Here is a 56,888-nt window from a genome sequence, read left to right as displayed (position 1 = left end):
TCGCTGGGCGTCAAGCGGGCCGACGGCGCCGAGCTGCGCGAGTTCGAGACGTTCACGCTGGGCATCAACGAGAGCGACCCGGTGACCGTGGCCGGCGCCTACGCCGCCATCGCCGCGCGCGGCACGTACTGCGAGCCCATGGCCATCACCGCCATCACCGGCAGGGACGGCAGGACCACCCCCTACCGCCCGCGCTGCGAACGGGCGCTGGACCCGGAGATCGCCGACGCGACCGCGCACATCCTGTCCGGGGTGTTCACCCAGGGCACCATGAGCGGCGTCGGCGGCATCGGCCGTCCGGCGGCCGGCAAGACCGGCACCACCGACGGGTACGCCAGCGCCTGGTTCGCCGGGTTCACCCCCGACCTGGCCGGCGCGGTCAGCATCGGCGACCCGCGCGGCGCGCAGCGGCACAAGCTCACCGGCGTCACCATCGGCGGCCGGTACTTCGGCTCGGTCCAGGGCGCCTCGCTGCCCGGCCCGATCTGGAAGGACACGATGATCGCCGCGCTGCGGGGCACGCCGGCGACCGCGTTCACGCCGCTGAACACCTCCAGGTTCGGCGGCTGCGAGCAGAACTGCGCGCCCGAGAAGCAGGAGCGCGACGACCTTCAAGTCGGCCCGGCGGACGACCAGTACGGCGACGCGTTCGGCGACGAGCCGGACGAGGACGGCGGTTTCTTCGACCGGTGAACGCCCCCATGACACCCCGCCCCCCGGGTGTCATAGTGGATCTATGCCGCAGGCAGACGTCGAGAAACTGCTCCGCGAAGCGCGTTCCGCCGCGGGCGCCGAGACGCCCAGAGACTACGTGCACCGGCTGCTCATCGCCATGTGGGACTCACAGATCGTCATCGTCCTGGCCAGGCTCGGCGTGCCCGACGCGCTGGCCGCGGGGCCGCGTTCGGCGAGTGAGCTGGCCGCGGCGTCGGGCGCGAATCCCGACGCCCTGCTGCGCCTGTTGCGCGCCGCCGCGACGATCGGCCTGCTGGCCGAGACCGAGCGGCCGGACCACTACCGGCTGACCGAGGCGGGGGAGTGCCTGCGCGCCGACTCGCCCACCGCGCTGCGCGAGCTGGCGCTCGCCTACGGCTCACCGACGGTGTGGGGGCTCATCGGGGCGTTCGAGGGCTCGGTGCGCACCGGCGACCCGGCCGCCCCGGCGATGCTCGGCCACTCCTTCTGGGAACACCTGGCCACGCACCCCGACGAGGCCGAGCACTTCTCGCTGGCCATGGGCGAGCAGTCGGCGGCGGCGTCCGCCGATGTCGCGGCCGCCGTCGACGCCTCGGCGTACGGGCGCATCGTGGACGTCGGCGGCGCGTACGGCGTGCTGCTCGCAGCCCTGCTCGCCAAGGCCCCCGGCGCCGGCGGGGTGCTGTTCGACCGGCCGCCGGTGATCGAGGCGGCCGGTCAGCACCTGCGTGACTCCCCGCTGGCGCCGCGCATCGAGCTGGTCGGCGGCGACTTCTTCGAGCAGGTGCCCAAGGGTGACCTCTACCTGCTGAAATGGATCCTGCACGACTGGGACGACGAGCGCGCGGCGCGCATTCTCACCACCTGCCGCCAGGCCGCCGCACCCGGCGCGCGGCTGCTGGTGGTCGAGATGCTGCTGCCCGAGCCGTGGGCGCCGTCGCAGACGCACCTGTACGACCTGGCCATGCTCGTCCTGCTGGGCAGCCGCGAACGCACCCTGACCCAGTACCGCGACCTGCTCAGGTCGGGCGGCTGGGAGCTGGAGAGCGTCACCCCGACCGCCGGCCACTACAGCGTGCTGCAGGCGGTCGCCACGCCGTAGGAGCGTGCGGCGCGTGCTCAGTCCACGTCCACGTGGTCCAGGAAGCGCACCAGGTGAGACAGGACGCGGACGCACGCGTCCACCTCGGCGTCGGTCAGGCCGTCGCCGGCCTGGCGCAGCACCGCCCGCTCCCGGTCGATCACCGCGTTGATGGCGTCGAGCCCGCGCCCGGTCAGCCGGATGAGCGACGACTTCTTGTGCGCAGGATTGGGCGCGAACTCCACCAGCTCCCGCGCCGCCGCGTCATTGATCATGCGTTGCACGAACTGGCGGCTCAGCGCCTGCGCCCGCCCCATCTGCGGGACGGTCATCGGCCCGTGCTCGCGCAGCAGGTTCAGCACGGCCCTGACCCCGACCGACAGGCCCTCGATGGGCGCGTCCTGCTCGACCTTGCGCTGCGCCCGCCGGTACAGCGGGCCCACCAGGTCGAACACCTCGGTCAGCCGATCGGTCACCTCTGTTTCGCTCACCACGCCATGATGACACCTGAGTTGCCAATTCAAGGCCATTAATGACACCTTGGTTGTCATGATGAACGACTTGTTCTGGATCGACACCGGTGCCGGCCATCCGCTCGTCCTGCTGCACGGCGGCTTCGTCGACCACCACATGTGGGACGCCCAGATCCCCGTGCTCGCCGAGCGCCACCGGGTCATCGCGCCCGACGCCCGCGGCCACGGGCGTTCCGCCAACGGCAGCGCGCCGTACCGGCTGACCGACGACCTGGCCGCGCTGCTGCGCCACCTGGACACGGGACCCGCCGTGCTGGTGGGCGTCTCCATGGGCGCGGCCACCGCCGTGGACACCGCGCTCGAACACCCCGAGCTGGTCAGCGCCCTGGTCGTGAGCGGCGCCGGGACCAGCGAGCCGTACTACGCGGACCCCTGGACCACCGGGCTCTGGGCCGAGTGGCACGCCGCGATGGCGGCCGGCGACCTGGCCGCCTCGGTCGAGACGTTCACCAGGTTCGCCGCGGGACCGCACCGCACCCTGGACGACCTCGACCGGGACGTCGTCCGCCTCCTGCTGCGCATCACCGAGAACACCATGGCCAAGCACACCAAGGACGAGCCGAACCACCTCGTCCAGGTGACGCGGACGTGGGAACGCGCGGCCGGGATCGAGGTGCCGGTCCTGGCGATCAACGGCGCCGTCGACTCGCCCGACCATCTCGCCATGGCCGAACGCCTCGTCGCCACCGTCCGCGACGGGCGCGCCGTGTCGATCGACGGGACCGCCCACTACCCGAACCTGGAACGCCCGGACGTCTTCACCGAGATCCTCGAGGACTTCCTGGCCACCCTGTGACCTGGCGCCCGGCCGTTCGCGGTGCTGATCAAGCGGTGCCGGTTAATCGCTGGCCGGGCACCGCGAGCGCTGGGTATCCTTGCGGAATGCAGTACCTCTACTTCCTCTGAGACCCACGGCCCCGGCCGCTTCAGCCGCCCGGTTCGAGCCCTGATCCACGGGCCCGGGTGCGGCCGGTCGTTCGCCGTCGTCTCTCACTGTTCGCGGGTCCGCCGCGCTCTCACGCCCTGACACCCCGGCGTGCGCGGCAGCCTGCTCGGAGGAAGTATGTCCATCGCCGTATCCTTGCCTGCCCGTGCCCGAGCCCATCTCAACGCCACCGACCTGTGTGTCGCCCGTGGCGGCCACCCGGTGCTGACCGGCGTGAACCTGACCGTCTCACCCGGTGACCGGCTGGGGGTGGTCGGCGAGAACGGGCGCGGGAAGACCACCCTGCTGCAGGTGTTGTCCGGCGCCCTGGCCCCCGACTCGGGATCGGTGCACCGGGCCGGCACGCTCGGCATCGCCGACCAGGTCCTGCCGGTCGGCGACGACGCCACCGTCGGCGATCTGATCGAGGTCGAGCTGGCCCACGTGCGTGCCGTGCTGCGCGCGTTCGACGCGGCCACCGCCGCGCTGGCCGAAGGCCGCCCGGGCGCCGACGACGACTACGCGCGAGCGCTCACCGCGGCCGAGTCCATCGACGCGTGGGAGGCCGACCGCCGGGTCGACGTCGCGCTGGCCGCGCTCGACGCCGTCACCGACCGCGACCGGCCGCTGGCCGAGCTGTCGGTCGGACAGCGCTACCGGGTCAGGCTGGCCGGCCTGCTCGGCGCGGGCCACGACCTGCTGCTGCTCGACGAGCCGACCAACCACCTCGACGCGGCCGGGCTCGACCACCTGACCGCCGTGCTCCGGGCGTACCCGGGCGGTGTCGTGCTGGTCAGCCACGACCGGGCGCTGCTGGCCGACGTCGTCACCACGGTGCTCGACCTCGACCCGACCAGCGACGGGCTGCCCCGGCTCTACGGCGGCGGCTTCGCCGGCTACCGGGAGGAGAGCAGGGCCGAGCGCGAACGCTGGGAGCTGGCCTACCGCGACCAGCAGAGCGAGCGGCAGCGGCTCGCCCAGGACCTGTCCGCCGCGCAGAACCGCCTGTCGACCGGCTGGCGGCCGGACAAGGGCACCGGCAAGCACACCCGGGCCACCCGGGCGCCCGCCCTGGTGCGTGCCGTGCACCGGCGGCAGGAGGCGCTGGAGTCGCTCGTGCTCGACGTCCCGCCGCCGCCGATGCGTTTCCAGCCGCCCGAGCTGGGCGCCCCGCACCAGGCCGTGCTGCTGCGCGCCGACGAGGTGACGGTGCGCGGCAGGCTCGCCGCGCCGCGTTCGGTGCTGCTGCGTTCCGCCGACCGGCTGGTCGTGACCGGGCCGAACGGGTCGGGCAAGTCGACCCTGCTGGCCGTGCTGGCCGGCGTGCTGCCGCTGGATTCCGGGAGCGTGCAGCGCAAGCGCGGCGTCCGGGTGGGCCTGCTCACGCAGGAGTCGCCGGAGCCGTCGTCGCGGCGCGCGTTCGAGGTGTTCGAGTCGGCGGTGTTCAGGGCCGGCGGGGCGGGCGACGTCGGGCTCGCGCAGCTCGGGCTGCTGCCGGCGGCCGCCGCGCAGCGCCCGGTGCGCGAGCTGTCCGTCGGGCAGCGGCGCCGGCTCGACCTGGCCGTCCTGCTGGCCGCGCGGCCCCAGGTGGTCCTGCTGGACGAGCCGACCAACCACCTGTCCATGACGCTGGTGGAGGAGCTGACCGAGGCGCTGGACGCCACCGGCGCGGCCGTCGTGCTGGCCACCCACGACCGGCAGCTGCTGCGTGACACCGAGGGCTGGCCGCGGCTGGCCACCTGACCTCACCGGGGGTCGGCCGAGGCTGTGGCACCTGACCTCGCCGGGCGCTACCCGCGCTCGGCGGGCAGCACCAGCTCGGGGCGCAGGGCGAGGAGGGCGCCGAGCGCGGCGTAGCCGATCACCAGGTGGCCGCCGCCGACCCAGCGCGCGCCTTCCTCGCCGACCGCGATGAACAGCGGCACGGTGACCACGCCCCAGGTCTCGGCCACCAGCGGCCACCAGCGCAGCGGGCCGCGCCACTGGCCGGCCAGCGCCAGCTTCACGCCGATCACCATCATGCCGAGCATGGACAGCGGCCAGAAGACGTCCAGGACGGCGAGCGCGACGCCGTCCTGCGCCGATTCCGGCAGCACGCCGTGCAGCAGCGACCAGAGCGAGGCGAGCCCGAGCAGCGCCAGCTCCACCTTGAGCATGACCCTGGCGACCCGGGACGTGCCCGTCGCCCTGGTCCGGATCTGCACGGTGAGCAGCGCGAACACGCCGAGCTGGAAGGCCAGCCCGGTCAGGTCGCCGACGCGCTGCTCGAATCCGGTGTTCACGGTGCCGTACATGAAGATGCTCGCGGCCCAGGCGAGTGTGCCCGCGGTGAGCGCGAGTCCGAGCCTGCGCACGGTACGCGCGGCGATGGGCGGGCGGCCCGGGACGGGCGGCCAGGCGTCGACGTCGGTGCGTGCCCGGGCGGGGGTGGTGCTGAACTGGGCGTCCATGGTCTTCCTCTCTGCTTGTGCCATCCCAGACTGCTGACGGGCAGCCCCGGGCGGGCAGAGACCGGTGTCCCGTCGTCCCGGGACACCGGTCCCAGGACAAAAGGACACAAATCGGGTGTAATGCATGGCGTGACGAGGACAGGACGGATCTGGCCGGCGGTGGCGCTGGCCACCGGGGTGGCGCTCGCGGTCGCGACGGTGGCGCTCGACCTCCGCACGGCCGGCGTGCCCATCCCGGCCGCAGCCGAGCTGGAGCCCGGCTGGCTGTCGGTCCTGTGCGGGCTGGCCCAGCTCGTGCCGGGCGTCCTGCTGCTGCGCAGGCTGCCGCGGCACCCGGTGGCCTGGGTGCTGACCGCCTTCGGCCTGCTGTGGCTGCTCGACGGGCTGGCCGCGAGCTGGGCGGCGTACGCCGTCTACGTGTCGCCAGGACTGCCCGGGGCCGCGGCCGGCTACTGGTTCTACTCCCGCTTCGGCGCGTCGCTGCTGCTCGGGCTGCCGCTGCTGATCCTGCTGTTCCCCGACGGACGGCTGCCTGAAGGGCGGCTGTGGCGCCGGCTGTCGATCGCCAGCCTGGCGCTGACCGGGCTGCTCACGGTGCTGCTCGTGCTGGCGCCGGTGGCGGTGATGGTGCGCTTCCACCAGGCGGCGCTGCCACCGGAGATCGCCGGGCTGGGCCTCGACCCGTTCTCGGTCGCGCTGCCGTACGCGTTCTGGGCGCCGGCGTTGCGGGTGGCGTACCTGTCGGTGCTGGTGAGCGTGGTGGTGCCGTTCGCGGCGATGGTCCGGCGCTACCGGGCGGCCGACCCCGAGCGGCGCGCGCAGATCAAGTGGCTGATGTGGGCCGCGCTGGTCGACATGGTCGTGCTGCTGCTGCCGCTGCGGGTGCCGCCGGAGCTGCCCGCCGTGCTGCTCGGCCTGGCCGTCGGCCTCACCTCGGCGGCCGTGGTGGTGGCGGTCACCAAGTACCGGCTCTACGACGTGGACCGGCTGCTGTCGGCCACCCTCGCCTACGGCGTGCTCGCCGCGCTCGTCGTGCTGGTCGACGTCGCGGTGTTCGCGCTGGCCGGCAGCGTGCTGGGGGAGCGTGACTCGGCGCTGGCGGCCATCGCGATCGTCGCGGTGGTCTACGCGCCGCTGCGCACCTGGCTGACCGGGATCGTCCGGCGGCTGGTACGCGGATCGCGCGACGACCCGTACGCGGCGGTCGCCACCCTGGCCGAACGGCTGGAACTGGCCACCGACCCGGGCGAACAGCTCGTCGCGGTGGCCACCACGCTGGCCGAGGCGTTCCGGCTGTCCTACGTCCGGGTGGAGATCGAACGGCCGGGCGGCGAGCGTTCCGTGGTGGAACACGGCACGCCGCGCGGCCCGTCGGTCACACTGCCCGTGGCCTACCGGGGCGAGGTCGTGGGACGGCTGGCGTTGTGCCGTACCGACCTGACCGAACGCGACCAGCGCCTGCTCGGCGACCTGGTCCGCCAGGCCGCGGCGGCCGCCAGGGCCGTCGAGCTCAGCACCGACCTGCAGCGCATCCGCGCCAGGCTCGTCCTGGCCCGCGAGGAGGAGCGCCGCAGGCTCAGACGCGACCTGCACGACGGGCTCGGCCCCAGTCTGGGCGCGGTGGCGCTGCGCATCGAGGCGGCGCGCAACCTCGCCGGGCAGGCCCCCGAGCAGGCCGATCGCATCCTGGAGCAGACCGCCGCCGAGGTCAGCGGCGTGCTGACGGACGTCCGCAGGCTGGTGCACGACCTGCGCCCGCCCGCGCTGGACGAGCTCGGCGTGCTGCGCGCGATCGAGCAGCAGGCCGACAGGTTCCGCACGCCCGCGCTCGACGTCCGCGTCACCGGGGACGACGCGCTCGGCACGCTGCCCGCGGCGGTGGAGGTGGCGGCGTACCGTATCGTGTCCGAGGCGCTGGCCAACGTCGTCAGGCACGCGGGTGCCTCCCGCTGCGACATCAGGCTGGGCGTGCGTGACGGGAGGCTCGAAGTGGCGGTGCGCGACGACGGCGCGGGCATCGGCCCCGACGTAGCCGCGGGCGTGGGCATGCTCTCGCTCCGCGAACGGGCGGCCGAGCTGGGCGGAGACTGCCGGGTGAGCTGCCCGCCCGAGGGCGGCACGGTGGTCACCGCGCGGCTGCCGCTGGAGGCCGCCGGTGTCTGACGAGCCGATCAGGGTGCTGCTGGCCGACGACCACCCCGTCTACCGGGACGGGCTGGCCCTGCTGCTCGGCTCGATCCCGGGCATCGAGGTGGCCGGCACCGCCGCCGACGGCGCCGAGGCCGTCGAGCGCGCCGCCGACCTGCAGCCCGACGTGGTCGTCATGGACGTGCGCATGCCCGGCCTCGACGGCATCGAGGCCACCAGGCGGATCGCGGCCGACAGCCCGCACATCGGCGTGGTCGTGCTGACCATGTCGGAAGAGGACGCCACGCTGTTCGCCGCGATGCGCGCGGGCGCCCGCGGTTACCTGGTCAAGGGCGCCAACCAGGCGGAGATCGTGCGCGCGATCACCGCCGTGGCGCACGGCGAGGCCATCTTCGGCCCGGCGGTCGCGCGCCGCGTCGCCGACTTCTTCGCCGGTCCGACATTGGCCGGCAATCCGGCCTTCCCCCAGCTCACGCCGCGCGAGCTGGAGATACTCTCGCTGATCGCGGCCGGCCGGGCCAACGCCCAGATCGCCACCGCGCTGTTCCTGTCGCCGAAGACGGTACGCAACAACGTCTCGAACATCTTCGCCAAGCTGCACGTCGCCGACCGGGCCGAGGCGATCGTCCGGGCCCGGCAGGCCGGGCTCGGCTGAAGCCGTCAGCGCTGGTCGGGCGGGTGCCGTGAGCGTTGGTCGGGCGGGTGCCGTCAGCGCTGGTCTGGCGGGTAGAAGAACTCCTGGGTCTCGGCGAAGGTCTGTGGCCCGTCGATCCGGTACCCGTGCGCGCGTTCGTCGTCGAGGTGTGAGGGGCCCACGTCGAGCACGTCGGAGGTCTTCCAGACGCCGTCGACCTGGTTCTCGACCTCGTACCTGAACTCGTTGAAGTCCTGGTCGGACGAGACGAACGTGTTCACGACGGCCAGCGTGCGCCGTCCTGCGGTCAGCGCGGGCGGCAGGTCGACGGTCTGCTCACGCCACCGGTGCCGGTGTTCGACGTGCAGCGGCTCCCACGTCCCCGCGGGCACGCCGTTGACCGTGATGGCGGCCCGCTGCCTGCCGATGCCGGCGTCGAGGCGGCGGGTCAGCCTGACCGCGGTGTTGGCCGGGTCGATCGACACCGTGAACCGGCTCGACCCGCCGCGGCCGAACGCGCGGCCGTCGTCGACGACCAGGCGGCCGCGCACGTCGGACGTGCCGCGCTCGGGCAGCCACAGGTAGGCCGCCGCGCCCACGGCCGAGAACGCGACCAGCAGGGCGAGCGCGGCCGGCAGGGTGGCGTGCCCGCGGCCGCGCCGCGGCGGCTCGGGCTCGGGCGGGATCGCGTCCATCGGCTGGGTGGTCTCCGCCGCCTGGCCGAGCTTGGCCACGCGCACCCGCTCCCAGGCGCGTTCCCAGGCGGGGAACTGGTCGGCCGGCACCCGGCAGCCGCGCAGGAACGCCAGCATGACCGCCTTCTTCGGGAACCGCCGCCCGGCCAGCATGTCGGCACAGGTGGCCCGGGGCAGCCGGACGCCGCCCGCCCGGTCGGCCCGCGCCTGCAGCTCGCGCAGTGACACGTCGGCGCGGGCGAACTGCTCGGCCAGCAGTCGCACCAGGTCCTCGTGCCGGGTCACCCGGTCCAGGCCGGGCCCGTCACCGTCCATTGCCGGGTCGTCGCTCATTGCCGACAGTGTATGGCCGATGACGGATCGTGTTCGATGGATTTACCGGCGGGAGCGCGATGAGTTCTCCCGCCTGGACGGGTCTCATCATCGTCACCCCATCGGGTGCTCGATCTTTCGAGGAAGGACCACCGGCATGACCACCTCGCACACCCTCGACGTCCCCGGCGCCCGGCTGCGTTACGACGTACGCGGCTCGGGGCCGCTGCTGCTGCTGATGGGCTCGCCCATGGCCGCGGCGGACTTCGAGGCGCTGGCCGAAGCACTGGCCGGCGACCACACCGTGGTCACCCACGACCCGCGCGGCATCTCGCGCAGCGTACTCGACGACCCCGAGCAGGAGTCCACCCCCGAGCTGCGGGCCGACGACGTGGCCGCGCTGCTGGACGCGCTCGGCGCGGACAGCGCCGACGTGTTCGGCAGCAGCGGCGGCGCGGTGACCGGCCTCGCCCTGGTCGAAAGGCACCCCAGCCGGGTGCGTACGCTCGTCGCGCACGAGCCCCCGGTGCTCGAACTGCTCCCTGACGCCGCCGAGCAGCGGGCCGCGGTCGAGGACATGATCGAGACCTTCCACCGCGACGGCCTGGCCGCGGCGTTCGGCAAGTTCATGGCCAACGCCGGGTTCGCGGAGGAGAACGACGGCGCCCCCGTGGCCCCGCCGTTCGAGCCGAGCGAGCAGCAGCTCGCCGACTCCGCCCGCTTCTTCGCCCACGAGCTGCGCGGCACCACCCGCTACGTGCCCGACGTGGCCGCGCTGCGGTCGGGCCCGGCCCGGGTCGTGGTGGGCATCGGCGTGGAGTCGGGCAACCTGGTGACCTACCGGACGTCGGTCGCGCTCGCCGAGCTGCTGGGCACCCCGCCGGTCGAGTTCCCCGGCGACCACGGCGGCTTCACGGGCGAGCCGCAGGCGTTCGCCGAGGCGCTGCGCAAGACGCTGGCCGGATAGTCACGGACACCACCTGGAGCACCTGGTGCGGGGACGAGAGAGGCAAAGGAGTGACCAAACGGCTACTGGTGTCGATGAGGGCTCGATAGGAGTGGCCCATGCAGATTTCGCCATCGCACCGGCGTGCCGCCGTCGCGGCCCTGCCGTTCCTGTTGCTCTCTCTCGCCCCGGCCGCGACCGCCGTCGCCGCGCCCGCCGTCCCCAACGCCCCGGCCGACCTGCCGACGGCACTGTCGACGTCCTCGGCCACCACCGCCCTCGACGGGCTCACCGTCGCCAGGCACGAGTCCATGGCCGGCTACCGGCGCGACCGCTTCCCCCGCTGGATCCCGCAGGGCCAGGACTGCAACACCAGGGAGAAGGTCTTCCTGCGTGACGGCAGGAACGTGCGCAGGGACGAGTACTGCCGCGCCGTCTCCGGCGCCTGGACCAACCCCTACGACGGCACGGTGATCACGCAGCCGTCGCAGCTCGAGGTCGACCACGTCGTGCCGCTGACCAACGCCTGGCAGTCCGGCGCCAACACCTGGACGGACGCCAAGCGCAAGGCGTTCGCCAACGACCTGGAGGCTCCGCAGCTGCTCACCACCACCAAGGAGTCGAGGCTGGCCAAGGACGACCAGTCGCCCGACGAGTGGCGTCCGCCGCTGCGCAGCTACTGGTGCACCTACAGCCGCGCCTGGATCGACGTCAAGGCCCGCTACCACCTGACCGTCACTCCCGAGGAGAAGACGGTCCTGCGGGAGATGCTGGGCACCTGCGCCACCGACCAGTAGCAGCCGCCGTCATCGGTGTCGCCGTCATCGGCGACGGTGTCACCGGCGTCGCCGTCACCCCGGACCTGGCCGGGGCCGGGGTGACCGGCGCGAAAACCAGCGGTGCGCGGGCCGCGGCGGCTTCTACAGTGGCCGCGTGGACCACGAGCTGACGACGCCGCGGCTGAACCTGCGGCCGGTACGCGCATCCGACCTGGCCGCACTGCACGCCCACTGGACACTGCCGGACGTCCGGCGCTTCCTGTTCGACGGCGCGGCCCTGTCGCTCGCGGAGGTCGCGGACGTCGTCTCGGCGAGCGAGCGTGACTTCGCCGCCGCCGGACACGGGCTGTGGATCGTCCGCGAGCGCGATCGGGCCGCGCTGGCCGGCACCGCCGGGCTGCGCCCGCTCGACGACCTCGGGCTCGAAGTCGTCTACAGCCTCGCGCCCGAGGTCTGGGGCCGCGGCTACGCCACCGAGGCGGCCCGCGCCGTGGTCGAGCACGCACTCGGCGACCTGGGCCTGCCCGAGGTGCTGGCCGAGGTCGACGCGGGCAACACCGCCTCGGCCGCGGTGCTCGAACGCCTCGGCATGACCCCGTTCGCGACGGTCCCGGGCGAGCTCGGCCCGCTGATCCGCTACCGCAGGACCCGCTGACCTCGGTGCGTCACTCGATCTTCGAGACGTCGATCACGAACAGCTCCGCGTCCACCGGGTAGGCGAGCATCCGGCCCGTGCGGTCGAAGCTGGGCGAGTTGATCGAGGTGGCGCCGTCCGCGCTCTCCTCGGCACGCACGCCGAGGTCGGCCGAGCGGCCGGTACGCAGGTCGTGCAGGACGACGGCGGCGAACGAGCTCCGGTCCATCAGCGCGGCCACCTGGAACCTGTCGCGCGCGAGCTGCTCGGCCCGCATCGCCTCGCCGGGCAGCGCCCGCTCGTCCGAGCCGTCACGCAGCCGGTAGAAGGACGAGCCCGGGTCCCTGACGCCGGTGCAGGTCCGCACGCCGCAGATCAGGTTCTGCTCGCCGGGCTTGACCACCGCCGTGCTGGTCTCGCCGGTCTCCACGTTGCGGATCTCCCTGAACCTGGCGCCGTCGAAGGGGCCGTACGGGCCTGGCGCGCCGATCCACGGCCAGTCCAGCACGTGCATCGACGCGCCGCCCGCGACGGGCTCGGCCTCGCCACCGGCCAGCGGCAGCGCGTAGACGCCGCCCTCGCGCGCGGAGAACACGACCTTGCCGCCGGCGATCTGCAGGCCGTCGAGCCCGCCGGGACCCGTGACCCTGCTGCCCACGAGCCTGGCCTGACCGCCGTCCAGCGGGGCCGCCCAGATCTGCGCGGGCCCCTTCTTGAGCCTGGTCCACCAGACGACCTGGCCCTCGCCGACGGTGAAGTCGGAGGGGAACAGCGTGGTGCCCGGCGGGATCACGGTCTCGGTGATCTTACGGTGGGCACGGGTGTCGAAGTCGTAGGCGTACAGGGCGTCGGACCGCTCGAACGTCGACCAGGTGGTGTAGAGCAGGGTGCGGTCGCCGGCCAGGGTCGCGGGCCGGATCTCGCGGCCGTCGGACGTCTTCGCCGGGAGCTTGTGCACGGCCGCCGGCCACACCTGCTCGACCGGCGCCGGCAGGACGGCCACCGGCTCACTCTGCCCGGTCGCCGTCTGAACCGGTTCTGCGGTGGCGTTCTGGTCCGGTGGCGTGGCCTCCGCGGTGACGTTCTGATCCGGTGGCGGGACCTCGGCCGTGGCGGACGGCCCCGGCGCGGGGCTCATGGTCACCGGGCCGCCGGGGCGCAGCGTGGCCACCACGCCGCTGGCGATCACCACCACCGCGGCCGCCGCCAGCAGCGCCTGCGTCCGCTGCCTGCGCCGCCGGTAGCGAATCTCCACCTGCTCCGCCATCCCACCGGCCAGCTCGGGCGCCCGCCCGGCCGCCCGGCCCAGGGTCCTGCGCAGCGTGTCCTCGACCTCGTCCGGCCCGTCCGCGCCGGCATAGTCCCTGACCTCGTGTCCGTTCATCGGGAACCCCCTCGGATCTTGTCGCCGTCCGGCATGGCGGAACGCAGCTTGCCGAGCGCGCGCGAGGCCTGGCTGCGCACGGTGCCACGGGAGATGCCCAGCACGTCGGCGATCTCGGCGTCGCTGAGCTGCTCGTAGTAGCGCAGCACCAGCACCGCCCGCTGCTTGCGCGGCAGCCCGGCCAGCGCCTGCCACATGTCCTGCTCGTCACCGCTGGGCAGCGTGTCGTGATGCGCGCCGTCCGGCGGCTCCCCGGTCAGCCGCTCCCGCCTGAGCCGCCGCCAGGCCGCCAGATGCAGCCTGGCCATCGTGGTGCGGGCGTAGCTCTCCGGATTGTCCTTGCGGCGCAATCGCGGCCAGGCGGCACGCACCTTGAGCAGCGACTCCTGCACCAGGTCGGCCGCATCGTGCGGGTTGCCGGTCAGAACGTAGCCGTAACGCAGCAACGCGTTACCCCGCTCTGCGACGAACTCCGCGAACTGGGGATCTTCGTCCACCTGCTTCGCCCTCCGGTTGTCCTGCCACCACTGAGAGAGCGAAACCCGGCGAACTGTTGCATGCCGACAGCAAGGGGGAATTCGGTGGAAGGGCGTCAGCGGGGCGGGCCGAGTTCGATGCGGCGCAGGTAGGGCTCGACCTGGTCGAGGCGTTCGTCGAAGGGCATGCGCTCGTCCCACCAGGTGGCGCCGGCGGCGGCCAGGTCCGCGACCAGGCCGCGGTCGCCGGGGGTCGTCTCGCCGCCGACCACCAGGTCGAACGGCTCCGACTCGCGTCCCTCGGCGGTTCTGAGCCCGCGCAGCAGGTCGGCCAGGGCGCCGACGTCGCCGGGCGAGGGCGGCCGCTGCGTCTGGTAGCCCTCGAACAGCGGGACGGCGCCGTCCCAGCGGGCGGCGCGGCGGAAGGGGGCCTTGTTCGGCCAGCGGCCGGCGATCCAGACCGGGATCCTGGGCCGCTGGACGGGCCGGGGCAGGAAGCGCACCTCGTCCATGGTGACGTGGGTGCCCTGGTAGCTCACCTGCTCGCCGGAGCAGAGCAGGTCGACCGCCTCCAGGCCCTCGTCCAGGCGCTGGGCCAGGACCTTGGGGTCGGTGGGCTCGCCGAAGCTGCCGAACTCGTCGTCGAGTATCGAGCCCAGCCCGGCGCCGAACACCGTGCGCCCGCCGGTCAGGTGGTCGAGCGTGACGAGCTCGCGGGCCAGCTTGCCAGGACGGCGGCGGGCCACCGGGGTGACCAGCGGCCCGAGCAGGATCCTGTCGGTCACCATGCCGGCCGCGGCCAGCAGGATCCACGGGTCGGCGAGCGCTCTGCCCTCGGATTTGCGGTAGGTGAGGTGGTCCCAGACGAACACCCCGTCCCACCCGGCCTCCTCGGCGGCGGTGGCCACCTCGGCGACGCGGCGCGGGTCGGCGAAATCTCCGAAGTTGGGGAGGTTCAAGGAGAAGCGCATGTCTTCGATCCTCCCCATCGAGGACAGGCCGATCAAGGGCAGGGACGTCGAGGTTGTTTTGCCCAGTGTTGGGCGGCGCGTCCGGTGTGGCGGCGAGACGTCCGGGCACGTCGTGGGTTGTCGCCGCGCCGAGCGTTCGGGGGACTGCGTGTTGGCGGAACTGCCCAGATGGGGGTCGGGGCTGGGGTACCGGCCCGAGCTCGCCGACGCGATCGACGCGCACGCCGATCGGGTCGACTGGCTGGAAGTGATCACCGAGCACTACCTGTTCGCCCCGGCGGACGAGCGGGAGCGGCTGCGCGGGCTGGCGCGCAGGTTCCCGGTGGCGCCGTTCGGCAGGCAACTGTCGATCGGGTCGGAGCCCGAGCCCGATCCCGCGTACGTGACGGCGCTGGCCGAGCTGGTGTCCGACCTCGACGCGCCCTGGTTCGGCGACCGGCTCTGCTTCACCAGGACCGAGCAGGTCGCGCTCGGACTGCCGGCTCCGCTGCCGCGTACCAGGGAGGTGGCCCGCCGGGTCGCGGCCAGGGCGCAGCGGGTGCAGGACGCGGTCGGCCGGCCGTTCCTGCTGGAGAACATCGCGTACTACGTGGACCTGGCGAGCCCGCTCACCGAGGCGCAGTTCATCGCCGAGGTGCTGGAACACTGCGACTGCGGGCTGCTGCTCGACCTGGCCGGCCTGGACGTCAACGCCCGCAACCACGGCTTCGACCCGCTGGGGTTCCTGGACGCCGTCCCGCTCGACCGGGTGGTGCTCGCGCACCTGGCCGGCGGCGCGGATGGGGCGGAGATGGCCGTCGACGACCACGGCGCCCCGGTCCCGCCGAGGGTGTGGGAGCTGCTGGCCGAGCTGGTCTCGCGCACGCCGATCCTGGCCACGGCGGTGGAGCGCGACCGCGGCTTCCCGGCCGACTTCGGCGAGCTGCTGGCGGAGGTCGACCGGGCGCGGGCCGCGCTGAACCCCGAGGTCAGGCCAGGCCCAGTGCCTGCGCCATCAGTGTCACCCCGGCCACGATCACGACCGCTCCCAGCAGGTCGAACACCAGCCCGGAACGCACCATCCTGGTGATGGGCACCATGCCGGAGCCGTACACGATGGCGTTGGGCGGCGTGGAGACCGGCAGCATGAACCCGTAGGACGCGCCGAACACCGCGGCCAGCGCCGGGATGACCGGCGAGATCCCGGCCGCCACCGCGATCGGGATGACGATCGGCACCACGATGCCGACGCTGGCGGTGTTGCTGGTCGTCTCGCTGATGAGCACGGCCACCACCGTGGCCAGGACGGTCAGCCCGAGCAGGCTGGAGATGCCGAGCAGCCCGGACAGATTCTGGCCGACGGTCTTGGCCAGCCCGGTCTCCGACAGCAGCCCGCCCAGCGCGATGCCCGAGCCGAACAGCAGGATCGTGCCCCAGTCGATGCGTACGGCCTCGTTCCAGGTCAGCGTGAAACGGCGGGCCCGCCAGTCGACCGGCAGCACGAACAGCAGCGCGGCGGCCAGCACCGCGACCACGCCCTCGTCGATCCTGCTCAGCACGGCCCGGTATGCCCCGGACGTGTCGCCGGCGACGATGCCGACCACGCCGGGCGTGATCCACAGGACCACGGCCGTGGCGAAGGCGATCAGCGTGTTGCGCTCGCCCCGGCTCATCCGTCCGAGCTGGGCGCGCTCGCCCTCGATGTACGCCCGCGCCCCCTCGATCCGCCTGGCCTCCGGCCGGTTCAGCCACAGCAGGACCACGGCCAGCAGCGCGAACATGACCAGCACGATCGGCAGCGCGATCAGCACCCAGGTGAAGAACGGGATCCTGGCGTCGGTGGCCTTCTCGATGAGCCCGCGGCCGATCAGGTTGGGCGGCGAGCCGATCGGGGTGAGCAGCCCGCCGATGGAGGCGCTGTAGGCGAGCATGAGCATGGTGGCGGTGGCGAAGCGCAGCCGCCGCGGGTCGCCGCCCTCGGCCACGAACCCCGACAGCGTGGCCACCACGCCCAGCGCGATCGGCAACATCATGGCCGTGGTGGCGGTGTTCGAGATGAACGCGCTGATGACCATGGTGGTCACGCCGAGCACGACGATCGTCCGGTACGTCGAGCCCGCCACGCCGGGCAGCGACAACATGCGGAAGGCGAAGCGCCGGTGCAGCCCGTGTTTCATCATGGCGGCGGCGATGATGAAGCTGCCGATGAACAGGAAGATCGTCGAGCTGGCGAACGCGCCGAACACGTCCGCGGCCGGCGCCACCCCGGTCAGCACGCACAGCGCCAGGCCGAGCGCGGCGGTGACGGGGATCGGGACGGCCTCGGTGATCCAGGCGACGATCACGAACGTGAGGATGCCGGCCAGCCGCTGCTGCGGGTCGGGGAGCCCGGCGGTGGCGAGGAAGACCGCGACCCCGGCGAGTGGCGCCGCGGCGAGCCCGACCGTCCGGCGGGCCCGCTCGAACCGCTCCTCGGCCGGGCTCAGGGTTTCGCTGATCTCGTCCAGTGTGCGATAGGTCACAGTCGCGATGATCCGCCCGCGTCCGGCGCCCGGCAAGCCCGGCTCCGGGCTCGCCGGGCTCGGCGGGCGAGCTCGGCTCCGGACGGGGCCGCCGGTCGGGCGGCTCGTGACCCGCGCGGTTACCGCAGCGCCCGGGCCAGCGGGGTGTCGGCCGCCGGGTCGAGCGGCTCGGTGAGGAAGAACGGCATCTGCGCCATGAACCTGGGCCGCTCGCCCCGGTGCTCGTCGGCCGCGTGCACGGTCAGCGGGTGCACCAGGTAGACCTCGCCTGGCAGGCCGGTGGCCAGGGCCAGCGGCCGCTCGCGGCTGGCCGGCTCGACCAGACCGCCGGCGGCGATGTGGTCGTGGCCCTCGTCGCCGAGCGCGGCCAGGCTGTCGCGCTGCGAGCCGGCCCTGATCCTGGTGGCCGCGTCGTCCTCGCCGACCTCGGAGAACAGCATCAGCACCAGCAGCGTGTGCGAGCGGACGCTGACCTGCCAGCTTCCGTCGGGCAGCGGGGTGTTGAGATCGAGGTGCCAGCCGCGGTCGTCGGCCGGGGGCAGGCGCGGGAACCTGATCGGGATGTTGCCCGCCGCGCCGCGCGGCTGCCAGCCGCCCTTGCCGCACACCGCGTCGAGCCCGGCCGCCAGCACGGGGGAGCGCATCAGCTCGCCGAACGGGCCCTGCCCGGTCATGTCGGCGGCCCACACCACCGGCTCGCGCCAGTTCTCCGGCTCGTCCGGCGACAGGCCGATCTGCTGCCACAGCAGCGCCTGGGCGGCCTCGCCCTGCTCGCGAGTGCCGATCGTCAACTTCATGAATCCGTCGCGGACGAAGGACTCGACCTGGTCGTTGGTGATGACATCCACGCTGGTCACGCTACTCAGGCGTGCAACCCCTTTTCTGGAGCCACAAATCGGGTTAAAGTCCGATAAATCATGCAACCGAACGTTCGGTAGGTCCCGTTGACCGCACTCGAGAGTTACCTCACCGACCGCGACGCCGACGCCGGCCTGCGCATCAGGACGGCCGCCGTCCTGCTCTTCGCCAGGCAGGGATACGCGGCGACCGGCATCAGAGACCTCGCCCGCGCGGTGAACCTGACCAACGCCGGCATCTACCACCACGTCTCCAGCAAGGAGGCCCTGCTCGCCGGCCTCATGCGGGAGGGGCACCTGGGCCTCATCGAGGCCACCGTCCGGGGGCTGGCCGGCCTCGCCGGTCCCGCCGACCGCCTGGCCCACCTGATCGGCACGCTCACCGCCGTCCACGCGCTGAGCCCCATGACGACCCGGGTCATGGACGGCGAACTCCGCTCGCTGACCCCGGGCTCGGCCGCCCACGGCGAGATCATCGCGCTCCGCGACGCCTACGAGGACCTGTGGCGCGAGGTCCTGGCCGACGGCGTCGCGCGCGGCGTGTTCCACGTCGCCGACCAGAAGCTGACCCGGCTCGCCCTGATGTCCATGTGCACCGGCACCAGCGAGTGGTACCGCCCCGGCGGCGGCTCCTCGCTGGAGCGGGTGTGCGCCGAGTTCGTGGCGATCGGCCTGGCCGCGGTGCGCGCCGGGGCCGTGGACGTCGCCGCGCCTGATCTGTCCGCGTTACCCGTCTTCCCCTGGGAGCCGCCGGATGCCTGACACGATCCCCGCCCTGCTCCGACACGCCGCCGCCCAGTATCCCGACCGCGAGTTCCTCCGCTTCCCCGCCGCCGATTCGCCGACCTTCCCCGACGCCGATCCGCCGGCCCTCGCCGACGCCGATTCGCCGACCTTCGCCGACGTCGATTCACCGACCTTCCCCGCTGCCGGTTCGCTGACCTTCGCCGACGTCGACGAACGTGCCGGGCACCTGGCCGCCGCCCTCGTGGAGCGGGGGGTGCGGCCGGGGGACCGGGTGGCGATCATGATGGACAACGTCCCGTACTGGCCGCTGAGCTGGTTCGCCGTGCTCAGGGCCGGCGCGATCGCGGTGCCGGTGAACGTCCGGTACCGGGCCGCCGACCTGGAGCACGTGCTGCACGACTCGGGCGCGGTCGCGCTGCTGACCACCGCCGAGCACGTGCCGCGCCTGTCCGGCGCGGTGGCGGGGGTGCCTGGGGTGGCCGTGTACGCGGTGGACGCGTTCGGGCCGGGCGGGTCGCCGCCTCCCGACATTTCCCCCGGCGCGGACGATATTGCGAATTTTCAGTACACGTCAGGTACGACCGGCTTCCCGAAAGCCTGCCTGCTCACCCACGACTACTGGCTGCGTACCGCCCGGGTCGTCGCCGACCTGGTGAAACCCGGTCCAGGCGACGTGTTCGTGATCGCGCAGCCGTACTCGTACATGGATCCCCAGTGGACCACGCTGTTCTGCCTCATGAGCGGCATCCCGCACGTGGTCCTGCCGCGCTTCTCCGCCTCCGGCTTCTGGGCCGCGGCGCGCGAGCACGGCGCGACGCTCACGTACGTGCTGGGCACGATGCCGCTGTTGCTGTACAAGCAGCCGCCGCACCCGCACGACCGCGACAACCGGATGCGGCTCGTGCTCTGCTCCGGCATCGCGCCCGACCTGCACCGGGCGTTCGAGGAACGCTGGGGCGCGCCGTGGCGCGAGCTGTACGGCTCCACCGAGAGCGGCCCCGACCTGCTGGTCGCCCCGGACGACACCGACTGCGTCGGCACCGGCGCGATGGGCTACCCGCCGCCGGGCAAGGAGGTCGAGCTCGACCCGGAGACCGGCGAGATCCTGGTACGCGGCGTGCCGATGATGAAGGGCTACTGGAACCACCCGGAGGCCACCGCGCACGCGTTGCGCGGCGGCTGGTACCACACCGGCGACCTCGGCCGGCGCGACGCCCGCGGCTCGATCAGGCACGCCGGACGGCTGAAGGACATGGTCCGCAGAGGCGGCGAGAACATCTCGTGCGCCGAGGTGGAACGGGTGCTCGCCGGGCACCCGGCCGTGCTGTCCGCGGCGCTGGTGCCGATCCCGGACGAGCTGTTCGGCGAGCTGCCCAAGGCGTTCATCCAGTTGCGCCCGGGCCACGAGCAGGGCGCCGACACGGCCTTGAGCGTCATCGAGCACGCCAGGCAGCGGCTCGCGCCGTTCAAGATCCCGGCGAACGTGGAGTTCGTGGACGGGTTCGAGCTGACCCCGTCCGCGCGGATCGAGAAGCGTCACCTGCTGCACCCCGAGCGCGACCAGCGGGCCGGGGCCATCGCCGTCGAGCACCAGGGAAGGGAGCAGAGATGATCGAGGTGACCGTACGCGAGGAGGTGGCGATCGTCACCCTGCGGCGGCCGGAGAAGCTCAACGCGCTCACCGCCGACATGCGCAGGGAACTCGCCGCCGAGGTGCGCGCGCACGGCGACGGCAAGCTCGCCAGGGGCGTCGTCGTCACCGGCACCGGACGCGCGTTCTCCGCGGGCGAGGACATCGACCAGGCCGCGGGCAAGTCGCTGATCGAGGAGGTGGCGCTGTTCCACGACATGACCAGGGCGGTGCTGGAATCGCGGGTGCCGGTGGTCGCGGCGGTCAACGGCCTGGCCGTGGGCGGGGCCGCCGAGTGGACGCTCTGCTTCGACACCAGGATCGGCACGCCCGCCACCGAGTATTTCCTGCCGGAGAACCATCTCGGCCTGTCGATCTCGAACGCCGCCTCCTACCTGCTGCCCCGGCTGGCCGGCGGCCGGGCGCTGCGCCTTGTGCTGGACTCGGCCCGGTTGAGCGCGGAGCAGGCCAGGGACGCGGGTCTGCTGGACGAGATCGTCGAGCCGGAGGCCCTGCTGGAGACCGCGATCGCCCGCGTGCGCCACTGGAGCGCCCCTGGCACGGCCACCGAGGTGCACCTGCAGCTGCTGCGCCCGCCGCTGGCCGAGGTGGAACGGGCGTTCGCGGCGGAGACCGAGGCCGCCGCGCGGGTGGAGGCCGCCGGGCTGGCCCAGGCCGGTATGGCCAGGTTCATCACCCGGCCGCGCGGCGGCTAGCGGACGATCGAGTCAGCGGAACGCGTCGGCGTGCTCGCTCACCCACTGGGCGAACGTGCGCGCCGGCCGCCCGGTGACCTTCTCCACCGTCGGATCGACCACCATGCCCACCCCGGGCGGGTTCTTCTCCAGCTCGACGGCGAACTCGATGTACTCCTCCGGCAGGTAGGAGTCGCGGAGCCGGCGGCGGAACTCCTCCTCCGTCAGCGGGACGAAGCGCACCTCACGCCCGACGGCCGCGCCGATGGTGGCCAGCTTCTGCTCCAGCGTCAGCGCCTGCGGGCCGGTCAGCGCGTACGTCATGCCGCCGTGGCCGTCCTGGGTCAGCGCGACGGCGGCCACGGCCGCGATGTCCGCCTCGTGCACCATGGCGCTGGGCCGGCCCAGGTCGAACGTGCGCACCACGCCGTCCGCCCTGATCGACTCGGCCAGGTCCAGCGCGTTGGCCATGAACTCGACCGGCCGCAGCAACGTCCACGGCAGGTCGCCGGCGGCCAGCGCCGCCTCGACCGAGCTCGGGTCCCAGCCGCTGAGCACGCTCACCCGCCGCACCCTGGCCGCGGTGGCCAGCGCGACGATCTCGGCGCCGTTGCCGAGCGGCTCGTCCCCGCCGAACGTGATCAGGTGCAGGCCGGTGACGCCCGCCAGGGCCGGGACGAGCGACGCGGCGTCGGTGAGGTCGCCGCGCACGACCTCGACCCCGGCGGGCAGGTTCGCCCCCGCCGGGTCACGGGTCAGCGCCCGCACCCGCTCGCCCGACCGGGCCAGCTGTCCGACCAGCTCACGGCCGACAGTCCCGGTCGCACCGGTCACCAAAATGGTCACGAAACCCATCCTTCCTTCTCGGGATCTCCCGCAGGCTAGAAGCCATTGCGGTCAGGACGGTTCCGCGAAAGACGCCCTCAGTGCATCGAGGCGGCGGACTCGTGGTGCCTGATGACCTCCTCGATGATGAAGGCCAGGAACTTCTTGGCGAACTCGGGGTCGAGCTTCGCGTCGACGGCCAGCGCCTGCAGCCGATCGATCTGCGCCGCCTCCCGGCGCGGGTCGGCCGGCGGCAGCCCGTGCTCCGCCTTCAGCCTGCCGACCTGCCGGGTGCACTTGAACCGTTCGGCCAGCAGGTGGATCAGCGCCGCGTCGATGTTGTCAATGCTGTCGCGAAGGTCCCCGAGCAGGGCTCCGGCGAGCTCGGCGTTCTCCTCAGCCCTGCGCGACTCCACACGCTTCTCCTTTTCGGTCAGGTCCTGGTCTCTTCTCACGCTATGGCATCGGCGTTCGCGTACGAGACACTGACCAGCATGTGGCACGGGACGTGGAACGGATGAGGCGGCAGGCCCGCCGGTTGCGGGATTTCGGACATGCGGTTGGACGCTTTGAGCCCGGGCGGAACAACGCCATCACCGACGTGCCAGGCGTGCGGGTGGGGCAGACGACGGTGCTGGACCGGGAGCGTGGCGTCTACTCCGGGGTGACGGCGATCGTGCCGCCCGCCCCGGTCGTGCCCGCCGGTTTCCACGTGGCCAACGGTTACGGCAAGTTCGTCGGCGCGACGCAGCTCGTGGAGCTGGGCGAGCTGGAGACGCCGGTGCTGCTCACCTCCACCCTGTCCACGTTCCGGGTCGCCGACGCGCTGGTGAGCTGGGTGCTCGACCACGCCACCGAGCCGGTGATCTCGCTGAACCCGGTGGTCGGGGAGATCAACGACTCGTGGTTGTCGTCGGTCGACCGGCGTCCCGTCACGGCCGAGCACGTCTACGCGGCGCTCGACGGGGCGCACTCGGGTCCGGTGGAGATGGGCAACGTCGGCGGCGGCACCGGGGCGTGCGCGCTGGGGTTCAAGTCGGGTATCGGCAGCGCCTCGCGCCGGCTGGACCTGGGCGGGCGCGAGGCCACTGTCGGCGTCCTGGTGCAGGCCAACATGGGCGGCGAGCTGCGGCTGCGCGGCCGCACGATCAGCCCGGACGTCGCCGAGGCGCACGGGGGAGACCACGGCTCGTGCGTGGTCGTGGTGGCGCTCGACGCCGGCTGCGACACGCGGCAGTTGTCGCGGATCGCGGCTCGTGGGGTGTTCGCGCTCGGCCGGGTGGGCGCGGCTTTCAGCCACGGCAGCGGCGACTACGGGCTGGCCTTCGCCACCGGGGCGGGATCGCTGTCGCCGGCCGCGCTGAACCTGGTGTTCGCCGGGGTCATGGACTGCGTGGAAGAGGCGGTCATCGACGCGTTGCTGGCCGCGGAGACCGTCCGCGCGCCTTCGGGACGCCAGGCGCTCGCGCTCCCGCAAAGCGCCGTCCCCGCACCGGACTGAGACGCACCGGACTGAGACGCACCGGAGTGAGACGCGCTGGAGCGAGACGCGCCGGCCTGAGACGCACCGGGCTGGTCGCCCTCATGGGCGTTCCTCGCCGGGACGGGCCCGGATCACCGCGACCGGGCAGCCGGCGTGGTGCAGCATGGCCTGGCTGACCGAGCCCATGACCAGCCCGGCGAACGTGCCGTGCCCGCGTGTGCCGACCACCAGCAGGTCGGCCGTGGCCGAGGCCTCCTTCAGCACCTCGACCGGATGGCCGTGGGAGAGCTCCTCGGACACCGGCACGTCGGGATGTCGCTCGCGGAATTCGGCCAGCGTCGCGCTGAGCGTCCGCCTGGCCTCGCGTTCGGCCTGCTCGTCGGCGGGATCGAAACCGCCGGCCTGCGGCCAGGCCCACGCCTGCACCGCGCGCAGCCGGGCCACGCGCAACCCGGCCTCCTGGAAGGCGAAGCCCACCGCCCGGCGGCCGGCGTCGGAGCCGTCCACGCCGACCACGATCTCGCCGCGCGGCAACGCGTGCAGCTCCTGGACCAGCACGGTGTCGACGGTGGCGTGCGCGGCCACGCCGTAGGCGACCGAGCCGACCAGCAGCCCGCGTACGGCGCTGTGCCCCCGGCAGCCCACCACCAGCAGATCCGCCTCCTTGGCCGCCTCGATCAAGGCGGCACGCGGATCGCCGGGCAGCAGGACCGCCTGCACGTCGGTCCCCGGCGCCTCCTGCCTGGCGTGGTCGACGGCGGCGTTGAGCACGCTCTCGCCGCCGTCGCGCATCCAGTCGCCGACCTCGGCGTACGGGCCTTCCGCCGGGCGCGTGACCCATTTGGGCACGACGTTGGCCACCGTCAGCGGCATCCGGCGCAGCGCGGCCTCCCTGGCCGCCCAGGCGACGGCGTCCAGGCCGGTACGCGAACCGTCCGCACCAACGATGATCATGTCAGCCGAACGCGTAGCACTCGACCTCGGCCCTGCGGTAGGCGGTGCCGCTCTTGACGGCTTCGTCCACGCAGGCGCGTTCGGCCCGGCTGAGGGTCAGGTGGCCGCACACCGACACGCCGGCGTAGGTCCGGCAGTCGAGGGTCGGGTCGGACTTTCCGACGCGGTAGAACTTCTTGACGTCGGCCAGGCATTCGGCCCGGGCGGCGCGGGTGTCGGCGTATCGGCACTGCTCGGTCATGGTCTGGTACTGCTGCTTGCTCACTTCTTGCTGGTCGGTACCGTCCCAGGCGAATGTGATCAGCGCCAGGAAACCGGCGACAGCGGCAATTTTCATCATGCTTCCCCCGTAGGGACCCGTACCGCCGACAGTGATCGGCAAACCTGGACGCGCTCAGGCCCGTCCGCGACGGGGGTTTCCCGGCTCGTGATCGCCGTCACGGGCTCGTGAGCCACCCGGATCGCGTCAACCCGCAGTCAACCCGCCGTCAACCCGCGGCCTTGACCGCGAGCACGCTGAACCAGGTGCGGTGCCCGTCGGTGACGCCGTGCTCGCGGATCTCGAACCCGGCCGCGCCGAGCAGCGACAGCAGCGCCTCCGGGCTGCGGTGCACGAACCAGCGCCGCAGCCCGCTCTCGTACGGCACGTCCTCCCAGACCCCGCCGTCGCCGACCGACGTGCTCAGCTTCAGCGCCCCGCCCGGCCGCAGCAGCTCCCACCAGCGGCGCAGCGTGTCACCGGTCTCCGCGTCCGGCACGTGCAGCAACGCGGCCGACGACCAGAGCGCGTCGAACGCGCCCTGCGCGAGCGGCGGCCGCCGCTGGTCGCCGCGCACCGCCGTCGCCCCGGCCGCGACGGCGAGCTTCACCATCTCGGCCGACCGGTCGACCCCGACAGGACGAAACCCCTGCTCACGGAACCACACCAGGTCCCGGCCCGGCCCGCACCCCAGGTCGGCCAGCCGGGCGCCGGCGGCCAGCGTCTCGGCGAACCGCCGGCGCATGGCGGTGAACTCGGCGCCGGGCTCGGCCGAGCGCGCGGCGAACACCGGCGCGATGCGGTCGTAGGTGGACATGGTCGTGGTCGTCGGATCCTCCATGGGCCTGATCATGACACGGGGTGGTGACAAGTGATCGCGATCGGGGTACGGTAACGGCCGACCAACGCGGGAGCCCGGTGAACCGGGCTGAGAGGACGGCTGAGCGAGCCGCCGACCGCCAGAACCTGCTCCGGATAATGCCGGCGAAGGGAGTTTGCGCGATGACTCAGGCGCGTTTTTCCAAGATCTACACCGGTGACCTGCGGGTGCCCATGCGCCGGGTGAACCTGTCGAACGGCACGTCGCTCACCCTGTACGACACCTCGGGCCCGTACACCGACCCGGACGTCGAGACCGACGTCACGCGCGGCCTGCCCAGGCGGCGCGAGCAGTGGATCCTCGACCGCGGCGACGTGGTGCGCTACGGCGGCCGCCAGGTCAGGCCCGTCGACGACGGCTACCAGGACCAGGACGGCTGGATGCGCCGCGAGGCCGACTCCCTCGCCGGGCACCGGCCGCTGCGCTCGGCCTCCGGCGCCCCGGTCACCCAGCTCGGCTACGCCAGGCGCGGGCTGATCACCAGGGAGATGGAGTTCGTCGCGGTGCGCGAGGGCGTGTCGCCGGAGTTCGTCCGCGACGAGGTCGCCGCCGGCCGGGCCATCATCCCGGCCAACGTCAACCATCCGGAGACCGAGCCGATGATCATCGGCAGGAGCTTCCTGGTGAAGATCAACGCGAACATCGGCAACTCGTCGGTGACCTCGTCCATCGAGGAGGAGGTGGAGAAGATGACGTGGGCCACCCGCTGGGGCGCCGACACCGTGATGGACCTGTCCACCGGCCGCGACATCCACACCACCCGCGAGTGGATCATCCGCAACTCCCCGGTGCCCATCGGGACCGTGCCCATCTACCAGGCGCTGGAGAAGGTCAACGGCCGTCCGGAGGACCTGTCGTGGGAGATCTACCGCGACACCCTGGTCGAGCAGTGCGAGCAGGGCGTCGACTACGTCACCGTGCACGCCGGGGTGCGGCTGGCGTACGTGCCGCTGACCGCCAGGCGCAAGACCGGCATCGTCTCGCGCGGCGGCTCGATCATGGCCGCCTGGTGCCTGGCGCACCACCGCGAGAGCTTCCTGTACGAGCACTTCGAGGAGATGTGCGAGCTGCTGGCCCAGTACGACGTGGCCTTCTCGCTCGGCGACGGCCTGCGTCCCGGCTCCATCGCTGACGCCAACGACGAGGCCCAGTTCGCCGAGCTGCGCACGCTCGGCGAGCTCACCAAGATCGCGCACGCGCACGACGTGCAGGTGATGATCGAGGGGCCGGGGCACGTGCCGATGCACAAGATCAAGGAGAATGTGGAGCTGCAGCGCGAGCTGTGCGACGACACCCCGTTCTACACGCTCGGGCCGCTGGTGACCGACATCGCGCCGGGCTACGACCACATCACGTCCGGGATCGGGGCGGCCATGATCGGCTGGTTCGGCACCGCGATGCTCTGCTACGTCACGCCCAAGGAGCACCTGGGGCTGCCGGACCGGGACGACGTCAAGACCGGCGTGATCACGTACAAGATCGCGGCACACGCCGCCGACCTGGCCAAGGGGCACCCGCAGGCCCAGGAGTGGGACGACGCGCTGTCGGACGCCAGGTTCGAGTTCCGCTGGGAGGACCAGTTCGACCTGTCGCTCGACCCGGACACCGCCCGCTCCTACCACGACGAGACCCTGCCCGCCGCGCCGGCCAAGACGGCGCACTTCTGCTCGATGTGCGGGCCGAAGTTCTGCTCGATGCGCATCAGCCACGACGTACGGGAGTACGCGCGCGAGCACGGGCTGGACGAGGACGAGGCGCTGCGCGCGGGGCTGGCGGAGAAGGCGGCGGAGTTCGGGGAGCGCGGCGGACGCCTCTACCTGCCGCTCGCCGACCCGCCCGCCGAGCCGCCTGCCTACCCGCCCGCCGAACCGCTCGCCGGGCGCCCGCTCGCACCGTCCGACCCGGCCCGCTGACGGGGACCGCGTCCCCTCGGGTGCCCGCCGATCCGGCGGTCGCCCAGGACGCGGGCGCCCTCCGTCCGAGCGGGGGCCCGGACGGAGGGCGGAGCCGACCAGCCGACCGGGCCAGGACGGCCGGTCGGGCAGGTCACGACGGTGGGGTGGCTCAGGCCAGGACGGCCGGGTCAGGTGGTCAGGCGGGTGACGAGGGCGGGGACGGCGGCGCCGATGGGCTCGCGGATCACCTCGGCCGCCACCTCGTCGTACGGCGTCGGGTCGGCGTTGACCACGATCAGCCGCGCCCCGGACTCCGCAGCCAGCCCCGCCAGCGACGCGGCCGGCTGCACCTGCAGCGACGTGCCGATCGCGACGAACACCTCGGCCCGCTCCGCCGCCCTGATCGCCTCGGTGATCGTCGTGGGGTCGAGGTGCTCGCCGAACATGACCGTCGTGGTCTTGAGCACCCCGCCGCACTCCGCGCACGCCGGGTCGGCGTCGCCCGCGTCGATGCGGCCGAGCGCCTCGCGCAGCGTCGAACGCGCCCCGCACCCCACGCACAGCACCCCGAACATGTTGCCGTGCAGTTCGAGCAGCCTGCCCGGGTCGGAGCCCGCCTTCTGGTGCAGGCCGTCGACGTTCTGCGTGATGAGCCGGTCGAGCAGCCCCGCCTTCTCCAGCTCCACCAGCGCCAGGTGCGCGGCGTTGGGCTCGGCGGTCATGGCCGGGCTGGTGCGGCGGAACTCCCAGGAGCGGCGGCGGATGTCCGGATCGCCCAGGTAGTAGTCGATCGTGACGAGCTTCTCGTAGTCGGGATCGCGCCGCCACAGGCCCCCGGACCCGCGGTAGTCGGGAATGCCGGACTCGGTGGAGATGCCGGCGCCGGTCATCACGGTGATCATCATGAGCTCCTAGCGGCGTACGAGGGTCCAGGCGCCGTCCGCCTTGACCGATACCAGGCGAGTGCCGGCCGGCAGCACGGCCTTGCCCTGGTAGGCGCCGATCTCGTTGAAGAGTAGATCACCCCACGAGCCCGGCCGGGTGTAGCTCTGCACGATGAAGTTGGACTCGCCCGCGTGCGTGGCGCGCACGGTACGCAGCCCGCGCGTGGCCGACAGCTTGAGCACCTGGTCGCCGGTGCCGCGGACGGTGGCCGAGCACCAGCAGCGGGCCTTGGTCAGCGGCTTGAACACCGCGGTCCACGCGCCGTCGGCCTTGATCTGCAGCCCGGCGACGGCCTTGCGGCTGTCGCCGTTGTACAGGACGGTGCCCCGGTACCGGCCGATCTCGTTGACCAGCAGTTCGCCCTGCTTGCCCGCCGAGTCGATGGAGGTGACGATGAAGTTCGACTCGCCATCATGGCTGAGCTGCAGCAGTCCGGGGCTGCTGGTCGAGCTGATGCGCAGGACCTCGTCACCCTGCCCGCGGTACGTCTTGTCCGCGTGGGCCGTGCCGGGGACCAGGAGGAAGGCGGCGGCCAGGGCCAGCGCGCCGAGCAAGCGGCGGATCATGTGATTCTCCTGAATGTCACTGCTTGGTGCAGGTGAGGACGATGACGGTGCCGACCTTGACCTTGCTGCCGGCCCGGTGGGACTGCTTGGTCACGCTCCAGTTCTCCGGCAGGAGCACGAGCGTGTCGTAGGTGTCCTGGGAGCCGAGTTTGATGTCCTCGAACTCGTCCCAGCCCCGCTCGACCAGCCACTGCTTGGCCACGGCCGCGTTCTGGCCGCGGAAGTCGGGCAAGGTGACGGTCTTGGCCTGCTCGTTCTGCTGCGGCTCGTTCTGCTGCGGCTCGGGCAGGTCGGCGCCGCCGGGCTGGGCGGCCTTCGCCCGTACCGTCTTGGTCACCGTGACCTGCGGCGCGGCCGCGTCCGAGCCGGAGCCCGAGCCCGAGCCGATGGCGGCGCCGCCCATGCAGCCGGCGCCGAGCGCGGCGACGGCGATGAGCGAGACGGCGAGGCCGGACAGGCCGCGCCTGGCGGGCGGCGGAGTGGGGTGCTGCTGGTAGGTCACGGCGCTTCCTTCGGCGGGTCGGGGGGAGTGGGAGGTCAGGCGGCGAGGTCGAGATAGGTGATGTGGCCGGTCGCCGTGTACAGCCGCCGGCTCAGCGACCCGGTCCTGGTGACGACGGTGACCTGCGCGCCGGCGACGGCCAGCCACCGGGCCAGGTCGGCGAAGTAGCCGTCGCCCGAGCCGATGACCGCGCGCTCGAAGCGCAGGTCGACCCGGTCGGCGACGGCCGTCTCCGTGAGGATGCTGTCGGCGCCGTCCGGCCCCGAGCGGACCAGCAGGCGGGTGCCGCGCAGCGCGACGCCCACCGGGACCAGCGCGCGGTGGCTGACCGCGGCGATGAACTGGTCGAGCGGCCCGACGGGCACCAGCCGCCGGTAGGCGGCCATGACGCGCTCCACCTCGGGGGTGGTGGGGGAGGTCGAGGCGGTCAGGTTCTCGATGTCGAGCAGGTGGACGGTTCGTCCCTCACGCAGTGGTCGTCGCACGGGTCACTCCCTGAACGGCTGGGGAACCGGGGAACGACGGATACGCTAGCGCCCACCTGTAAGTGTGTGCAAGTGATATGAATCAGAAAATCTGTGTGTACGATTCACAGCTAGCCAGTGGAGAGCATCAGCATCAGATCGCTGGCCGACGGGCGTCGTCCCGGGTCCTTGTCCAGGGCGGCGGACAGCGGCCCGCGCAGCTCGGGCGGGATCGCCGCCAGGTCGGGGTGGTGCCCGGTCACCTGCCTGGACACCGCGTACATGGACGGGCCGTCGAAGGCGAGCCGGCCCGTGGCCGCGAAGTACATGGTCGCCGCCCAGCTGAACACGTCCGAGGACGGTCCGACCGGCTCGCCGCGCACCTGCTCGGGTGACATGAACGAGGGCGTGCCGCCGGTGACCGTGGTGAGCGCGCCGATCACCTTGGCCACGCCGAAGTCGATCACCCGCGGGCCGTCGCGGCCGAGCAGCACGTTGGCGGGCTTGAAGTCCCTGTGCACGATCCCGCAGTGATGGATGCCCGCCAGCGCGCCGGCCGTCGCGAGCGCGAGCCTGGTCAGGCTGTCCGCGCCGAGCGGCCCGTCCTGCCTGACGCGCCGGTCGAGCGACGGGCCGTCGACGTACTCGCTGACGAGGTAGCCCTGGCCGTTCTCGACGCCGACGTCCAGGACGCGGGCGGTGGCGAACGTGGGCACCAGGCGCGCGGCCCGCGCCTCCCTGACGAACGCGGCGTGGTCCTGCGCGGGCAGGCGCAGCACCTTGATCGCGACGTGCCCGCCGTCCGGGCCCCGGCCCAGGTAGACGATGCCCTGCCCGCCCTCGCCGAGCCTGCCGACCAGCGCGTACGGGCCGATCCTGCCGATGACGCTCTCCCCGGCGAACGACGGCGGAGGCGCCGCTGAAGGTGCAGGCGGGGGCGGAGGCGGCGCCGGCCGGGGCGTCGGCAGGGGCATCGGCCGGGTGGGCGCCGGCGCCCTCGTCCGGCCCGGCGGCGGGTAGACCTGGCCGCGCAGGATGACCGCGTGCACGGTCCCGCCGAACACCATGAACAGGTACAGTAGCGTGGTCGTGGTGGCCCGCCAGTCCTCCGCTGGCACATCCTTCAGCACGACGCCGGCCGCGAGGAACATCCAGACGTAGATGGCGAAGTACACCATCGCGGCGGCCGCGGTCCGCTTGCTGTTCAGCCGGACCGCCGAGTACCCGATCACGGCCGGGATGAGCGCCCCGCCGCAGCAGAGCAGGGGCAGGCCGATCCACAGCCACCAACTGGGCGGCCGGTCACGGGGAGGCATGATCAGCATCATAGGACTCCGCCCATCCCATTAAATGTGCTGAAATATCGCGTTTTTTAGCCAAAACAGATGCTTGTGAACGCCATCCACAGAATGTAACCTCGGGGCCCAAGGAACAGCATCAAGCGCCTGCCGACCTCGAAGAACTGGCATGCTGGTGACCGTGAGCGGCTCTCTCCGCCCGTACGGGAGAGCGGCGGCCTGGGCTCCCGGAGGAAGGACGATGATGCGAGACGACGTCACGGTCAACGCCGCGGACATCGCGCGGCTGGCCGACGTCGGCCGGGCGGCGGTGAGCAACTGGCGCAAGAGGTTCGATGACTTCCCGCGGCCGGTGGGCGGCACGGCCACCAGCCCGGCCTTCTCCCTCGCCGACGTCGAGGAGTGGCTGCGCAGGCACGACAGATACGTCGAGGTCGCCCCGCTCGAACGGGTCTGGCAGGCACTGCGCGCCATCACCGACGACCTGCGGCTCGGCGACGCCGTCGGCTACGCGGGCGCGCTGCTCGGCTACCTCAGGCGCGACCCCGACGGGTGGCGGCGGCTGGCCGGGCTCGGCGACGCCGCGCTCGTCCGCGAACTGCCCGTGGCCCCGCCGCCTGGGCTCGACGTCACCGCCGCCCTGATCAGGTCCATCGCCGAGGTCGGCCTGGCCGAAGGGCCGGTGGCCGCCTTCGACGGCATCTGCGACCGCTACGTCGACGTGCACTCGCGCCGCCTGCTCGCCACCCCGCGCGAGGTGGCAGAGACCATGGCCAGGGTCGGCGGCACGGCCGGCCGCGTCGTGCTCGACCCGGCCTGCGGCCTCGGCACGCTGCTGCTGGCCTCGGGCGGCGCGACCACCCTCGGCCAGGACGTCAACGGCAGCTCGGCCAGGCTCGCCGAGGTCAGGCTCGGCCTGCACGGCTACGACGCCGACATCGTCACCGGCGACTCGCTGCGCGCCGACGCCTTCCCCGGCGTGCAGGCCGACGTGGTGATCTGCAATCCGCCGTTCAACGAGCGCGGCTGGGGTTACGAGGAGCTGACCAGCGACCCGCGCTGGGAATACGGGCTGCCGCCGCGCGGCGAGTCGGAGCTGGCCTGGGCGCAACACTGCCTGGCGCACGTCAAACCGGGCGGGCTGGTGGTCATCATGATGCCCGGCGTGGCCGCGGCCCGGCGTCCCGGCCGCCGGGTGCGCGGCAACCTGCTGCGCGCGGGCGCGCTCCGCGCGATCATCACGCTCTCCGCCGGCGCCGCCCCCGCCTCCAGCGGCGCGCCCGACCTGTGGGTGCTGCGCCGTCCCGAGCCGGGCGGGCGGCCGCCGTCCGAGGTGCTCATGGTCAACGCCGGCGACGACCTGGCGCTGGCCGAGTCCGCCTGGCAGGCGTTCACCGACGAACGCGAGCTGCCCGCGGGAAGCCGCGCCGTGCGCATCATCGACCTCCTCGACGAGGAGGTCGACCTGACCACCGGCCACCGCGTGCAGGTGCAGGACCAGCCCGACGGCGCGGGATACGCGGCGCTGCGCGAGAAGACGGCGGGGCTGGCCGCCGGCCTGGCCGGGCAACCGCCCGGGCTCGCCGCGACCGGCGGCGGGCGGCGCGAGCTGCCCATGACCAACCTCGGCGAGCTGGCCCGCGCCGGCGTGGTGACCATCCTGCAGGGCCCGATCAAACTCGCCGCCGACGGCGACCTGCCCGTGCTGACCGCCAAGGACCTGCTGGTCGGACGCGAACCCACCGGGCGCACCGCCGACGCGCCCGGCCTGGTCGCCATCGAGCCCGGCGACGTGGTGGCCCCGCTGATCACCGGCAGCGGCTCGATCCCGCGCGTCATGACCGAGCCGGGCGCGGTGCTCGGCGCCCAGCTCCTGCTCATCCGCACCGACCCCGACCGGCTCGACCCGCACTTCCTGGCCGGCTGCCTGCGCGCCGCGGTCGGCTCCAGCGTCAGGCTCGGCTCCTCGATGCGGCTCGACCCGCGCCGCGCGCAGCTGCCCCGCCTGCCCGTCGAGGAACAACGCAGGTACGGCGCCGCCTTCCACCGCCTGCTGACCTTCGAGGACGCCTCCAGAGCACTCCGCCAGGCCGCCGACGACCTGGTCGCCGCTGGTATCGACGGCCTGTTTGATGGGACCCTGCAACCCGAGTAATCCTCATGGATCTTGGAGGCGCGGGTGGACCTCATCCTCGACAGGTACGAGCTCGACCCCGTCCATCTCGGCCGGGGCGGGATGGGCGAGGTCTGGGGCGCGTTCGACCACAAGCTCGGCCGGCGCGTGGCGATGAAGTTCGTGCGTTTCCCCGACGGCGTGCCCGACCAGGAGCTGGCCGCCCGCTTCACGCACGAGGCCAGGACGATGGCCCGCCTGGCACACCCCGGCATGCCCGCGATCCACGACTTCGGGGTGTACGACGACCGGTTGCGCGGACGACGCCACTACCTGGTGATGCGGTTCATCGAGGGCGCCGGGATCAACGACGTCGTCGCCGAGCACGGGCCGCTGCCCGTGGGCTGGGTCGCCTCGATCGGCGCGCAGGTGGCGGCCGTGCTGGTGGCCGCGCACGAGCAGGGCATCCTGCACCGCGACCTGAAGCCGGCCAACCTGATGCTCTGCCGCGACGGCTCCGTCATGGTCGTCGACTTCGGGCTGGCCGTGCTGCACGACCCCGACGTCACCCGGCTGACCAGGACCGGGCAGCGGCTGGGCACGGCCTCGTACATGGCGCCCGAGCAGGTGTCCGACGGCGTCTTCACGGTACGCAGCGACCTGTACGCGCTCGGATGCGTGCTCCACGAGCTGCTGACCGGGCGGTGCCTGTTCTCCGGCCCGAGCGAGTTCAGCGTGATGGAGCAGCACGTGAACCGGGTGCCGGAGCCGGTGTCGCGGCACCGGGACGACGTGCCGGCCGGGCTGGACGAGCTGGTGCTGTCCATGCTCGAGAAGCAGGCCGCCGACCGGCCGGGCAGCGCGGCCGAGGTGCACGCGCGGCTGCTGCCGTACCTGGGGGAGACCGGCGGGCTGGGGGACATGACCGCGCCTGGGCCGAGCGCGCACCGCATGTACGCCACCGCGCTCAGCCGCACCCTGCCCGCCACGTCGGTCGCGCCTGTTCCCGTAGCGCCCGTCGGCGGGCCGGAGCCGGACGGGTTCGGGCGCGGTGACCTGGAACGTGCCCGCGAGCAGGCGGCCTCGCTGGTCCGCGACTCGCGCTACCGCGACGCGGTCCGCGTGCTCGCCGCGGCCGCCGAACCCGCCGACCGGACGTTCGGCGCCGCCGACCCCGAGGTGCTCGACCTGCGCTGGCAACTCGCCGACGCGCTGTTCGACGCCGGCGACCACCACCAGGCGGCGCGGGTGTACGCATGGCTGGCCGCCAGGTACGCGGGCGACGCCGAGCGGGTCTTCAAGTGCCGCAGCCGCGAGGCCGCCTGCCACGACCACCTGGGCGACCCGGCCAGGGCGCTGGAGCTGACCCGCGCCCTGCTCACCGGCCACCCGCGGCCCGGCGACGACCGCGCGCTGGAACTGCGCCGCCAGGTGGGCGAGCTGGAACGCGACACCGGCGACACCGGCGCGGCCCGCGCGACACTGGCCGCCCTGCTCGCCGACCTCACCAGCCTGCACGGCCCGGCACACCCGGCCACCGCCAGGGTCGCCGCCCTGCTCGCCGGCCTGGCCGGCTGACCCGGCTAACCCGGCAGCGTCTCGCCGCCGATCGGGGCCAGCACCTCGCCCGTGTAGTACGACGACAGCCGGTTCGCCGCGAAGAACACGTACGAAGGGGCGATCTCGTCCGGGTCGGCGGCCCGGCCCATCGGCACCTGCTTGCCGAACTCGTCCACCTTCTCCTTCGGGAACGTGGCCGGGATCAGCGGCGTCCAGACCGGTCCAGGGGCGACGGCGTTGACCCGGATGCCGCGTTCGACCAGGTTCTGCGCCATCGAGTAGGTGAAGGCGTTGATCGCGCCCTTGGTGGCGGCGTAGTCGATGAGCGTCTTGTTGCCGCGCAGCCCGTTGATGGAGGAGGTGTTGACGATCGCCGCGCCCTCGCGCAGGTGGTTGAGCGCCGCCTTGGTCACCCGGTAGTAGCTGTGGATGTTGACCGCGAACGTGTGCTCCCACTGCTCGTCGCTCAGCTCTTCCAGGCCGCTCACCGGCGCCTGGTAGGCCACGTTGTTCACCAGCACGTCCAGGCCGCCCAGTTCCGAGACCGCCTGCTCGACCACCGAGGCGCAGTGGTCGGCGTCGGCCAGGTCGCCGGGCAGCAGCACGCAGCGCCGTCCCGCCGCCTCGACCAGTTTCTTGGTGTGCGCGGCGTCCTCGTGCTCGCTGAGGTAGGCGATGGCGACGTCCGCGCCCTCCTTGGCGAACGCCACCGACACGGCCCGCCCGATCCCCGAGTCGCCGCCCGTGACCAGCGCCCGCTTGCCGGCCAGGAGTTCCCTGCCCTGGTAGTCGCGCATCTCGTCACGCGGCTCCGGGGCCATCTGGCCGGTCTGTCCCGGGTACGGCTGGCTCTGCGGCGGCAGTTCTTCTGGCATGCCCGGCGGCCTGCCCCTGATCCGGTATGGCTAACGTCACGGCTGATCCTTTTGTCGGAGGTGATCTCTACGCTGCGGAGGCGAAAGACCGTGCCAACACGCAAGAGCAGCTTCGAGACACGCCCAACGATCATTTCCGCTGTGAACCGGATTGCCGAGACGGGCGGATAGGCTGACGGCTGCCGTGCGGTTGGGGCAGTATGAACGCCTGGGGTGGGAGGGGTATGACGACCCGTTCGCTGGTGAATGGCGCCGCCGTGGCCGCGGAGGCGGTCGGGCGCGTGCTGGGCACGCAGGCCGCCTCGCCGCTGTCGTTCTGGGTCGGGGTCGAGCCCGGCCGGGTCCTGCAGCTCGACGACGTGGTGGTGACGAGGCGCGAGGTGCCCGGCCACGGCCAGGTGCTGGTCGCCGGGGTGGTCTCCGCCGTCGAGGCCAGGCACGAGGGCGCCAGCTACGACTCCGACGTGTTCCTCATCGCCGACGGCGCGCTGCCCGCGGCCGTGGTGGAGTGCGCCGAGGTCCGGGTCACCAGGGTCGAGCCGGAGGTGTTCGTCCCGCCGCTGCCCGGCGCGGTGGTCTACCGGGCCGGCCACGAAGATCGCGACCAGGCGCTCTACTTCGACGTCATGGAACGCCGGGTGCCCATGGGCCTCGGGCGCGACGGCCAGCCGCTCTACGTCAACTTCGACTTCCTCGACGGCACCCGCGGCGCGCACGTGTCGATCTCCGGCATCTCCGGCGTGGCGACCAAGACCTCGTTCGCCACGTTCCTGCTCTACTCGATCTTCAACTCCGGCGTGCTGGCCGGAGAGGCGGCCAACACCAAGGCGCTGATCTTCTCCGTCAAGGGTGAGGACCTGCTCTTCCTCGACCGCGACAACGCCAGGCTCGACGAGGCGGCCCTGCGGGGCTACGCCAGGCTCGGCCTGCCCGCGCGGCCGTTCGGGTCGGTGCACGTGTTCGCGCCACCGCGCCCCGGCGACCCCAACGGCGTGCCGCACGTGTCGGCCCGCACCGACGGGGTCAGCTCGTTCTACTGGACGCTGGCCGAGTTCTGCCGCCAGGAGCTGCTGCGGTTCGTCTTCGCCGACGCCGACGACGAACGGGCCCAGTACTCCCTGCTCGTCGGCCAGGTCGCGGCCAGGCTGCAGACCTGGGCCGAGCCGGTGGGCGACAGCGGCGCGGTGCGCGTGCGCACCCCCGACGCCGAGTCCGGCGAGATCTGCCGCACCTTCGACGACCTGGTCACCTACCTCGGCGACCAGCTCTCCGACGAGGCCACCCGCACCGTCTGGGCCGGTTCGCAGACCCCGCTGGGCACGGTCAACGCGTTCCTGCGCCGGCTGCGCAGCGCGATCAAGCCGCTGTCGCCGATCGTCCGCGGCGACCTGCCGCCCGCCCTGGCCCATTCGATCAGCACGTCCGACGCCCAGGTGTCCGTCGTCGACCTGCACAACCTGCCCGAGCGGGCGCAGCGGTTCGTGGTCGGCGTGGTGCTGCGCGGCGAGTTCGCGCGCAAGGAGAGCACCGGCACGGCCAGGCCGCTGCTGTTCGTGGTGCTCGACGAGCTGAACAAGTACGCCCCGCGCGACGGCGACTCACCGATCAAGGAGATCCTGCTCGACGTGGCCGAGCGCGGCCGCTCGCTCGGCGTCATCCTGATCGGCGCCCAGCAGACGGCCTCCGAGGTCGAGCGGCGCATCGTGGCCAACTCGGCGGTCCGGATCGTCGGCAGGCTCGACCCGGCCGAGGCCGCGCGGGCCGAGTACGGCTGGCTGCCCACCGCGGCCAGGGAACGCGCCACGATCGCCAAGCCGGGCACCATGTTCGTGGCCCAGCCGGAGATCCCGGTCCCGCTCGCGGTGACCTTCCCGTTCCCGGCCTGGGCGACCCGGCCGTCCGAGGCCGCCACCCGGCCCAGCCGACCGGCCGCGCGCCCGCCCGCTCCCAAACCCGCGGGCGTGAACGCCACCGCCTGGTCGGTGCTGGGCAGCGGCGCCGATCCGTTCGCCGGGCTGCCCGGCGCCGATGACGACGACGACGTTCCCCCGTTCTGAAGGGCGCCGGATGAAGATCCTGCACACCGCCGACTGGCACGTCGGCAAGATACTCAAGGGCCGCTCGCGCGCCGACGAGCACCGGGCCGTGCTGCGCGAGCTGGTCCAGCTCGCCCGCGAGGAGGACGTCGACGCGGTCATCGTGGCCGGCGACCTGTTCGACACCTCCGCGCCCACCCCGGAGTCGCAGTCGCTGGTGCTGCCCACGCTGATGGCGCTGCGCGAAGACGGCCGCGACGTGGTGGTGCTGGCCGGCAACCACGACAATCCGCACCTGCTGGAGGTGTACCGGCCGGTGCTCGGCGCGCTGGGCATCCACGTGGTCGGCGCGTTCCGGCGTCCTGACCGGGGCGGCACGCTGGAGTTCACCGCCAGGTCCGGCGAGCCGGTGCGGCTGGCCGTGCTGCCGTTCCTGTCGCACCGCTACGTCGTACGCGCGGCCGAGGTGCTGGCCGGGGGCGCTGTCGACCACAACCGCGACTACGCCGGACGCGTCGCCGAGCTGATCGGCGCGCTCACCGCCGGCTTCGCCGGCGACACGGTCAACCTGGTCACCACGCACGGCACGCTGCCGAACGGCAGGTTCGGCGGCGGCGAGCGCGAGGCGCAGTCGATCTTCTCCTACTACTTCGAGGCCACCGCGTTCCCGGCCACCACGCAGTACGCCGCGCTCGGCCACCTGCACCGCCGCCAGCAGATCGCCGGCCCCTGCCCCATCTGGTACAGCGGGTCGCCGATCGCCGTCGACTTCGGCGAGGAACGCAACACGCCCGGCGCGCTGCTGATCACCGTCGAACCCGGCCGTCCAGCCGTGGTGCGCGAGGCGCCGATCCGCTCGGCCCGCGCGCTGGCCACCGTCACGGGCACGCTGGAACAGCTCGAAACGATGGCCGAGGGCCTGGAGGAGACCTGGCTGCGGGTGATCGTGGCCGAGCCGCCGCGTCCCGGGCTGGCCGAACGCGTCCGCGAGCTGCTGCCCGGCGCGCTCGACGTGGACCTCGACGAACGCTTCCGCCCGGTCCGGGCGCGGCGCGGGCAGCGGCAGGTCGCCGTACGCACCCCGCGCGACCTGTTCCGCGACTACCTGGCCGCGGAGAACCGCCACGACGACCAGGTCGCCGCCCTGTTCGACCGGCTCTACGACGAGGTGGCCCGCTGATGCGCCCGCTCCGTCTCCACCTCGACAACTTCGGCAGCTTCCGCGAGCCCGTCACGGTCGACTTCGCCGGCGTCGACTACTTCGCGCTGGTCGGCCCCACCGGCGCGGGCAAGAGCACGATCATCGACGCCATCTGCTTCGCCCTCTACGGCACCGCGCCGCGCTGGGGCAAGGAGAACGTCATCGCCCACGCCCTGGCGCCGTCCGCCACCGCGGGCAAGGTGGCGCTGATCTTCGAGACGTCCGGACGCCGCCACGTGGTGATCCGCGCGCTCAAGCGCACCGCCAGGGGCCGGGTGATGACCAGCGAGGCCCGCATCGACGAGCTCAACCCCGCCGTGCCCGAGACCGCCGAGCTGGCCGACCTCATGGACGCCGTGCTCCGCCCGGTCGCCGAGGGCCCCGAGGCCGTCACCGACGAGGTGCAGCGCATCACCGGCCTGGAATACCGCTTCTTCACCCAGTGCGTGGTGCTGCCGCAGGGCCAGTTCGCCGAGTTCCTGCACGCGCCCAGGAACAAGCGCCAGGGCCTGCTGGTCCAGCTGCTCGACGCGGGCGTCTACGACGAGATCAGGCAGCGGGCCGAGCGCGAGGAGAGCGTCGCCAAGCAGGTGACCGTGCTGGCCCGCGACCGGTTCGGGCAGCTCGCCGACGCCGACGAGGCCGCGGAACGGGCCGCCCGTGACCGGCTGGAGTCGCTCCGCGCGTTCGCCGCCCAGGTCAAGGCCGAGCTGGACGAACTGCGCGGCCACGACGAGAACGTCCGGGCGCTCGAAACGTCCAGGCAGGCGAGCGCCGACCGGCTCAAGCCGCTGACCAGGCTCGCGATGCCCGCCGAAGTGCCCGGCCTGGCCGAGACCGCGCGCGAGGCGGACGAGCGCGCCGCCCGCGCCGAGTCCGAGGCGTCGCGCCTGGAGGACGACGAGCAGCAGGCCCGCGACGAGCTGGCCGGGCTCGGCGACAAGGCCGCGCTCACCCGCGACCTGACCCTGTTCGACACCCACGAGCGCCTGCGCGGCACGCTCGCCGCCTCACGCGACCTGCTCGCCAGGCTCACCGCGCAGGCCGCCGAACTGGACGGCGAGACCAGGCAGGCCGGGCAGGCGCTGGAGTCGGCGGAACGGGAACGCGACCGGGTCCGCGACGCGCACGCGGGCGCCCGGCTCGCCCAGCGGCTGTCCGTCGGCGAACCCTGCCCGACCTGCCTGCGTACCGTCACCGAGCTGCCGCACCACCGGCCGCCCGCCGCGCTGGAGGCCGCCGACCGCGCCGTCCAGACCGCCAGGGCGCACGCCGAACGCACCAGAACCGCCCACGACGAGGTCAGGGCCCGCGTCGCCGTCGGGCACCAGAAGATCGAGGACATGGAGCGGCAGCTCGCCGACATGTCACCGCCCGCCGACCGCGACGCCGTGGTCGCCGCGCTCGGCCGGATCGAACGCGCGGAAGACGACCTGGACCAGGTCGCCAGGGCGCTGAAGACGGCACGCGGCCGCCTGCGCACCGCCCAGCGGGAGGTCGAGGAGGCGCGGGCGAAGGCGGAACGGGCCTGGCACGAGCTGGCCGCCGCCCGCGACACCGTGGTGGCCCTGGGCGCGCCGCCACTCGACCGCGACGACCTGCACCGGGCCTGGACCGACCTGCTCGGCTGGCGCGGCGCCACGCTCGACCGGGAGAAGGCCGCGCTCGCCGCCCAGGACAGGGACCTGGCCGCGCTGTGCGAACGGCGCGACGCCGAACGCGCCCGCCTGCTGCGCCGCCTCGCCGACCAGCAGGTCACGGTCACGTCCCCGGCCCCCGAGGCCATCGCGGAAGCCGTCGGACGTGCCGTCGCGCACGCCGAGGCCCGCCTGGCCAAGGTCGTCGACAACCGCGCCACGGCCGAGCAGCTCAGCGCCGAGATCGCCGAGAGCGAGCAACGCGGGAACGTCGCCCACGAGCTGGCCCAGCTCCTGCGGGCCAACAAGTTCGAGCAGTGGCTGTGCGCGGAGGCCATGGACACGTTCGTGGCCACCGCGTCGGAGACCCTGCTCGACCTGTCGGGCGGCCAGTACGAGCTGGCGCTCAACGACACCGGCGAGATCGAGGTCATCGACTACGCCGAGGCCGGCCTGCGGCGCAACGTACGCACGCTGTCGGGCGGCGAGACGTTCCAAGCGGCGCTGGCCCTGGCGTTGGCCCTGTCGAGCCAGGTGGGCGGGCTGCCGACCACCGGCAGCCTCGACTCGATCTTCCTGGACGAAGGCTTCGGCACCCTCGACCCGGCCGCGCTCGACACGGTCGCGGCCACGCTCGAACGCCTGGCCACCGGGCACGACCGGATGGTCGGCGTGGTGACACACGTGCCGGCGCTGGCGGACCGGGTGCCGGTACGCTTCGAGATCACCCGCGACGCCGCCGGCTCCCACCTGCGCAGAGCCGCCCCATGACCGTCCACCCTCGACCCTCGACCCTCGATTTGAGGCGGGCACCATGACGACCGGATTCACCGTCGACCCCTGGGATCCCGGCTACGGGGCGGCCATCGACGACGAGGCGCTCACCGAGCTGGAGTCCAGCAGCGCCCAGCTCGACCTGGACATCGAGGTCCCCGCCGCCACCTGGGCGCCCATCACCCCGGGTCCCGGCGCGGAACGCCCCGGCGTGGTGCTGATCGCCGACGGCGTGCGCAGGATCGACGCCCGCGTCTGGATGAACGACCCCGACGGCGGCATGCCCTCGCCCGGCATCGCCGCCTCGTACGCCGCGGGCATCGTCCGGTGCGTGCCCGGCGAGTCGGCGACGCTGGCCGCCAGCGAGATCCACCGTTCGGTGTTCAGCGCCTCGGCGCACGCGACCGACATCGCCACCAGCGCGGCCACCTACCGCGCCCACCGCGCCGCCGACGCCAGCGCCGAGGAACTGTCGCTGGCGCTGCAGCGCCGCGTCACCCAGCTGGAGGTGGACCTGGCGCTGCGCTACCGCGACGAGACGGGCGAGGACGACCTGCTGCTCGTCGACGGCCCGCTGCGCGGCCGCAGCCACCTGCCGCGCACGGTCGGCTACATCAAGACCCACCAGACCGCCTACCTGCCGCCCGCGCAGGCGGCCGTCGTGTCCAAGCTGGGGGCCGGGCAGCGCACGCCGATCTTCCTGGTCGGCACGAGCTGGCGCCGCCACGCCTGGTACGTCCGCCTCCCGGTCCGCTCGACCGCGCCGTGGGCCGGGATCGTCCGCTGCGAGGCAGACCCCGAGCTGTTCTCCGACGAGGTGATCGCGCTGGCCGACGCGGTGACGCTGGTGCTGCCGTCCCTGGCCGGGGTCGACTACAAGGACCCGCGCGCACCGCAGAACCTGGTGCCGATCGGCGGCCTGGAGCGCCTGCTCCGCCACCGGCTCGGCGCGTCCAGGCTGCTGTATCGCTCGCTGCGCGTCGCCGCCGCGCGCCAGGCGGTGCCCGTCTGAATCCATGCCCGTCCGTTCACTTCGCGGGGGTCGTGGCGCGCGCGGCGCTATCGTGCGGGTGACGGCTCGGCGACCTCGGCGAGGGAGCTGGTGACCATGCGCGTCGTGGTGCTGCGGCACATCGAGGACGAAGAGGGCCTGCGCGTCCTGGACGCCCGGCTGACCGACGACGGAGACCTGCGCATCGAGGGACACGACCTCGGCCCCCGGGTGGAGGAGTTCTTCGGCGCCGGGATGACCGAGTACGAATGGGTGCACATCGTCCGCGCTCGTGACTTCCCGCGACTGGTGTCGACCCTCGGCGGCCAGGCCGGGGAGAACGTCCTGGACGTGCTGGAACGCACCTGCTCCGGCGAGAACGCGACCAGGATCGCGGGCCTGCTCGGCACCGGCAAGCCGGTCCCCGCGGAGTTCTGGAGCCGCGTCGGCGACTGACCGCGTCCCGATCTTGTCGGACCTGATCTCTACTGTGCGCCTGAACGCACCGCCGATTTCAGGAGCAGCACGTTGAGAGCCTGGGACACGATCCGCGAACACATCGAGGCCGACGACGCCGACGGGCTCATCGACCGGCTCGTCGAGCTGGACGCGGCGGAGCGCAAGCAGGTGGCCGCCGAACTCCCCGCCCTCATCCCCGTCCTGCAGGCGCGCACCACGGCCAAGCAGGAGGAACGCCGGGCGGCCGCCGGCCATCACTGCGACGACGACCCGCCGCGCGAGCCCTGGGAGGGCTGGACAGAACGCGTCCGGCTGGCCGGTGCGGGAACACTCAGCGCGGTCACCGCCGTGGCCTCCTGGGTGACCCGCCGCGACCTCCTGACCTGGCCGGAGTGGAGCCCGCGCGGCTACTACGGCGACCCGGAGCCGATGATCCGGCTGATCGGCCACCGCCCCGCCACCTGGCAGGCCGACCTCGCCGGCCGCCTCGCCGCCAAGATCCGCAACCCGCGCGACACCGGGCTCCCGCTCGCGCTCGCCCTGCTCCGCCACACGGGCGCCGAGCCACCGGCCCACGACCCGCTGGTGGCGGCCTGGGCCGCGGCCGAGTCAGGCCCGCGCACCGACCCGCTCTTCGACAAGCTGTACCCCAGGCTCTTCGAAGCGGAGGGCGTCGGCCGCGTCCTGCGCCGGGAACGCGCCAAGCCGCTCACCCCCTGGCTCAAGGCCCTGCGCGCCCGCGGCGACCGCGAGACCCTGCTCGACGGCTGCCTGCGCCGCTTCCTCCGCGGCGGCACCGCCGACGACCTGCGCTTCTTCGCCCGCCTCCACGAACTACTCGAACCGACCCCCGCCGAGATCGACGCCCGCCGCCGCGACTACCTGCGCATCCTCCCCACGGCCCCGGGCCCGATCGCCGAACTCGCCATGACCCACCTGCGCCGCCTGGACACCCACACCCCCGACGAGGTCGCCGAGGCCCTGGACTCGCTGCTGTTCAGGAGCGAGCCCAAACTCGCCCAGGGCGGCCTGGCCTGGTTCGCCCACGCGATGCGCGTCATGCCGGGCTGCGCGGACTCGCTGGCCCCCGCCCTGGCCCGGGCCTTCGACCACGAGTCGTACGCGGTTCAGGGGCGGGCGGCTCAGCTCGCACTCAAGAACCGCGCCCGATTCGGCCCGGCGGCCCTCGACGCGATCACCCAAGCGATCCCCGCACTACCCCCGGCCCTCGGCGCCCGCCTCACCCCGGCCCTGACCGAGCCCCGACCTCCAGCACTTCACGGACGACGATGACCCCGACGTCACCCCGTACCCGAGCCGGTACTCCACTCCTGGCCGGACGTAGCGATCGGCGTCCTCGTACCAGAACTCCACCACGGCGGGCACCTCGTCGTCCCCTGGATGCAACGTGACCCGCTCCACGGCGTCGATCTCGACGCCCCGCAGATGCGGCCGATCGTCGTCGAGCGTGCCGATGCGCACCAACAGCGACCTGACCGGCAACGCCATGGGCTGCCGCAGGCCGGGAAGCCGCAGTGTCACCTTCGCCCGCACGCTCATCCGACGATCCCGATCCGCCTGACCAACCCCGGGAACCCGGCCCGCAAAAAGTAGGCGCGCCCCTCTCCCGCCACCGAGATCGCCTCCGCCCACCACAGCGGGACGGCGCCCGCCACGTTGCCCGACGCGGCCATATCAGGCCCGGCAGAACACCATCGGGTCCCGGTGACCGGCGGGGTCTCCAGGTGCGTCATCGGATCCAGGTAGGCGGAAAGAACCACTTCCTGGTACGGCGTACACGAGATGTGCCCCGCGACCAGGCACTGCACCCTGAACCGCCCTACCCAGACCGTCTCATGCCCTTCTGACTCCCCAGCAGCCCGGTATACGTCAGAGGCATCTCAGGACCGGTGGGCGATCCTTCCGGAGCCTCTCCACCGGCATGTACGCGTGCCCGCCGTCGGGACAGGCGCTGATGATGAGCGGTATGGCCGCACGCGGACCGCCTCGGGTGGACGAGCCGGCGGCCAGGGCCACGGCCACCCCCGGCGACGATCACCAGCAACGTCGCCGCGACCAGCAACGGGATGTCAGGCAGGAATACGGGTGAGCAGGGACTCGCGTTCGACCAGCCGTCATCCTCGGCATGGCATCTTCAGGGATGCCAGGTGGAGATATGTGAGGTCAACCCGCGATGGCGGCGCGGCGGAACAGGTCTGCAGGCATATCCTCGTCCAGCTTCCACGTGATCGCCATCGGACGCTCGCCGATGTGTTCCACGTAGCGGGCAGTGCCGTGAAATACGAATGGCTCAGGATGCCCGTTGTCGTTTTCCTTGCGCTCCCTGGTGAATAGCAGGATATGGCTACCTTCGCGCTCGTGGTTCTGGTAACGCTGCCCCGTAACGGTCTGAGAGCCCGTACGGTTCTGGGACTCCCAGTGGAACAGGTCGGGGGTGAGTGCGTAGTCCCGATACATGGTCTGGGGGGAGAACTCTTTTTCGTTCTTGTGCAAGGTGACGAAGAGCGCATCGCATCGGGTTGTGGGGCTCCACGCGACTCCTTCACGCATAGTCGACGGAACTGAGCCGCCAAGGCCAGCCCAACCAAGCGCCGCTAGAACTTCGTCAGACGAATAGTGGCCATTGATGGCCAGCGGCACGTGGGCGAGGGACGCAGGTAGGGGCTTGGTGACGTGCCGAGGGCGTTCCACGCCGTACTCAACGACCTGCCGGATTTCCTCACGCAGGAGGTGTTCGGCACGGAGTTGATCGAGCGCCTCGTCGTAGGAGGAGAATGAACCACCATCGCGCCAGAAGGAAAAGAACAGCATGCGCGCGAAAGCCTGGTCGATGGGAGAGCAATCGTCGTAGCGAGGTCCATCAACCCGCAGGAGGTTCATGTAAGCATTGGCTCTGCGACGGTCGTCCACGTGAAGCAGGGCACGGATGCGGCGACCAAGTACGTCTTCCACGGGTGAAATAGAACTATCGATCATGCCTGATCGGCGAAGGAGGCTGGTCCAGTAACGGCGGTTTCGATAGACATCGTCGATATCCCGTCCACTTGCCTCGAGGTAGCCCGCCAGCGATGTTTCAGCGTACGAACGAATCTCCTGTGACAGTGTGGTGATGGTAGCACTGAGGTGGATCTTGAGCTCGGCGAGCAAACGATCCTTGGTAACCCGGTCCAGGACGATCTGGGAACCCGGCGGTAGCAAGGGAAAATCGTTCTTCACTTGAGCATCGAGGCGTCCTCGGGCAAAGCCTGTCAGTGCCTGGAAGCGATTTCCGAAGCGGTACTCCTTGCGATGTTGGCCGACGAAGTCCAGAACCGTCAGCACATCCTTCTCCGGCGTACGCCGGAGACCCCGGCCCAACTGTTGTAGGAAGACGGTGGCGCTCTCGGTGGGGCGGAGCAGGAGCAGGGTATTGACGTCCGGTACGTCCAGACCTTCGTTGAAGAGATCCACGGCGAACAGGAAAGCGGCGTGGCCGTCTCGAAGTTCCTTGAGCGCGGCCCTACGCGAGGCGTCATCCGTGGAGCCGTCCACCGCCAGCGAGCGCAGCCCCGCGGCCGTGAAGAAATCGGCCATGAAGTGAGCGTGCCGAACCGACACGCAGAAGCCCAGGCCTCGTACCTCGGCTAGATCGGCGACCTTGTCACGCAGAGCGTTGAACACCAGGCGAGCGCGGGCAGTGTCACCGGTGAGAATGTTGTCCAGCGAGGAGATGTCGTAGGAGCCCCGAGACCAGGCCACGGTGCTGAGGTCGGTTTCGTCATTGATGCCGAAGTAGTGAAACGGGCACAGGAGATCGGCATCAAGCGCATCCCATAAACGCAGCTCCGAGGCGATGCGCCGGTCGAAAAATTCGTCCTGGACCCACGTGCCGTCGGCACGCTCCGGCGTGGCCGTGAGTCCGAGCAGTTCCTTCGGCTGAAGGTGGTTGATGATCTGCCGGTAGGTGGGGGCCGCCGCGTGATGGAACTCGTCAATGACCACAACATCGAAGTGGCTCGGGTCGAAGCTCTCGATAGTTCTGCTGAGCGACTGGACCGACGCGAACACATGGCGCCAGTGGCGCGCGCGTTCGTCACCCACGTGTAGCTCGCCGAAGTCAGGGACGGCCAGCACTTGCCGATACGTTCGCAGTGCCTGCGCCAGAATCTCCCTCCTGTGTGCGACGAAGAGCAAGCTCGGCTGGCGGCCAAGACGCCGCTGCAGATTGCGATAGTCGAATACGGCCACCACGGTCTTGCCTGTCCCGGTGGCAGCCACGAGCAGGTTGCGATGCCGATCGTGGACTGTTCTCTCAACATCCAGGTCCTCGAGCATCTCCCGCTGATGCGGGAAGGGATGCGGAACCAGAGCAGGTATATCGAAGAGACGCTCACCGGCCTTCGACCGAGAGAGCGCCTCGTCAAGGCGGCTCCCATCCGCGTCAGGGTCGTACAACTCGAACTGGGGACGATTCCAATAGGAGTCGAAGGTGCCCTCGAATTTGTCCAGCAGCCTTGGCGTAGTCACCGATGACAGGCGGACGTTCCACTCCAGCCCATCCAACAGCGCAGCGCGCGAAAGATTGGAGCTGCCCACATAAGCGGTGTCGAAGCCAGTGCGGCGGCGCAGGAGCCAAGCTTTGGCGTGCAAGCGGGTGGAATTCTGTTCGTAGCTGATGCGGACTTCCGCGCCAAAGTCGCGTACCAGCCGGTCCAATGCACGCCGTTCCGTGGCGCCCATGTAAGTGGTGGTGATCACACGCACCGGGACGTTGCGGAGACGCAAGTCAGCGAGTTGACGTTCGAGGATGCGTAGGCCCGACCATTTGACGAATGCACACAACAGGTCCACCTGATCGGCACTGGCCAATTCGGCCGCCAGCTCATGGGCCAGGTTGGGATCTTCGCGGGCATTGGTGAGCAACGCGGCTTCGGACAAGGACGTCAGTGGTCTCACCGGTGAAGTGACACCTGGCAGATCTTTGACTGCCGACAACAGTCTTGCCGGGCCGTCCGAGACGACCTCGATTTCGTTAGGGAGATGGCTCAAGAGCAGATTAACCAGTTTCACCTGCTCTTCGGGGCTCTTGAGCGTGGCAAGGGCCCGAGTGGCTGCCTCCCCAAGGAAACGGCCAAGGAGGTGGGCGGCCTCTTCCTTGTCGACCTCGGCGATCTCCACGAGGTGACCGGCCTGGTGCCATTTGCTTGTGCGCTGCTCAAGTTGGCGGGTGAGCAGGGAGTCGTACAGACCCAGAACTGGAACATCATCCACTGGTAGGAGCCTCCTCCTGGCCATGTCGAGCAGGAGGCAACCTCCTTGACGGTGATCATCGTAGTGGCCTGCGAAGTGCCGCACCAGCGGGTGGCCTTGCCGCAGGGGGCAGGAGAGGGGGCATCCGTCGCCCGGTGAAGAGCTCGGTCGCTGGATCGCCGAAACGTGCCTCCCACTGCTGACGTGCCCGTGCCGGCCCCTTTTTGGCGTGTAATTAAGTGACAAACGCCCGTCCCTGCGCGGATCGCGGCCACAATGCGCTCAAAGCTGGGCAAGTCATGCGGGCTTGGAATTATGGACTTGAGGCCGCGCTCATTCCTGCCTGGCATGGGCAGGAATTGATAAATCGCAAGCACCTTGACGGAGGTTCGGGTGCGCCTCATGATTTGCGGGTGACTGTCTTATCCGGTAGCGCGCGGAGTGGTGTGGGTCCGTGGATCGGTGCGGGGCTGCTGGTGGTCGTTGTGCTCGCGGGCTGCGGTAGCGAGGTGGCGAGGAGTGCCTCCCCGACGGCGGTTCCGACCGGGCCGCCAGTGACACCGTTCGCCGGGTCTCCCGCAGAGGCGATGGCGCTGCGGTTCGAGGAAGACGTCACTGTGCGCGTCGAGAAGATCGAGCGTGTGGATGATGGTGAGCCGCCCGTCGGCATCTCCGTGAACGGTGATAGAGCGGTCGTCATTGACACAGGTGGCTACGACGAGGAGCGGACGAAGGGGGTCGTGCGGCTGGGGGAGCACGGTCAGAGCAACCACATGGGGGTGATCGCCTCCGATTTGACCACGAGCTACCACCGCACGGACATTTCGGAGGAGCAGCGTGCACTGGTCGATGAGGATCTGTCGGACCGCACTACGCAGACCATCACGATCGCTGGAGGGGTCGGCGAGTCCGATGAGTATGTCAGGCGGGCGACCCGAGGGGATCTGCCTGCAGGGAAGTCCTGGTATCGGGATGAGCGTGATTACGGCTGTGGGCTGAAGTCGGAGCTGGGGACGTTCACGATCGGCGAGATGGTTCAGGTGGATGTGCTGGAGAAGATGGCGGGCTCGGCGCCGGTCCGCGGGGAGGTGCTCGATGGTGTGGACACCACCCTGTACGCGGGCAGTTCGTCGATCAGCGAGCTCGGGTCGACGAGCTCGTTCACCGATGCCGCCCAGATGGACATCCTGGAGATGCAGGGGACGGAGGTCGTCGTTTCCTGGCAGTTGTGGGTGGGGCCTGATCAGCTTCCGCGCCGGATCCGGATCACCACGCCGATTCCGCCGAGCTTCGAGAGTGACAAGCCGACTACTGCTGTGACCGAGGTGAGTTTCAGCGGGTGGGGGGCTGCGGTGACCATCAGCCCACCTCCTGGGGATCAGGTGCATGTCATGACGGGAGGCGATCGGGGCTGCATTGAGATGGGGGAGTGAAACGGCAGGATGCGATCGGAGGGCGGCTCTGGGCTGGGCAGGGTCGCCTTTGGGCTGTTGACAGGTCCCGTTCCGGCGCCCTGTCCTCCGTGTTCGCGTGACTTGGTCGGTCGCTGGTCGCCGCATGCCGGCGGTCGTCCTTCTCGGTGGTTGAGGACGCGAGGATTGCGTTGCTGACGGCGACTCCGGTGGACGGGTGGTCAGATGGGTGGTGGGTCGAAGTCGAGGTCGAGCCGGCCGCCTCCGCTGATCGTGAGCACGTCGGGATGGTCGTTCCCCAGGCTCCTGAGCAGGCTGCGCTGCGTGTCGTCGAGCAGCTGCGCGGCCTCCTGCGTCGCCCCGGTGGCGCGTAGGTCCTGGCTGAGGTTGGCGGCGCAGGCCAGGGCGAGGTAGTGGCCGGGGTCGAAGTAGGTCTGGATGCGCTGGTAGTTGGCCTCGCCCACCTGCCTGGCCCGCTCGTACTCGCCCAGCGCGGCCAGGTCGTTCTGCAGGTTGATGGCGCAGGAGATGGTGTAGTCGTGATCGCGGCTGACCGAGGCGGCCAGGGCGCTGTAGGTGCGCTCGTTGATCTCGTACGCCTTGTCAGGGCGGCCGAGCAGGCGTTCGAGCAGGGCGCGGTTGATCTCGGCGGCCAGCGTGAACGGGTGATCGGGGCCGAGCACCCGGGGGTAGTGCTTGAGCGCCCGGTTCAGCATCTCCCTGGCGCCTTCGAGGTCGCCACGGGCGCGCAAGACGTTGGACAGGCCGATGGCCGCGGCCATCGTGTCGTCGTGGTCGTCGCCGAACAGCGCATTCAGGCGCTCGTAGGTGTCCTTCATGTGGGCCAGCGCCTCGTCCGGAAGGCCGTTACGGCGCAGCGCGATCGCGTAGTCCTTGGCGGCCAGCAGGGTGGCGGGATGGTCGGCGCCCAGGGTGGACGCGCCGTAATCGTAGGCCTCTTGGCCGAGGTCTGCGGCGACGGCTACGTTACCGTCCAGGCGTGCCTCGCGGCTCAGGTGGCTCCAGGTGGTGAGCAGCAGCCGGCTGTCGACCCCGGGGCTGGCGCTCATCTCACCCCAGACCTCTCGGTGCATGCTCTGCGCGGTGCCGTACTGGCTGGTCAGCGCGTGGTCGAGGGCGAGGCTGTGACGGGCGCGCAGGGTTCGCAGGTCGGATCTCCCGTACATCTGCTCGTGCAGCTCGTACGCCTCCTCGTCGTGGAACCTGGCGCGCAGAAACTCACCGCGCCCGCGCAGCGTGGCGCCGTGGCCGTTCGTCGCCCAGAGAGTCAGGTCGTGGTTCGGGCCGAGCGATTCGCGCATCATCTTCAGGGTGGCGGGTTCGAGTTCGTAAGCGTCGCGGTAGCGGGACAGAGCCCGGTAGACGTTGCAGAGGTGGGTGCGGGCGGCCAGCACGTCCTGGCTCTGCGGGCCGCTGTCCTCGGTCCAGGTCTCGATGTACTGCTTGAGCTGTTTCTGGGCTGGGTGGTAGATACCGCGTACGTACAGGAAGCGGGTGATGTCGAGGGCGAACTCGCGTACTTTCGGGTTGTTGCAGAAGGCGATGCCCGTGGGTTCCACGTGGGCGATGAGTTCCTCGAACCTCGACCATGTGCTCGGCTCGTCAGGCAGGTCCGGGGCGCTGCCGGCCAGCAGCAGGTGCACCTCGTGGCGCAGCTCAGCGCGGTCCTTCTCAGGCAGTTCATCGCGCAGCAGCGCCTGGTTGAGCCGGTGCATCTGGAGCGTGCGGCCGATCGGGTCGAACTTGACCAGCGACAGGCGTTCCATCAGGCCCAGAACCTTGGCCAGCACGATCGGGTCCGACAGGATGGGGGCCAGTCGCTCGCTGACGATCTGGTTGCCGCGCCGGAACACGTCGCGGGGGATGGGTTCAGGGCCGAAGAACGCGCAGGTGCGCAGCAACTCGCAGGCCTCAGGCAGGGTGTCTTCGAGTGTGGCGACCGACAGCCGCCACGTCGCCGTCATGCTCTGTGGATAGGACGGCGGCTTCTGCAGGTTGAGCAGCCGGTTGGTCTGCTCGTCGAGCAGCTGGACGTACTCCTCAACTGTCATCAGCGTGCGCCCGATCAGGGCGGCGGCCTGGTCCAGCGCGAGCGGGAGGTCGCCGAGCCGGTCGGCCAGCAGGTCGACCTCGGCCTCGGACATGGCATTTTTGACCCGTTTGCGAAGGAACGCAATGCTCTCCTCGCGTTCGAAGACGTCTACCCGGATGGTCGCCTCGTGATCCCTCCAGTGCGAGTTGCGCGAGGTGATGATCACATGGCCAGGGCCGCGCGGAATGAATTCCTCGATGTAGTCAGGCTCCTCCGCGTTGTCGAAGACCAGCAGCCAGGTCTGGAACGGGCTGCCACTCTGCAGTGCCTGCAGGACGCCCTGCGCCGCCTGTGCGGTACCGGTATTGCCCACCGGCGGCAGGCCGAGCTGCGACGCCATCGAGGCCAGCGTGGCGGGCACCAGGATCGGCTGGTTGGCGGGGATCCACCAGACGGCCTCGTAGTGGCGGCGGTACTGCCAGGCGTACTCGATGGCCAACTGGGTCTTCCCCACGCCGCCGAGGCCCTGCAGGGCTTGGGGTTGCGCCACCACCGCAGTCACCGTGTTGAGGCTCTTCTTGAGTGCATTGAGCAGGTTGGTACGGCCGGTGAAGTATGGATTGCGTCGCGGGACGTTGTCCCACACCTTGGGTTCGTCGGCCGGCCTGGAATGCGACTTGTCTGCCATGTCGATCCTCCGCTCGGTCACCGAAGGCGGGATGTAGGCGCGCCCCAATCCTAGATTGTGATTAGTCGGGTGGTCAGATGTGAGCGATTGAGTCTGTTGTCCGGATGGGGGTGAAACGGCTGATATGTTCCCGGGTTCGGATTCGGCCTTGACTTGTGGCAGCCGGAAACGTTCGCCCGGTCGGGTATGAACGCACGGGATTAGGCGGACGGTGCGGCATGGCCTTTCGACAAATGCGGAGGCGTTGGTGAGTAGCCAAGAATCCGAGATCATTTTCGGTTGTCGGCCGAACTTGCTGGTGAGTCGGTTGTCTGCCAGCCTGCGGTTCTACTCGGGCGGGCTGGGGTTTCGGGTCGGGTGGTGCTGGTCTGATCGTCAGGCCCGGTTCCTGCGAGATGACGAGTTCGGCGAGCCGGGGGAGCCCGGAACGGCTCTTGTCGGGCGGGATCGCGCTCAGATCATCCTGACTCAGACTGGGGGTGTCCATGGCACCTGGCTGCACCTCGATGTTCACACGCCCATGCAGGTGGACGGGCTGTTTCGGGAGTGGCGTGAGCGGGGCGTGAACATCTCGGACCCTCCGGCCGTACGTCCGTGGGGGATGTATGAGATGCGACTTCACGATCCGGACGGACATGTTCTTCGGGTCAGTTCGCCGCCTGAAAGTACTACGTCGGAGCGGGTGGGCGAACGTTAGTGGTCAACGCGCCGTGCTGGGCTCGCAGCGGTTGTCGTCGGGTTGGGTCAACGATGGCCCCGTTCACGCGTCGTCGACAAGGGTCGCTGTTCGGCGCCTGATCTGCCCAGGGCCTGTCCTGATCGCTCGTTTTCCTCGGGTTGGACTGCTTCTGCTCCCATGATGGCGGCTGCGGGCCGGGGGAAGCGCGAGGGGGCCGGCAGGCCACCCTCGCTTCGGGGAGGAGCCCCGGAATCAGATGGTGCCCGAGCTCCATTGCGCGTAGCGCGTCTCCGGGCGAGGGCCGCGCCTTGCGAGGGGTGGAGCCTCTTGCCGGGGCGAAGCCCCCAGGAGCGCAGTCTGAGTTCCGAAGGGCGCGAAGCGGTCTGATTGGCGATGCCTGTGTCCTTTGGGGTGAAGGGGTGGAATCGCTGCGGAGGGGCTGAGCTGCTGAACCTGGGCCCTTCTGAACGGGCGGTAATTCTTTGGTGGGAACCCTGATGTCTGATCTTGAGGCCCGGTATCGTTACTGACCGTGCTCGCGGGAATCCGCCGCGTTGCTCCAACCCCCCACTTTTTCGGAGTGTCGCATGTCGTCGTCCGCTTCGCTCTCCAACACCCGTCACCGCCGGCTTCCCACGGTTCACCTGCTCAAGGTGTCGCTCAAAGACTTTCGGCCCGGGGTCTGGCGGCGGTTGTGTGTGCCGTCCGGGATCACGTTGGGGGAACTGGACGGCATTCTGCAGGTCGCCTTCGAATGGACGGGGGATCATCTGCACAAGTTCGATATCGGGAATCTGACGTTCGGGCCCGAGCCGTTGTGGATGACGCTTCCCGTTCAGCTGGGGCCGGGGGTGCACAACGAGGATCTCGCCATTCTCGGGCAGGTGATGCCGAGGCCGGGCGACATCATGGATTACACCTATGACCTGGGGGACGAATGGCGGCACCGGATCGAGGTCGAAGCGGTGTCACCGGTCGAGTCGGACGTGTTGTATCCGGTCTGTCTCGGGGGTAAAGGCGTCGCGCCGGAGGAGGACTCGGCCGAATACACGCCGGGCAGTTTCGGCGAGGGTGACCGGGAGGCGCTCAACGTGCGGCTTCAGGAAGGGCGTGCTGTTACCGGGCGTGAATTGGCGGCGGGGGTGGAGAGACAGGTCGATCCTGTTTTCACGGGGATTTTTCTCGGGCTCGGGCTGGTGGCGGATCGGAAGCTGGCGGTGCCGTACGAGGAGGTGTCCGTCGAGCGGTTGGCGGCTGAGGCGGTGGAGTCGCCGTTGATGCGGCGGGCGGTGGCGTTGGCTCGGTGGGTGGGTGGCGAGGATGAGATCGGCGACGACGGCGAAGATGACGGCGATGGCGCCGACGATGTCAATGACGTCGACGAGCGGCTTGAGAGCGTGCACGGGTATGGGGTGACGACCAGCCGGGTGCTCAAGCCCGCTGAGGCGGTGCAGGCCGTTGCCGAGCTGGGGCTGAATGAGTTGGTGCTGCCCGAGCTCGACATTTCCGCCGCGTTCGGCGACTGGGCCGAGTGGCGCAGGGAGCGGCGCGCGGACGAGACCGAGAGCGCGAAACGGCCGCGTAGCGCCAAGGACCTGCCCGAGTTGCACGGGATCTGGTCCGCCGCCGTCGACGCGGGGCTCATCGAGGTGCGTGGTGGGCGGGCGGCGACGGGTGCGGGGATGTTGGCGTGGTTGGACGGGTCCGCTGAGCAGCAGGTCGAATTGTGGTCACGACTGCTCGGCGGATTGTTGCGTGCCCGGGTGGAATCGGCTCCCGTCGGGCGTGGGCACTTCGGGCGTGCCGTCCCGGTGGACGACGTGCTTCCGATGACCGCGGAGGTCATGTACGGGTTGCCGCGCGAGAGCGGGGTGCCGTCGTTGTTGCCGGCGTTGGCCATCGCGGCGGTGACCGGGCATCACGACCCGTTCGGGGTGTATGAGGGTTTTGGGCCGGAGCTGTTCGAGGCTGTGCATAACGCTATGAGTGATTGGACGTTGGCCGGGGTGGTGGCCAGGACGGAGCCTCTCGAGAGTGCTGACGGTGACGTCGACGTCGTGGATTCCGTGGTGGATGAGCTGGACAAGCGGCCGAACCAGGCGGTGCTCGATGCGGTGCGGGCGAGTGCGCCGGTGCGGGTGACGGCGCTCGGGGCGTACGGTGTCCACAGGTTGTTCACGGCGCATGGGTGGAAGACTCCGCCGACGCAGGCCCCGTCGGCCCAGAACCCGTCGACGCAGACGCCGTCTGGTGAATGAGCGAAGGTCTCGATGGAACGGCCGATCGTGATGCGACGTGGTGAGCTGACCGACGAGGCGTGGGCGCGTGTCGAGCCGTTGCTGCCGACGGCTGATGGGCGGGGACGTCCCTGGCGCGGTCATCGGCAGGTGATCGACGGGATTTTGTGGCGGTTGCGTACTGGGGCGCCGTGGCGGGACATTCCGGAACGGTACGGGCCCTGGCGGACCTGTTATGAGCGGTTCAAGCGCTGGGAACGGGATGGGACCTGGGATCGGCTGATGACGGAGATTCGGGTGGGGGACGATTCCGCGGGACGGGTCGAGGACGATTCCGCTGGTCGGGTCGAGGATGGCTTCGCGGGGCGGGCCGAGGTGACGGGCCGCGTTGTTCCCGGCGTCGGGCGTACTCGTCGGCACGCCGCCGCGAAGGTCCACCGGCAGGTGACGGCGGCGGGGCGATCGATACGAAGCGATCGCAGAACCGGCAGGCGACTGAGCGATCCCGGCCTGGAGGACTGATGAGCTGGGCTTGACTGGTAGCTGGTAGCTGGTAGCTGGTAGCTGGTCGGCGTCGGTCCCAGCGCATCCGTAGTTGGCCCCGCCTCACCGGTGCCGGCGGTCCGGTTCAGTGAGGTGTTCCGGGTGCGAGCGGTGCGCTGGGTCCGGCCGGGCGACAGGCGCCGCCCGGCCGGGAACCGGGTCAGTCCCCGGCCGAGGGAGCGCGATGGGCGCCCGTGGTCAGATGGGCAGGCCGCCGGTGGCGGCGTTTGTGGAGCCCGTTGCCTGGTAGGCGGCGATCGTCCGCTCCGCGATCCGCATCTGGTGGATCTCGTCGGCGCCGTCCGCGAACCGGGCCCACCGCGCGTGCTGGAACATGTTCGCCAGCGGCGTGTCCGTCGAGTACCCCAGCGCGCCGTGCACCTGGATCGCCCGGTCGATGATCCGGTTCAGGCTGTTGGCGACGAAGTGCTTGGCCATGGACACCTCGGTCCGGAAATCCTCGCCCTTGTCGATCTTCGAAGCGGCGTGCAGGACCATCAGTTTGCACTGGTACAGCTCCATCGCCGAGTCGGCGATCAGCCACTGGATCCCCTGCTTCTCGGCCAGCAGCGAGCCGTGGCTGTACCGGTTCAGCGCCCGGTCCACCATCATGTCCAGCGCCGTCTCCGCCTGGGAGATCCACCGCATGCAGTGGGCCAGCCGCGCCGGTCCGAGCCGGTACTGGCCCAGCCGGTGACCGTTGCCCCGGCCGCCGAGCACGGCGCTGTCCGGGACGCGCAGGTCCTTGATGACGATCTCCGAGTGACCGGTGGAGCCGTGCATGGTCTCCACCTCGCGCACGTCGTTCCAGCCCGGGTCGGGCAGGTCCACCAGGAACGCCGTGTTCGCGCCGCGCGAGCCCTCGGGCACGTCCTGTTCGGTGCGGGCGATGAGGATGGCGAAGTCGGCGCGGCGGGCGTTGGAGATGAACCACTTGTGCCCGTTGATCACCCACTCGTCCCCGTCCTGGACGGCGGTGGTCCTGATCAGCGTCGGGTCGGAGCCGGCCACCTCGGGCTCGGTCATGGCGAAGCACGACATCCGCACCCCGTCCAGCAGCGGACGCAGGTACTTCTCCTTCTGCTCGTCCGTCGCCCAGTGCAGGAGGGTGTGCATGTTGCCCTCGTCCGGGGCCATGCAGTTCAGCACCCACGGGCCGATCCTGGTCTTGGCCGCCTCCGACTGCACCATGGCCAGCTCGACGTGCCCCAGCCC

General features: G+C 71.3%; 51 protein-coding genes and 1 riboswitch (1 of these 52 running past the window's edge). Of the genes, 28 read left to right on the top strand and 23 right to left on the bottom strand.

All coding sequences use genetic code 11. The annotated features are described in order from the left end of the window. Both HII36_RS16155 and HII36_RS16150 read left to right on the top strand, forming a co-directional pair. Positions 1–693: the final stretch of a transglycosylase domain-containing protein gene (locus HII36_RS16155; protein WP_173523997.1), read on the top strand. It extends 1,497 nt beyond the left edge of the window; the window shows 693 of its 2,190 coding nt (coding positions 1,498–2,190); its start codon lies beyond the left edge, outside the window; it ends in the stop codon at positions 691–693. Between the two features lie 43 nt (positions 694–736). Continuing rightward, positions 737–1,798, top strand: a complete 1,062-nt coding sequence (locus tag HII36_RS16150) for a methyltransferase (RefSeq protein ID WP_173523996.1) — start codon at positions 737–739, stop codon at positions 1,796–1,798. 17 nt (positions 1,799–1,815) lie between these two features. Here HII36_RS16150 and HII36_RS16145 read toward each other — a convergent pair whose 3' ends face one another. Then, entirely contained in the window at positions 1,816–2,268 is a 453-nt protein-coding gene (locus tag HII36_RS16145; protein ID WP_328807735.1) for a MarR family winged helix-turn-helix transcriptional regulator, read from the bottom strand. Between the two features lie 58 nt (positions 2,269–2,326). On the opposite strand from HII36_RS16145, the gene HII36_RS16140 reads away from it, so the two are divergent. Both HII36_RS16140 and HII36_RS16135 read left to right on the top strand, forming a co-directional pair. Further along, on the top strand, positions 2,327–3,106 hold the full coding sequence (locus tag HII36_RS16140) for an alpha/beta fold hydrolase (RefSeq protein WP_236003548.1): 780 nt from the start codon (positions 2,327–2,329) through the stop codon (positions 3,104–3,106). 267 nt (positions 3,107–3,373) lie between these two features. Further along, positions 3,374–4,978: an ABC-F family ATP-binding cassette domain-containing protein gene (locus HII36_RS16135; RefSeq protein WP_173523994.1), complete on the top strand. Its 1,605-nt coding sequence runs from the start codon at positions 3,374–3,376 to the stop codon at positions 4,976–4,978. Positions 4,979–5,025: 47 nt separating this feature from the next. Here HII36_RS16135 and HII36_RS16130 read toward each other — a convergent pair whose 3' ends face one another. Then, entirely contained in the window at positions 5,026–5,709 is a 684-nt protein-coding gene (locus HII36_RS16130; RefSeq protein ID WP_173523993.1) for a hypothetical protein, read from the bottom strand. Between the two features lie 105 nt (positions 5,710–5,814). On the opposite strand from HII36_RS16130, the gene HII36_RS58655 reads away from it, so the two are divergent. Both HII36_RS58655 and HII36_RS16120 read left to right on the top strand, forming a co-directional pair. Next, entirely contained in the window at positions 5,815–7,848 is a 2,034-nt protein-coding gene (locus tag HII36_RS58655) for a sensor histidine kinase (protein ID WP_173523992.1), read from the top strand. Beyond that, positions 7,841–8,488 carry a response regulator gene (locus HII36_RS16120; RefSeq protein WP_173523991.1) on the top strand — a complete coding sequence of 216 codons (648 nt, stop codon included), beginning with the start codon at positions 7,841–7,843 and terminating at the stop codon, positions 8,486–8,488. The genes HII36_RS58655 and HII36_RS16120 overlap by 8 nt, the downstream gene beginning before the upstream one ends. Before the next feature lie 53 nt (positions 8,489–8,541). On the opposite strand, the gene HII36_RS16115 is transcribed toward HII36_RS16120, so the two are convergent. Beyond that, positions 8,542–9,495 (bottom strand): hypothetical protein, encoded by a 954-nt coding sequence (locus HII36_RS16115; protein ID WP_173523990.1) that lies wholly within the window; start codon positions 9,493–9,495, stop codon positions 8,542–8,544. Positions 9,496–9,631: 136 nt separating this feature from the next. On the opposite strand from HII36_RS16115, the gene HII36_RS16110 reads away from it, so the two are divergent. The 3 genes from HII36_RS16110 (at position 9,632) to HII36_RS16100 (ending at position 11,854) form a co-directional block, all read left to right on the top strand. Next, on the top strand, positions 9,632–10,441 hold the full coding sequence (locus HII36_RS16110; RefSeq protein WP_173523989.1) for an alpha/beta fold hydrolase: 810 nt from the start codon (positions 9,632–9,634) through the stop codon (positions 10,439–10,441). A 98-nt stretch (positions 10,442–10,539) separates the two neighbouring features. Next, a complete protein-coding gene (locus tag HII36_RS16105) occupies positions 10,540–11,217 on the top strand; it encodes an HNH endonuclease family protein (RefSeq protein ID WP_173523988.1) in 678 nt (225 codons plus the stop codon). A 136-nt stretch (positions 11,218–11,353) separates the two neighbouring features. Beyond that, positions 11,354–11,854 (top strand): GNAT family N-acetyltransferase, encoded by a 501-nt coding sequence (locus HII36_RS16100; protein ID WP_173523987.1) that lies wholly within the window; start codon positions 11,354–11,356, stop codon positions 11,852–11,854. A 10-nt stretch (positions 11,855–11,864) separates the two neighbouring features. Here HII36_RS16100 and HII36_RS16095 read toward each other — a convergent pair whose 3' ends face one another. The 3 genes from HII36_RS16095 to HII36_RS16085 form a co-directional block, all read right to left on the bottom strand. Next, positions 11,865–13,217, bottom strand: coding sequence for a TolB family protein (locus HII36_RS16095; RefSeq protein ID WP_173523986.1), 1,353 nt, complete (start codon positions 13,215–13,217; stop codon positions 11,865–11,867). After that, a complete protein-coding gene (locus HII36_RS16090) occupies positions 13,214–13,714 on the bottom strand; it encodes a SigE family RNA polymerase sigma factor (protein ID WP_173523985.1) in 501 nt (166 codons plus the stop codon). Before HII36_RS16090 ends, HII36_RS16095 begins: the two co-directional genes overlap by 4 nt. 95 nt (positions 13,715–13,809) lie before the next feature. Continuing rightward, on the bottom strand, positions 13,810–14,664 hold the full coding sequence (locus tag HII36_RS16085) for an LLM class flavin-dependent oxidoreductase (RefSeq protein WP_173523984.1): 855 nt from the start codon (positions 14,662–14,664) through the stop codon (positions 13,810–13,812). Between HII36_RS16085 and HII36_RS16080 the strand changes: the two genes are divergently transcribed. Then, on the top strand, positions 14,663–15,733 hold the full coding sequence (locus HII36_RS16080) for a DUF692 domain-containing protein (protein WP_217369579.1): 1,071 nt from the start codon (positions 14,663–14,665) through the stop codon (positions 15,731–15,733). The two genes, HII36_RS16085 and HII36_RS16080, sit on opposite strands and share 2 nt — an antisense overlap. Here HII36_RS16080 and HII36_RS16075 read toward each other — a convergent pair. Then, complete coding sequence (locus HII36_RS16075; protein ID WP_328807734.1) at positions 15,633–17,165, bottom strand: SLC13 family permease; 1,533 nt, start codon at positions 17,163–17,165, stop codon at positions 15,633–15,635. The genes HII36_RS16080 and HII36_RS16075 overlap by 101 nt on opposite strands. A gap of 119 nt (positions 17,166–17,284) precedes the next feature. Further along, positions 17,285–18,013 (bottom strand): phytanoyl-CoA dioxygenase family protein, encoded by a 729-nt coding sequence (locus HII36_RS16070; RefSeq protein WP_217369578.1) that lies wholly within the window; start codon positions 18,011–18,013, stop codon positions 17,285–17,287. A 96-nt stretch (positions 18,014–18,109) separates the two neighbouring features. Here HII36_RS16070 and HII36_RS16065 point away from each other — a divergent pair, with 96 nt between their 5' ends. The 3 genes from HII36_RS16065 to HII36_RS16055 are packed head-to-tail and all read left to right on the top strand — an operon-like array spanning position 18,110 to position 21,115. Then, complete coding sequence (locus HII36_RS16065) at positions 18,110–18,784, top strand: TetR/AcrR family transcriptional regulator (protein WP_173523982.1); 675 nt, start codon at positions 18,110–18,112, stop codon at positions 18,782–18,784. Then, positions 18,777–20,381, top strand: a complete 1,605-nt coding sequence (locus tag HII36_RS16060; protein WP_173523981.1) for an AMP-binding protein — start codon at positions 18,777–18,779, stop codon at positions 20,379–20,381. The genes HII36_RS16065 and HII36_RS16060 overlap by 8 nt, the downstream gene beginning before the upstream one ends. Continuing rightward, a complete protein-coding gene (locus HII36_RS16055; protein WP_173523980.1) occupies positions 20,378–21,115 on the top strand; it encodes an enoyl-CoA hydratase/isomerase family protein in 738 nt (245 codons plus the stop codon). Before HII36_RS16060 ends, HII36_RS16055 begins: the two co-directional genes overlap by 4 nt. A 12-nt stretch (positions 21,116–21,127) precedes the next feature. On the opposite strand, the gene HII36_RS16050 is transcribed toward HII36_RS16055, so the two are convergent. Together HII36_RS16050 and HII36_RS16045 are read right to left on the bottom strand one after the other, a co-directional pair. After that, positions 21,128–21,949: an NmrA family NAD(P)-binding protein gene (locus tag HII36_RS16050; RefSeq protein ID WP_217369577.1), complete on the bottom strand. Its 822-nt coding sequence runs from the start codon at positions 21,947–21,949 to the stop codon at positions 21,128–21,130. 68 nt (positions 21,950–22,017) lie between these two features. Next, complete coding sequence (locus HII36_RS16045) at positions 22,018–22,335, bottom strand: chorismate mutase (protein WP_173523978.1); 318 nt, start codon at positions 22,333–22,335, stop codon at positions 22,018–22,020. Between the two features lie 101 nt (positions 22,336–22,436). Here HII36_RS16045 and HII36_RS16040 point away from each other — a divergent pair, with 101 nt between their 5' ends. Further along, positions 22,437–23,420 carry a P1 family peptidase gene (locus HII36_RS16040; RefSeq protein WP_173523977.1) on the top strand — a complete coding sequence of 328 codons (984 nt, stop codon included), beginning with the start codon at positions 22,437–22,439 and terminating at the stop codon, positions 23,418–23,420. An 81-nt stretch (positions 23,421–23,501) separates the two neighbouring features. On the opposite strand, the gene HII36_RS16035 is transcribed toward HII36_RS16040, so the two are convergent. From HII36_RS16035 to HII36_RS16025, 3 genes are all read right to left on the bottom strand, one after another. Beyond that, on the bottom strand, positions 23,502–24,356 hold the full coding sequence (locus tag HII36_RS16035; protein WP_173523976.1) for a universal stress protein: 855 nt from the start codon (positions 24,354–24,356) through the stop codon (positions 23,502–23,504). Between the two features lies 1 nt (position 24,357). Further along, positions 24,358–24,696: a hypothetical protein gene (locus HII36_RS16030; protein ID WP_236003547.1), complete on the bottom strand. Its 339-nt coding sequence runs from the start codon at positions 24,694–24,696 to the stop codon at positions 24,358–24,360. A gap of 148 nt (positions 24,697–24,844) precedes the next feature. Then, positions 24,845–25,456, bottom strand: a complete 612-nt coding sequence (locus HII36_RS16025) for a class I SAM-dependent methyltransferase (protein WP_173523975.1) — start codon at positions 25,454–25,456, stop codon at positions 24,845–24,847. Positions 25,457–25,512: 56 nt separating this feature from the next. Continuing rightward, positions 25,513–25,625: riboswitch (TPP riboswitch) on the top strand. On the opposite strand from HII36_RS16025, the gene thiC reads away from it, so the two are divergent. Further along, positions 25,618–27,408, top strand: coding sequence for a phosphomethylpyrimidine synthase ThiC (thiC, locus tag HII36_RS16020; protein WP_328807733.1), 1,791 nt, complete (start codon positions 25,618–25,620; stop codon positions 27,406–27,408). It overlaps the preceding riboswitch by 8 nt. Before the next feature lie 170 nt (positions 27,409–27,578). Here the strand turns inward: thiC and HII36_RS16015 are convergent, their stop codons facing one another. From HII36_RS16015 to HII36_RS15995, 5 genes are all read right to left on the bottom strand, one after another. Beyond that, a complete protein-coding gene (locus HII36_RS16015; protein ID WP_173523973.1) occupies positions 27,579–28,295 on the bottom strand; it encodes an SIR2 family NAD-dependent protein deacylase in 717 nt (238 codons plus the stop codon). Between the two features lie 6 nt (positions 28,296–28,301). Continuing rightward, positions 28,302–28,901 carry a hypothetical protein gene (locus HII36_RS16010; protein ID WP_173523972.1) on the bottom strand — a complete coding sequence of 200 codons (600 nt, stop codon included), beginning with the start codon at positions 28,899–28,901 and terminating at the stop codon, positions 28,302–28,304. A gap of 16 nt (positions 28,902–28,917) precedes the next feature. Beyond that, positions 28,918–29,403 carry a PASTA domain-containing protein gene (locus HII36_RS16005; protein WP_173523971.1) on the bottom strand — a complete coding sequence of 162 codons (486 nt, stop codon included), beginning with the start codon at positions 29,401–29,403 and terminating at the stop codon, positions 28,918–28,920. A 35-nt stretch (positions 29,404–29,438) separates the two neighbouring features. Further along, on the bottom strand, positions 29,439–29,888 hold the full coding sequence (locus HII36_RS16000) for a PIN domain-containing protein (protein ID WP_173523970.1): 450 nt from the start codon (positions 29,886–29,888) through the stop codon (positions 29,439–29,441). A gap of 110 nt (positions 29,889–29,998) precedes the next feature. Then, a complete protein-coding gene (locus HII36_RS15995) occupies positions 29,999–31,183 on the bottom strand; it encodes a serine/threonine-protein kinase (RefSeq protein ID WP_173523969.1) in 1,185 nt (394 codons plus the stop codon). A gap of 223 nt (positions 31,184–31,406) precedes the next feature. Here HII36_RS15995 and HII36_RS15990 point away from each other — a divergent pair, with 223 nt between their 5' ends. Both HII36_RS15990 and HII36_RS15985 read left to right on the top strand, forming a co-directional pair. Next, on the top strand, positions 31,407–33,320 hold the full coding sequence (locus tag HII36_RS15990; protein WP_236003546.1) for an N-6 DNA methylase: 1,914 nt from the start codon (positions 31,407–31,409) through the stop codon (positions 33,318–33,320). 24 nt (positions 33,321–33,344) lie between these two features. After that, positions 33,345–34,856 (top strand): serine/threonine-protein kinase, encoded by a 1,512-nt coding sequence (locus HII36_RS15985; RefSeq protein ID WP_328807732.1) that lies wholly within the window; start codon positions 33,345–33,347, stop codon positions 34,854–34,856. A gap of 5 nt (positions 34,857–34,861) precedes the next feature. Here HII36_RS15985 and HII36_RS15980 read toward each other — a convergent pair whose 3' ends face one another. After that, entirely contained in the window at positions 34,862–35,713 is an 852-nt protein-coding gene (locus HII36_RS15980; RefSeq protein WP_173523968.1) for an SDR family oxidoreductase, read from the bottom strand. 224 nt (positions 35,714–35,937) lie between these two features. Between HII36_RS15980 and HII36_RS15975 the strand changes: the two genes are divergently transcribed. The 6 genes from HII36_RS15975 to HII36_RS15950 all read left to right on the top strand — a co-directional run bounded on the left by HII36_RS15975 (position 35,938) and on the right by HII36_RS15950 (position 44,104). Beyond that, positions 35,938–37,770 carry an ATP-binding protein gene (locus tag HII36_RS15975; RefSeq protein ID WP_173523967.1) on the top strand — a complete coding sequence of 611 codons (1,833 nt, stop codon included), beginning with the start codon at positions 35,938–35,940 and terminating at the stop codon, positions 37,768–37,770. A 10-nt stretch (positions 37,771–37,780) separates the two neighbouring features. Then, positions 37,781–38,929 carry an exonuclease SbcCD subunit D gene (locus tag HII36_RS15970; RefSeq protein WP_173523966.1) on the top strand — a complete coding sequence of 383 codons (1,149 nt, stop codon included), beginning with the start codon at positions 37,781–37,783 and terminating at the stop codon, positions 38,927–38,929. Further along, positions 38,929–41,358, top strand: coding sequence for an AAA family ATPase (locus HII36_RS15965; protein WP_173523965.1), 2,430 nt, complete (start codon positions 38,929–38,931; stop codon positions 41,356–41,358). The genes HII36_RS15970 and HII36_RS15965 overlap by 1 nt, the downstream gene beginning before the upstream one ends. A 43-nt stretch (positions 41,359–41,401) precedes the next feature. Beyond that, entirely contained in the window at positions 41,402–42,373 is a 972-nt protein-coding gene (locus HII36_RS15960) for a hypothetical protein (protein WP_173523964.1), read from the top strand. A 90-nt stretch (positions 42,374–42,463) separates the two neighbouring features. Next, positions 42,464–42,808 (top strand): hypothetical protein, encoded by a 345-nt coding sequence (locus tag HII36_RS15955; protein WP_173523963.1) that lies wholly within the window; start codon positions 42,464–42,466, stop codon positions 42,806–42,808. 72 nt (positions 42,809–42,880) lie between these two features. Beyond that, positions 42,881–44,104 (top strand): DUF6493 family protein, encoded by a 1,224-nt coding sequence (locus tag HII36_RS15950; RefSeq protein WP_173523962.1) that lies wholly within the window; start codon positions 42,881–42,883, stop codon positions 44,102–44,104. On the opposite strand, the gene HII36_RS15945 is transcribed toward HII36_RS15950, so the two are convergent. Beyond that, the gene (locus HII36_RS15945; protein ID WP_173523961.1) at positions 44,027–44,371 is read right to left on the bottom strand and encodes a hypothetical protein; all 345 of its coding nucleotides are present in this window, start codon (positions 44,369–44,371) and stop codon (positions 44,027–44,029) included. The genes HII36_RS15950 and HII36_RS15945 overlap by 78 nt on opposite strands. Positions 44,372–44,798: 427 nt before the next feature. Between HII36_RS15945 and HII36_RS57885 the strand changes: the two genes are divergently transcribed. Continuing rightward, entirely contained in the window at positions 44,799–44,921 is a 123-nt protein-coding gene (locus tag HII36_RS57885) for a hypothetical protein (RefSeq protein WP_268959529.1), read from the top strand. A gap of 74 nt (positions 44,922–44,995) precedes the next feature. Here HII36_RS57885 and HII36_RS15940 read toward each other — a convergent pair whose 3' ends face one another. Further along, positions 44,996–48,082, bottom strand: a complete 3,087-nt coding sequence (locus HII36_RS15940) for a DUF3427 domain-containing protein (protein ID WP_328807731.1) — start codon at positions 48,080–48,082, stop codon at positions 44,996–44,998. Between the two features lie 455 nt (positions 48,083–48,537). Here HII36_RS15940 and HII36_RS15935 point away from each other — a divergent pair, with 455 nt between their 5' ends. Next, on the top strand, positions 48,538–49,494 hold the full coding sequence (locus tag HII36_RS15935; protein WP_173523960.1) for a hypothetical protein: 957 nt from the start codon (positions 48,538–48,540) through the stop codon (positions 49,492–49,494). A gap of 200 nt (positions 49,495–49,694) precedes the next feature. Here HII36_RS15935 and fxsT read toward each other — a convergent pair whose 3' ends face one another. Further along, positions 49,695–52,214, bottom strand: a complete 2,520-nt coding sequence (gene fxsT / locus HII36_RS15930; RefSeq protein WP_173523959.1) for an FxSxx-COOH system tetratricopeptide repeat protein — start codon at positions 52,212–52,214, stop codon at positions 49,695–49,697. 211 nt (positions 52,215–52,425) lie between these two features. Between fxsT and HII36_RS59195 the strand changes: the two genes are divergently transcribed. The 3 genes from HII36_RS59195 (at position 52,426) to HII36_RS55685 (ending at position 55,652) form a co-directional block, all read left to right on the top strand. Further along, positions 52,426–52,911 (top strand): VOC family protein, encoded by a 486-nt coding sequence (locus tag HII36_RS59195; protein WP_407940796.1) that lies wholly within the window; start codon positions 52,426–52,428, stop codon positions 52,909–52,911. Between the two features lie 569 nt (positions 52,912–53,480). Next, positions 53,481–55,151 (top strand): plasmid pRiA4b ORF-3 family protein, encoded by a 1,671-nt coding sequence (locus tag HII36_RS15920; protein ID WP_173523957.1) that lies wholly within the window; start codon positions 53,481–53,483, stop codon positions 55,149–55,151. 12 nt (positions 55,152–55,163) lie between these two features. After that, positions 55,164–55,652, top strand: coding sequence for an IS5 family transposase (locus HII36_RS55685; protein WP_217369576.1), 489 nt, complete (start codon positions 55,164–55,166; stop codon positions 55,650–55,652). Positions 55,653–55,871: 219 nt separating this feature from the next. On the opposite strand, the gene HII36_RS15910 is transcribed toward HII36_RS55685, so the two are convergent. Further along, the coding region (locus HII36_RS15910) for an acyl-CoA dehydrogenase family protein (protein WP_173523956.1) at positions 55,872–56,888 on the bottom strand (1,017 nt) is incomplete at its 5' end.

It is taken from the genome of Nonomuraea antri (genome assembly GCF_013283785.1).
GTDB classification, from domain to species: domain Bacteria; phylum Actinomycetota; class Actinomycetes; order Streptosporangiales; family Streptosporangiaceae; genus Nonomuraea; species Nonomuraea antri.
Note: the sequence above shows the minus strand (reverse complement) of the source record. Positions and strands in the feature narration are given on the sequence as shown.

Bases quoted from the DNA above. Each gene is read 5' to 3' on its own strand.
- HII36_RS16150 (WP_173523996.1), top strand. From the start codon at position 737: ATGCCGCAGGCAGACGTCGAGAAACTGCTCCGCGAAGCGCGTTCCGCC.
- HII36_RS16140 (WP_236003548.1), top strand. From the start codon at position 2,327: ATGATGAACGACTTGTTCTGGATCGACACCGGTGCCGGCCATCCGCTC.
- HII36_RS16135 (WP_173523994.1), top strand. From the start codon at position 3,374: ATGTCCATCGCCGTATCCTTGCCTGCCCGTGCCCGAGCCCATCTCAAC.
- HII36_RS16130 (WP_173523993.1), bottom strand. From the start codon at position 5,709: ATGGCACAAGCAGAGAGGAAGACCATGGACGCCCAGTTCAGCACCACC.
- HII36_RS16115 (WP_173523990.1), bottom strand. From the start codon at position 9,495: ATGAGCGACGACCCGGCAATGGACGGTGACGGGCCCGGCCTGGACCGG.
- HII36_RS16110 (WP_173523989.1), top strand. From the start codon at position 9,632: ATGACCACCTCGCACACCCTCGACGTCCCCGGCGCCCGGCTGCGTTAC.
- HII36_RS16105 (WP_173523988.1), top strand. From the start codon at position 10,540: ATGCAGATTTCGCCATCGCACCGGCGTGCCGCCGTCGCGGCCCTGCCG.
- HII36_RS16095 (WP_173523986.1), bottom strand. From the start codon at position 13,217: ATGAACGGACACGAGGTCAGGGACTATGCCGGCGCGGACGGGCCGGAC.
- HII36_RS16080 (WP_217369579.1), top strand. From the start codon at position 14,663: ATGTCTTCGATCCTCCCCATCGAGGACAGGCCGATCAAGGGCAGGGAC.
- HII36_RS16085 (WP_173523984.1), bottom strand. From the start codon at position 14,664: ATGCGCTTCTCCTTGAACCTCCCCAACTTCGGAGATTTCGCCGACCCG.
- HII36_RS16060 (WP_173523981.1), top strand. From the start codon at position 18,777: ATGCCTGACACGATCCCCGCCCTGCTCCGACACGCCGCCGCCCAGTAT.
- HII36_RS16055 (WP_173523980.1), top strand. From the start codon at position 20,378: ATGATCGAGGTGACCGTACGCGAGGAGGTGGCGATCGTCACCCTGCGG.
- HII36_RS16050 (WP_217369577.1), bottom strand. From the start codon at position 21,949: ATGGGTTTCGTGACCATTTTGGTGACCGGTGCGACCGGGACTGTCGGC.
- HII36_RS16040 (WP_173523977.1), top strand. From the start codon at position 22,437: ATGAGGCGGCAGGCCCGCCGGTTGCGGGATTTCGGACATGCGGTTGGA.
- HII36_RS16035 (WP_173523976.1), bottom strand. From the start codon at position 24,356: ATGATCATCGTTGGTGCGGACGGTTCGCGTACCGGCCTGGACGCCGTC.
- HII36_RS16030 (WP_236003547.1), bottom strand. From the start codon at position 24,696: ATGATGAAAATTGCCGCTGTCGCCGGTTTCCTGGCGCTGATCACATTC.
- HII36_RS16025 (WP_173523975.1), bottom strand. From the start codon at position 25,456: ATGGAGGATCCGACGACCACGACCATGTCCACCTACGACCGCATCGCG.
- thiC (WP_328807733.1), top strand. From the start codon at position 25,618: ATGACTCAGGCGCGTTTTTCCAAGATCTACACCGGTGACCTGCGGGTG.
- HII36_RS16015 (WP_173523973.1), bottom strand. From the start codon at position 28,295: ATGATGATCACCGTGATGACCGGCGCCGGCATCTCCACCGAGTCCGGC.
- HII36_RS16010 (WP_173523972.1), bottom strand. From the start codon at position 28,901: ATGATCCGCCGCTTGCTCGGCGCGCTGGCCCTGGCCGCCGCCTTCCTC.
- HII36_RS15995 (WP_173523969.1), bottom strand. From the start codon at position 31,183: ATGCCTCCCCGTGACCGGCCGCCCAGTTGGTGGCTGTGGATCGGCCTG.
- HII36_RS15990 (WP_236003546.1), top strand. From the start codon at position 31,407: ATGATGCGAGACGACGTCACGGTCAACGCCGCGGACATCGCGCGGCTG.
- HII36_RS15980 (WP_173523968.1), bottom strand. From the start codon at position 35,713: ATGCCAGAAGAACTGCCGCCGCAGAGCCAGCCGTACCCGGGACAGACC.
- HII36_RS15975 (WP_173523967.1), top strand. From the start codon at position 35,938: ATGACGACCCGTTCGCTGGTGAATGGCGCCGCCGTGGCCGCGGAGGCG.
- HII36_RS15970 (WP_173523966.1), top strand. From the start codon at position 37,781: ATGAAGATCCTGCACACCGCCGACTGGCACGTCGGCAAGATACTCAAG.
- HII36_RS15965 (WP_173523965.1), top strand. From the start codon at position 38,929: ATGCGCCCGCTCCGTCTCCACCTCGACAACTTCGGCAGCTTCCGCGAG.
- HII36_RS15960 (WP_173523964.1), top strand. From the start codon at position 41,402: ATGACGACCGGATTCACCGTCGACCCCTGGGATCCCGGCTACGGGGCG.
- HII36_RS15945 (WP_173523961.1), bottom strand. From the start codon at position 44,371: ATGAGCGTGCGGGCGAAGGTGACACTGCGGCTTCCCGGCCTGCGGCAG.
- HII36_RS57885 (WP_268959529.1), top strand. From the start codon at position 44,799: ATGGCCGCACGCGGACCGCCTCGGGTGGACGAGCCGGCGGCCAGGGCC.
- fxsT (WP_173523959.1), bottom strand. From the start codon at position 52,214: ATGGCAGACAAGTCGCATTCCAGGCCGGCCGACGAACCCAAGGTGTGG.
- HII36_RS15920 (WP_173523957.1), top strand. From the start codon at position 53,481: ATGTCGTCGTCCGCTTCGCTCTCCAACACCCGTCACCGCCGGCTTCCC.
- HII36_RS55685 (WP_217369576.1), top strand. From the start codon at position 55,164: ATGGAACGGCCGATCGTGATGCGACGTGGTGAGCTGACCGACGAGGCG.